This is a genomic window from Mesorhizobium sp. 128a, from assembly GCF_053848025.1.
The window spans coordinates 461,481-518,197 of sequence record NZ_JBSPKY010000002.1 but is presented as its reverse complement, the minus strand read 5'-3'; the positions used below and the strand labels follow the sequence as shown (position 1 = coordinate 518,197).

The following is a 56,717-nucleotide window of genomic DNA, read 5'->3' as shown; positions in this document are numbered from 1 at the left end:
CCTCGCCGTTCACAGTCGTCGGCGTCGGCGACATGTCGGGCGACGTGTTCGGCAACGGCATGCTGTTGTCGCCGCAGACCAGGCTGATCGCCGCCTTCGACCATCGCGACATCTTCATCGATCCCGATCCGGATATAGCGGCGTCGATGACCGAGCGGGTGCGCATGTTCGCGCTGCCGCGCTCGTCCTGGCAGGACTACGACAAGACCAAACTGTCGGAAGGCGGCGTCATCGTCTCGCGCAGCCAGAAGTCGATCACGCTGCCGCCGGCGGCAGCCGCCGCGATCGGGCTCACCAAGACCACCGCGACCCCAGTCGAGATCATGACCGCCATCCTCAAGGCGAATGTCGACCTTCTGTGGTTCGGCGGCATCGGCACCTATTTGAGGGCCTCGGGCGAAACCAACGCCGATGTCGGCGACCGCGCCAATGACGCCATCCGCATCACGGCGCTCGATGTCCGGGCGAAAGTGATCGGCGAGGGCGCGAATCTCGGCGTCACGCAGCGCGCCCGCATCGAGTTCGGCATGAATGGCGGCCGCTGCAATTCCGACGCCATCGACAATTCGGGTGGCGTCAACTGCTCCGACGTCGAGGTCAACATCAAGATCGCGCTGGCGTCCGCCATGCGCAAGGGATCGCTGACCCGGCCGGCGCGCAACAAGCTGCTCGCCGAGATGACCGACGAGGTCAGCGGGCTGGTGCTGTCCAACAATTACGAGCAGACGCTGGCGCTTTCCATCGCCCGCAAGCGTGGCCTCGCCGACATCGCGCATCAGAGCCGCTTCATGACGGCGCTGGAGGCGCGCGGCCTGCTCGACCGCGCGGTCGAAACGCTGCCGTCGCCGGCCGCCCTTGCCGAACGCGAGGCGCGCGGCGAGCCGCTGACCCGGGCCGAGCTCGGCGTGCTGCTCGCGTATGCCAAGATCGTGCTGTTTTCCGACATCGTCGCCAGCAACGTGCCGGACGATGCGCATTTCGACCGCGACCTGATGGGCTATTTCCCCGACCGGATGGCGAAGAAATACGCAGCCGAAATCCACGGTCACCGTCTGCGCCGCGAAATCATCGCCCGCGTCGTCGCCAACGATCTCGTCAATCGCGGCGGACCGTCCTTCGTCAACCGGCTGCAGGAAGCCACGGGGCGCAGCGCCGCCGACGTGGTCCGCACCTTCGCCGTGGTGCGCGATGGCTTTGCCCTGCCGGCGCTGTACCGCGAGATCGACGCGCTGGACAGCCAGGTCGATGGTCAGGCGCAGCTCGACCTCTATCAGTCCGTCAGCAGGCTTATCTTTGTGACCAGTGGCTGGTACCTGAAGAACGATGCCGGCACCGCAGCGCTCGGCCAGCGCATCGCCGAACTGCAGGAGGCGCGCAAGGCGCTGGAGCCGAAGCTTGTCTCGCTGCTGCCGGCGTTCTCGCGCGAGCGCGTCGAGGAGCGGCGGCACGGCCTGTTCAAGGCCGGCGCTCCGGAAAGGCTCGCCGCGCAACTGGCACTGGCCGATCTGGCGGAACTGATCCCGGATATCGCGCTGACGGCGCGCACGGCCAATGCCGACATCGTTGCGGCGGCCAGGGCGTTCTTTGCCGTCAGCGACGCCTTCCGCATTCCACGCGTCGAGGATGCGGCGCGGTCGATCACGCCGTCTGACTATTACGACCAACTGGCGCTGTCGCGCGCCACCGACACGATCGGCGCGGCGCGACGCGGCATCGCGGTGGCTGCACTCACCGGCCATGCCGGGACGGCGGATCCTGTGGCGGCCTGGCTGGAAGCCGGCGGCGAGCGCGTGGCACGCATCCGCGAGCGGCTGCAAGCGCTGACCGAAGGTGGCGACATCACCGTCTCGCGGCTGTCGGTCGCGTCGGGGCTGATGAGCGATCTGACCGGGATGTGAGCTTCAAAAGCTTGGATTCCTCGCCCCCGCGAAAAGCGGGGGAGAGGTGGCCGCGAAGCGGCCGGAGAGGGGGCCCTCGTAGGACTGAGCCTCGACCGGTCAATCCAAACGTGTGGCGCTTTCCCCCTCTCCGTCTCGGCTTCGCCGAGCCACCTCTCCCCCACTCAGTGGGGGCGAGGAACTCGAGAGCAATGAGGGGGTGGCCCAGCGCTTGATATTTGCATGGGCATTCGAAACATGCAGACATGGCGCCCGATGCGGGCGGAGCAGGGATCTTCAGCATGGCGGCGGTAGAAACAGTGCAGCGGGCATCAGGACGCGGCATCTGGGGATGGATGTTCTTCGACTGGGCGGCGCAGCCCTTCTTCACCGTCGTCACCACTTTCATCTTCGGTCCCTATTTCGCTTCACGCATGGTCAGTGACCCGGTCATGGGCCAGGCAGTCTGGGCGTGGGGCATTGCCGCCGCCGGGCTGGTCATTGCCGTTTTGTCGCCCATTCTCGGCTCGATCGCGGACCAGACCGGTCCGCGCAAACCCTGGATCGCTTTTTTCGCAACGATCAAGATCACCAGTCTTTGCCTGTTGTGGCTGGCTGCGCCCGGCTCGAATGCGTTCCTGATCGTGGCGTTGTTCTCGTTGGCCTCGGTGGCGGCGGAGTTCTCGACCGTCTTCAACGATTCGATGATGCCGCGCCTGGTGCCGAAGAGCGAGATCGGCCGCATCTCGAACATCGCCTGGGGTCTCGGCTATCTCGGCGGCATGGTCGCATTGATCTTTGTCATTGCCTTCATGGCCGGCTCGCCGGAAACCGGCAAGACGATCATAGGCCTCAATCCCATTTTTGGGCTCGATCCGAGGCTCGGCGAAGATGCTCGCGCCACGGGACCGCTCTCGGCAGGCTGGTATTTCCTGTTCATCCTGCCGATGTTCTTCTTCACGCCGGACGCCATCAAGGGGATTCCGATCGGGCCGGCGGTACGTGAGGGCCTATCGGAACTGAAGTCGACTCTGGCCGAAGCACGCAAGCGCGGCGGCATCTTCCGCTTCCTTGTCGCCCGCATGATTTATCAGGACGGCGTCAACGCGCTGCTGACGCAGGGGGGCGTGTTTGCAGCAGCGATGTTCGGCTGGTCAATCACTGAGATCGGCATTTTCGGCATCATCCTCAACGTGGTCGCCATCGTTGGCTGCTGGATTGCCGCGCGCGTGGATACGGCCTTCGGCTCGAAAGTGGTTGTCGTGATCTCGCTCGTGATGTTGACGGTGGCCACCGCCGGCATCGTCTCTACCGGGCCAGGTTTTACCCTGCTCGGTCTCATACAGCTCTCGACCACCGATTCAGGAGGGCTATTCGGCACCGCGGCGGAGAAGGCTTACATCCTGTACGGCCTGCTGATCGGTCTCGCCTTCGGGCCGGTGCAGGCGTCGTCACGCTCCTATATGGCGCGCAGCGTGACCGCAGCGGAGTCCGGCCGCTATTTCGGCATCTATGCCTTGTCGGGAAGGGCAACGAGCTTCCTGGCGCCCTTCCTGTTGGCAACGATCAGCTGGGCCACCGACTCAGCGCGGCTCGGTATGGCGGTGATCATCCTGTTCCTCGGCATCGGCATCGCGATATTGATCAAGACGCCATATCCGGCGGATCAGCCGGTGGGGTGAGCTTACCCTCCCCATCATGGGGAGGGTAAAAAAGGCGCTAATGCCGGAAATGCCTCACGCCGGTAAACACCATGGCGATGCCATGCTCATCCGCGGCGGCGATGACGTCTTCGTCGCGCATCGAGCCGCCGGGCTGGATGACGGCGGTGGCGCCGGCTTCGATCGCCGATAGGAGCCCGTCGGCAAAGGGGAAGAAGGCGTCCGAAGCGACGACCGAGCCTTTGGTCAGCGGCTCGGCCAGGCCTGCAGCCTCGGCGGCGTCGAGCGCCTTGCGGGCGGCGATGCGCGAGGAATCAACGCGGCTCATCTGGCCGGCGCCGATGCCGACGGTGGCCCCGTCCCTGGCGTAGACGATGGCGTTCGATTTGACGTGCTTGGTGATGCGGAAGGCGAATTTGAGGTCGGCCATTTCGGTTGCCGTCGGCGCGCGCCTGGTCACCACCTTGAGTTCGAGATCGTCGACGACCGCATTGTCGCGGCCCTGGACGAGCATGCCGCCGGCAACGGATTTCACCGTGATGCCGGCAGAACGCGGATCGGACAGGCCGCCGGTAACCAGCAGGCGCAAATTCTTCTTGGCGGCAACGATGCGGACGGCGTCTTCCGAGGCATTCGGCGCGATGATCACTTCGGTGAAGGTCTTGACGATCTCCTCCGCCGCCTCGGCGTCGAGAATGCGGTTCATTGCGACGATGCCGCCAAAGGCCGAGACCGGATCGCAGGCCAGCGCCCTGGCATAAGCCTCTGTCAGCGAGACGCCCTCGGCGACACCGCACGGGTTGGCGTGCTTGATGATGGCGACGGCCGCGCAGCGGTTGGGGTCGAACTCGCCGACGAGCTCGAAGGCCGCGTCGGTGTCGTTGATGTTGTTGTAGGACAGTTGCTTGCCCTGCAACTGCCGCGCCGTGGCGACGCCCGGCCGGTTGTCACCATTGACGTAGAAGCCGGCGCTTTGGTGCGGGTTTTCGCCATAACGCATGACGCTTTCCAGCTTGCCGCCAAAGGCACGCCATGTCGGATGCTCGATCTCCAGCGTCTCGGCGAACCAGCCGGAGATTGCGGCATCATAAGTCGCGGTGCGGGCAAAAGCCTTGGCCGCCAGCTTCTTGCGAAAGTCCAGCGACAGCGAGCCGATGTTCATCTCCAGCGCATTGAGGACCGAGGCGTAGTCGCCGGGATCGGTGACGATGGCGACATAGGCGTGGTTCTTGGCCGAAGCGCGGATCATCGCAGGGCCGCCAATGTCGATGTTCTCGACAACAGCGGCATAGTCGGCGCCGGACCGGCGGACTTCCTCGAACGGGTAGAGATTGGAAACGAGAAGATCGATCGGCTCGATACGGTGATCATGCATCGCCTTGGCGTGCTCGGGATCATCGCGCACGCCGAGCAGCGCGCCGTGCACCGACGGATGCAGCGTCTTGACGCGGCCGTCCATGATCTCGGGAAAGCCGGTCAGTTCGGAGACATCGCGCACGGCAAGGCCGGCTTCGGCAATCGCCTTTGCCGTGCCGCCGGTCGATACCAGCTCGACGCCGGCCGCGGCCAGGCTCCTGGCGAAGTCGATCAGGCCGGTCTTGTCGAAAACGGAAAGCAGTGCGCGGCGAACCGGAACGAGGTCGGGTGCCGGAATGTTCTTGGCGGCGACGGCCATGGGCTGGCGGCCTTTCAGGGCTGATTGGAGAGCGTTGCCGGGCCGTAGCACATGAGGTCAGGAAATCAAGCGGAAGCTCGATCAAGCCGGCACCGGCAACGACGCTCAGTTGTTCTCGGGGTAGCCGGCGATGCCGGTGCGCGTCAGCTGCCAATGGACCTCGGCAATTTCCGAGGCCTTGAAGGCGAGCACGATCTGGCGGCTGCGGCGCGGGCCGCCAAGGCCGGCGAAATAGATCGATTCCTCGACCTCCGGCACCACCTCCGAGCAGGTGAAGACCCAGGTGTCGGCCTGGTCGGCGGTCAGCACCAGGCGGTCATGCTCGTCCTGCAGTAGATTGATGTCGGGATGGATGTGGAAGCGCACGACGACGAAATCGCGGCCGTTGTTGCGGATCGCCGCACCGCCGGGACGCAGGATGCGGTCCCTGCCGGCGAGCACATTGCCCTCGCTCGACAATTTCATCTCGCGCTCATGCAGAAAGCCGAAGCGCTGGATATAGCCGTCATGACGGGCGATGAAGCCTTGCGTGCCTTTCTGGTCGATGCGCTTGCACGGCACATGCTGCGGGCCGCCCAGCAGTGGCGTGCCGAGCAGGTCGTTGACGCGCAGCGAATGGGAAAACCGCGCCGACGAGGTGTCGTTGATGGTGGCGGTCGAGTGTGCCGCGGTGGCGCGGGCCAGCGGTCGGAATTCGGCGGCGCCGTAGGTGTCGATGCCAGCGTTGACGACATAATGCTGGCGGCCCGAGGATAGCTCGAAGGCCAGGCACCCGGCATGCGCGGCGTTGGATACGTCGACGGGTGGCGACGCGCCGGTATCGGCAATGACCGTCACGCCGCCCATCGACAGTCGCTCATAGCCGGAATGCGGCGCATGCAGCAGCGGCGCGCCGGCGGTGTCGTCATGACGCAATATGGTGGCGATGCGGTCGTGGATGGTCGCGCCCATGCCATTGAAGCGGGCGAGGCTGCCGTCCTGATGGCGGAAGAAACGCAGCGCCGGCAGCATGCGGTCGATGGCGCCCATAAGTGCTGCCGGCGGCGTTTCGGCCTGGTTGGCATAGGTCTGGCGCAATGGCAGGAGATCGGCGAGCAGTTCGAGAACCGACATCGGATTGCGCGAAATATGGCCGCCGTCGGGGAGGATCTGCCGATCGAGTTCTTCCGCCAGATTGCGGGTGGCGCCGCGCAATGCCGAGGCTGGCGCTGGCAGCGATAGCGCGGCGAAGGCAAGCGCGATGCGGGCGCGCAGCCTGTCCTTGCCATCCGGCATTTCGCGCGCCATCGAACGGAGATAGCGGATCTGCACGGCAAGCGATTTCAGGAAGGCGCGGTAAAAGGGAAATTCGGCCCCTTGTAGGACAACCGAGGAATGTTGCAACCAGGCGATGACCCGCTTGGCCGTTGTACCCGGCTCCCAGGCGATGCCGGAAATCTGGTTGCCATGGATGGCGATCCAGTCGGAAACCAGCGCGCGGGCATTGGCGGCGGCAAGCTCGGTGCCGGCGGCGCGCATGTGGCGCAGCCAGCGGAAGCCGTGCAGCGTCTTCACCCAGCCGCGATTGGCGACTTCGATCTGGAATGGCGATTTGCCGCCGGTCTCGACCAGGTGGCCCGACAGCGGATAACGGCCATAATAGATTTCGAGCGCGATCTGAGGGTCGGCGAGGCGCAGGTCCGGTGGCGCAATCAGGACGCGCTCCGGCGTGCGTCCGGAATAGCGCCAGCGATAGACCGGCCCTGCGCGCAGGCGCCGGCGCGTCTTGCGCCAAAGCTCCTTAGCGACAAGCGTCCACAGACGTGTCGTGCTGCCGGCCGCCAGTGCCAAAACCCCTCCTCGTCACCTGTGATAGAGCATGATGTTGTCCCAAAACCGCGTCACACTTTTCGGCATCGTGCTCCTGTACCCCAGCACAAGCTTATATGATTCAAGAACTTATGCGAAGTCGAATTCCGCCGACGTGAAGGGCTTCACGTTGCCGTCGGCCGATCCATCCCGAAAAAAGTCAAGCGATTTCCGAGGCTAAGCCCGACAATCCAGCGCTCACTTGCGGTTGTGGCGCGATCGGAACCCGCTCGGCGAACAGTTTTCGCGATCGCGAAACGGGCGCGAGAAATAGAAGGCCTCGTGGATGCCGACGGCGGCGGCGATGGATTGTCCACCGATATTCGCTACCAGAATGTCGATGATGAAATCGATGCCAGGAGGGGGAAGCATTGGTCTCTCGACGACATGCTTTAAGGAATCGCAAGCGCTCGGGTATCGGCTGGACCTCTACGACTTCGTCACCCCAGGGAGAAGCAGGAGCGAAGCCTGTCGCGGAGACCGTGGGATCATGCCGCGACATCGATCGGAGGATGCAGCGGAGCGGAATTCTGCACCGTGCCCAAGCCTTGGTGTCACGGCACGGATTCCGGGGTCTGCGCCGCGTCGCTTCGCTCCTTGCTCCGCCCCAGAATGACGAAGTCACGAAGGCTTCAGCCAATCACCAAGGTCAGCGGTCCAAAACCTCTGTGCCAAAAATCCTAAGCCACACGCCGCATGCGAGCGGCGAAGAAGCCGTCCAGGCCGGAAATTCCCGGCGAGCCGAGATCGAGATCGGCGGGCGTTGTGCGCAGCGTGCCTTGCGGGGTCAGGAACGCGTCGAGCCCGGCGATTTCGCCTGGCCGCAATGGATCGTCGGCGATGTTCTTGTTGCCGGCCAGAAAGGCGCGGTACAGATCCTCGCCTTCGATCGGGTCTAGCGAACAGTTGGAAAAAACAATCCGACCGCCCGGTTTGACCAACATGACGGCACGGGCGAGCAGCCCTGCCTGCAGCTCGGCGAGCTTTTCGACGTCGGCCACCGTCTTCGTCCATGGCACATCGGGGTGCCGCCGCACCGTGCCGATCGAGGAGCAAGGGGCGTCGAGCAGCACGGCGTCGAACAACTCCTGCGGCTGGTACTTCAGCAGATCGGCCTGGACGATTTCCGCCGACAGGCCGAGGCGTTTGAGGTTCTGCGTCAGCCGCGCCAGCCGGTTCTTCGAGGTGTCCACGGCAGTGACCTTTGCATCGGCAAGGATCAACTGGGCGGTCTTGCCGCCCGGGGCGGCGCAGAGATCGGCGACGCGCAGTCCTTGGACATCGCCGAACAGCCGCGCCGGAAAACTGGCGGCGGCGTCCTGGACCCACCAGGCGCCTTCGGCAAAGCCGGGCAGGTCGGTGACGGCGGCGCTGAGCTTTTCCACGCGGATTGTGCCGGTCGGCAGCACGATGCCGCCGAGCTTTTCGGCCCACAGTTCGGGGCCGGCCTTGACCGTGAAATCGACCGGCGCCTCGACGCGGTGCGCGGCCAGGATCCGTCCGGTCATCTCGGCCCCATAGGCAGCTTTCAGCCGGTCGGTGAACCACTTTGGCGCTTCATCGGTGGCGGCAAGTGCTGCCGGCAGTTCCAAGTCCTTGGCGCGCGCCAGTGTGCGCAGCACGCCGTTGACGAGACCGGAAAAGCGCTGCGCGCGCGGATCGGACTTGGCGTGGGTCACGGCCAAATCGACGGCGGCGCTGTCGGGGATGTCGAGGAACAGGATCTGCGCCGCCGCCACATGCAGGATGTGCGACAGAGCCGAGGCGTTGGGCGGCAGCGACTTTTCCAGGCGACGCGCAAGCAGCCCGGCAATGGTCATGCGGTAGCGCAGCGCGGTCACCAGTATGGCGCGCACCAGGCCACGGTCGCGCAGGTCGAGCGCCTTGTATTGCGGATGGCCGTTCTCGTGGTCGGTCAGTCCGTCGAGTGGTGTCCTCGCATCGATGACGGCGGCCAGCAGCCGCGCCGCCGCCTTGCGCGCGGCGAGGCCGGCGACGGGCTCACCTGCATTGTCTTCACGATTGCCTGAATGCGCGGGCCGGCCCCTGGCTCCGCTCACGACCACGGACCTTTGGGTCCGGTCGGGTTGCGGCCCCACGGATTGGATTTTGGCTTGGCCGGTTCGGCCGGTGGCTCGGGCTGGGTCGCCTTGCCCCACGGGCCTTGCTGGCCATCAGTCTGCAATTCTTCGGACGGCTCGGGCGCTGGCGCCTGACGCGGCGCCGGCTGGCTGGTGCGGCCTGCCATCTCGCGCGCCATCTCCTGCAGCGCGGCGATGCGGTTGTCGGTGTTCGGGTGGGTCGAAAACAGGCTGTCCATGCGCTCGCCATGAAGGGGATTGATGATGAAGAGATGCGCGGTCGCGGGATTGCGCTCGGCATCCGGGTTGCGGATGCGTTCGGCGCCGCGGGCGATCTTGTCAAGGGCGGACGCCAGCCAAAGCGGATTTCCAACGATTTCGGCGCCGCGCCGGTCGGCCTCGTATTCGCGCGTGCGGCTGACCGCCATCTGCACGATCATTGCGGCGAACGGCGCCACCAGCATCGCCACCAGCACGCCGACAAAGCCGAACGGGTTGTTGTTGTCGCGGCTGCCGCCGAAGAAGAAGGCGAAATTGCCGAGCATCGAGATCGCGCCGGCGAGCGTGGCGACGATGGTCATGGTCAGCGTGTCGCGGTGCTGGATGTGAGCCAACTCGTGCGCCATGACGGCCGCCACCTCCTCGTGCGAGAGGCGCTCCAGCAGGCCGGTCGAGGCCGCGACCGCGGCATTCTCGGGATTGCGGCCGGTAGCGAAGGCGTTGGGTTGCGGGTTGTCGATCAGATAGGTTTTCGGCATCGGCAGGCCGGCCTGTTTGGCCAGCGCCTCGACGATGGCGTAAAATTCGGGCGCATTCCTGGCGTCGACCTCGACGGCGTGGTTCATCGACAGCACCATCTTGTCGGCATTCCAGTAGCTGAACAGATTGGTGCCGGCGGCGAATAGGAAAGCGATCATCATGCCGCCGGTGCCGCCGATCAGAAAGCCGACGCCCATGAACAGCGCCGTCATCGCGGCCAGAAGCATGGCGGTGCGTAGCGTGCTCATTGTCTGCTCCGTTTGCGGCCGTGGCAGAAAAGGGTCGATCCGGGTGTCATCATCGCTATATGATGGGAAACGCTCGTTCCCGTTTCAATCCGCGGAATTATCGCATGACCGACGAACCCAGTAAAACGCCCGCCGGCACGGATGACGACGCGCCGCCAGAGTTGACACCCGCCGCCCGCCGCGCGCTGGCCGAGGCCAAGGCGCGCCGTGAAGAGTATCGCCAAAAGGAAGACACGCTGCCGAAGGAAGTCGGCGGCCGCGGCGGCAAAGAACCCGGCCGCTACGGCGACTGGGAAGTCAAAGGCCTGACCAGCGACTTTTAGATACGTCCTAGGCCGCGCTGCGCTGTGCCTCCAGCGTCATCCAACCGCTGCCATCAATGGCGATGGAAACAGCGTCATAGCCGGCAATCGCCGTGTGCGGCGTCGCCATCGGATGCTGGTGGGTGGCGCTGATCACCATCACCGACGCGCCCGCCGTCTCGGCAGCGGCGATGCCTGCCGGGGCATCTTCGAAGACCAGGCAGTCGCCGATATCGACGCCGAGCCGTTTTGCCGCCAGCAGGAAACAATCGGGCGCCGGCTTGCCGTGCGAGACGTCCTCGCCTGCAACCATCAGCGCCGGAACCGGGATGCCGGCCGCCTGCATGCGCAGCAGCGCCAGCGGGCGCGGCGCCGAAGTGACGATCGCCCAGCGCTCGGGTGGCAACGCGGTGAGAAACGGCACGGCGCCGGCAATGGGCAGCACGCCTTCGACATCGTCGGACTCGGCCTGAAGAAGCACAAATGCCTCGTGTACCGGGTCGATGCCGGGAAGCGCCAGTTTGGTGATGGTCTCGACGGCGCGTACGCCATGGATCGTCGGCAGGAAGGCGTCAACGTCGAGGCCATGCTTACGCGCCCACGCCGCCCAGACGCGTTCGGCCGAAGCAATCGAATTGAGCACCGTGCCGTCCATATCGAACAGGAAGGCGGCGAATTTTCTGCCTGCAAACATCTGATTTTCCAAAGGGTTTTTCGGGAGCGTTTCGGGAGGGTCAAAACATGTCGTTCGACCGTAACGCCATGGCGCCTGCCTGGGAAGGCGCGGGCGGGTCTTTTCGACAATTCCAGGGAACCATGATCCTGCTTTTAGCGTTTGAACCAAACTGTCTTCCACGACGAAATGACGGGGGGAGTCGCCATGCTGATCCGGCTCGGCTACGAAATCGCCATTGAGTGCACCAATGCCACGCCGGTCATCTCGTTGCTCGAGATCCATGCGGACCGGCAGGCCGACATCAAGCGGCAAACGCGCGTGCTCACGTCGCCTTCGGTGCCGAGCAAGGTCTATCACGACCTGTTCGGCAATGCCTGTCGCCGCTTTGTCGCGCCCGCCGGCAATTTCCGCATCCTCTACGACGCCGCCGTCGAGGACAGCGGCGAGCCCGATGAAGTCAACACGCTGGCCAGGGAAGTGCCGGTGGCGGAACTGCCGGACGATGTGCTCGGCTATCTCCTCGGCAGCCGCTATTGCGAGACCGATCATCTCGGCGGGTTGGCCTGGCAGCTTTTCGGCCATCTGCCGTCCGGCTGGGCGCGGGTGCAGGCGATCGTCGACTATGTTCACAACCGGCTGTCCTTCGGCTACGGCTATGCTCGCCCGACGCGAACGGCCGCCCAGGCGCATGAGGAGCGCGTCGGTGTGTGCCGCGACTTCGCCCATCTGGCGATCACGCTCTGCCGTTGCATGAACATCCCGGCCCGCTACGTGAACGGCTATCTCGGCGACATCGGCGTGCCGGTCGACCCGGCGCCGATGGATTTCTCGGCCTGGATGGAAGTGTTCCTCGAGGGCAAGTGGTATACGTTCGACCCCCGCCACAACATACCGAGGATCGGCCGCGTCGTCATCGCCCGCGGCCGCGACGCGACGGATGTGCCGCTGCTGCACAGTTTCGGTCCGCACCGGCTGAGCCTGTTCAAGGTCTGGACCTATGAGCAGAAGGGCAAGCTGTTCAATCCGCCCTATCACGGCGTCGACAAGACCGTCAGCGCGGGCATGCTCGCGTAGAGCGGTTCGCTGCCGGGATTCTGATCCGCTTCGACACACTGCATCTGCCGGATATCTGTGCCGGATCGGGACCGGGATTCCGCGTGCGGTGGATCATGGTAAGCGCTTCGTAAATGAAGTTTCTTCGGCGATTTTCTGTTTACCGGCTGTTTACCTTGCAGCCTGAGCGAACCAAGCAAAAACAACAGCTTGAGCGGCGATCGACAGCTCCAAAGGAGGCAGTTGCTCGATCCGGCCGGAAACCTGCATTGGCTCCCACATGGCGACGAGGCCGAGGGGAGCTGATAGATGCGGAATTACGAAGGTCTTGTTCACACGGCTGGCGTTTTCGCCAGGGATCGCAGTGGGAGTTTCGCGGTGCTGTTCGGCGTTGCCGCTTCGGTCCTGGCGCTCGGCGTCGGCTTTGCCGTCAACATCTCCCAGATCTACAACGCCAAATCGAGCCTGCAGGGCGTGGTCGATGCCGCTGTCACCTCGACTGCCCGCGACCTGACCACCGGCGTGATCAAGGAAGCCGATGCCAACAAGTCCGTGCAGGCGTTTCTCGACGCCAACAGCATGGCCGGTATACTGCAGGCCAATCAGATCGTTCTCGACAAGCTGACCGTCGACAGGACCGCCAACACTGTCAAGGCCGACGCCCACGTCGATATCGGGCTTTACTTTCCGCTGTTCAGCGTCGGCGACATGCAGCGCGTCGGCGCTTCGACCACGGCGCTCTATTCCGACAAGACCATCGAGGTCTCGATGATGCTCGACGTCACCGGCTCGATGGCTGGTCAGAAGATCAAGGATTTGAGGGCGGCGGCAAGCAATGCCGTCGATGCGTTCCTTGCCGGCCAGGACATTTCGAAGCCGCGGGTGCGCGTCGCCATCGTGCCCTACGCCAACTCGGTCAATGCCGGTGCGCTTGCCGCCAGCAGCGTGTTTGTCGAAACCAAGTCCAGCCAGCGCAAACAGGCGCCCGCCAATAACGACCCGCAAGCCGTCTCGTCATCGACGCGTCCGGACAATTGCGCCACCGAGCGCAAGGGCGCCAACCAGTATACGGATGCCGGCCCCGATGTCGGCATGGTCAATCGCGATTATCTCTTGTCGGGTTTCGCGCAAAACACCAACACGGCGGCCTGTCCCGCCGCAGCGCTGATGCCGCTGACGGCCGACGCCAACGCGCTCAAGAACGTCATCAAGAATTTTTCCGCTTCGGGCGGCACCGCCGGCCATATCGGCGTGCAGTGGGCCTGGTACATGCTGTCGGAAAACTGGGGCGGCGTGATGAAGGCGTCGCAGCGGCCGGCCAAAATGGACCCGAAGAAGGTCGCCAAATTTGCGATCCTGATGACCGACGGCGAATTCAACCTGTCCTATTTCGACGCCAGCAGCGTCGACCAGGTCTACAACGACGCCGGCAAGGAACCGACCCGTACGGCAGCCAAGACCTTGTGCGGCGCGATGCGCAACAAGGGCATCGAGATCTTCACCATCGGCTTCAATCTCACCGAGAAGAACGCCAGGGCGACCTTGCAGGATTGCGCCGGCCCGGACACCGGTAACATCAAGCATTTCTACCAGGTTGCCAGCGGCACCGAACTCAACGATGCCTTCCAGACCATTGCCCGCAACATCGAGAACCTTGCGCTGACCAACTAGCCGACTTTCAGGCTCCAAAGGAAAAGGCCGCCGCTTCTTGACGAAGCCGGCGGCCTTCCGTGTTTCCGTCCATGGCGCGGCCGATGGCGGTGACCGAAGTCACCCACCGCGCTTCTCGCGCCTTAACGGGAAGACTGCTTCCCGAAAGTGCAATCCGCTGAGGCCACGTTCTGGAAAACGAAATCACTCGACATCGGATCACCTCCTTTCGATTTGTTGAACACAATAGAGATGATGGGGTGCGTCGCAGCAAAAGACAAGATGCTGGTTTGAAATAGCTGGCGAGCGGTTACCGTTTCGCGGAAACGGTAACCGCTCTATCTTTTGTTTACGCAATTCCCAAGGGAAAGCGCTGCGCGCTTTTCCCGGGAAAACCGTCGTACACTTTGCCAGGAATTGCTTGGCGGCCGCCGTCTGCGCGCTGGGTTGCGAACGGCCGCCGGGGCGGGCAAACTTCGGCTGGGGACCAGCATTCGGAGGAATGGCATGGAAGCAGCGGAGAAGGCGGCGCGCATCGTGCGAACGGTTATCGAAACGCTGAAGCCGGGTTTTGCGGTCCGGCTGTGGACCGGCGAGCGAATCGGCCCCGCCAGTGGGCCAGTGCTCACCATCAACGACCAGGATATTGTCTGGCAGGTGGTGAAGCGGCCGTCCTTGTCAACGCTGATCGAGATGTGGATTTCCAAGACCATAGACATCGAAGACGGGACGATTTTCGATTTCTACGCCTTGCCGTCGCAAGGCAAGCTCAGGACCAAGATCAAGTCCCTGCCGAAGCTGGCGATCCTGCGCGACCTGCCGGCGGTGCTCTTGTCACGCAAGCAGATGAGTGCGCGCACCGATCTGTCGGGGCGCAATCCCTATGTCAGCGGGTCGAGCCAGGAAGCGATCCAGCATCACTACGACATTTCGAATGCCTTCTACCGGCTCTTCCTTGATGAGCGCATGGTCTACAGCTGCGGCTATTTCACAGATTTCGCCAATGGCATCGACCAGGCGCAGGCCGACAAACTCGATCACATCTGCCGCAAGCTGCGGCTGAAGCCTGGCGAAAAGCTGCTCGATATCGGCTGCGGCTGGGGCGCCATGCTGATCCATGCGGCAAAGAATTACGGCGTCGTCGGCCATGGTGTGTCGCTGTCGCAGGCCCAGACCGATCTCGCCCGCGAGCGCATCCGCGCCGAGGGGCTGGAAGACCGCATCACCATCGAGATCAAATCCTATGCGGAGCTCACCGGTTCCTTCGACAAGATATCGTCGATCGGCATGTTCGAGCATCTCGGGCTCGCCAACCACGCCACCTATTTCAAGACCATCCATCGCCTGCTCAAGCCTGGCGGCATCTATCTGCACCACGCCATCACAAGGCGCAGCAAGGGAGATTTGAAGAAGACCCTGCGCAAGGGACCGGAGTTCAAGGCGCTGCTCAAGTACATTTTCCCTGGCGGCGAACTCGATACGATCGGCATGACGCTCGGCAATTTCGAAGCGCATGGCTTCCTGGTCTACGACGTCGAGAATTTGCGCGAGCATTATGCGCGCACCTGCCGGCTATGGGCGGAAAGGCTGCAGGCCCGCTTCGACGAGGCGGTCGCCGAAGTCGGCGAGGCAAAGGCGCGGCTGTGGCTGCTTTATCTCACCGGTTGTTCGATCACCTTCGAGCGCGCTTCGGCGCAGATTTTCCAGACCGTCGTCACCAAACGCGCGCGCGGCCCAAGCGGCCTGCCGCCGACGCGGGCGGATTTGTATCAGTAGGTTAGAGAAACCGCATCGGCGCGCCGATCTCGACGCTGGCCGGCCTGTCCACCGTGCAGTAGACGCCGAGATTGTGGGCGTTGTGACGCACAAGATTGCGCAGGATGCCGGGGTCGTGGTCGAAGCCGTCCTGGGCAATGATGGTGAAGCCGCAGCGGCGACAGGGCTCGGAGATGGTCAAGAGCAGATCGCCGATGGCGAGCTTGCGGCCGATCCATTCGGTCTCCGGAAACGAACCTTCGACCGCCGCCATGTCGACGACGATGTTGGGTCGGAAGCGGCGCGGATCAGGAACGCCCTCGGGGTGCAGCGCCTTCAGCCGCGCCAGCGATGCGGTGGTCAAGAGATGGATCGGCGCCTTGCGGTAGCGCTCGGCCGTCAGCGGGCCGGCGTAGCCGGGGGCGTTGTCCTGGTTGAATGGCCGGATAGAGGCGGGGAAACCTAGATAGGCTGAGATCGCGCGGTCGCATTCCGCACCCGGTGCGGCCAGCCAGTCGCCATCGGGAACAGCGATCTCCAGCTGCCGGTTGTTGCCCAGCCTTGTGCGGATGCGCGGCACCTTGTGCCACTTGGCGTCGCGATCGGGCCGCGCAATCTCGTTGTCGGAGGTATCGACGAGGCCGAACAGGCGGTCGCCCTCGATGGTCTCAAGGCCAACCGAAATGGCGTTCCGGCGCTCGCCGGCAAGCGAACTAGCGGGGTAACGCCAGAGCTCCGTGACTGCGCCCAGTGCAGCCATCAAATCCCGTCAGCCCTTCTTGTTCTGGCGGTTGGCGACCAGATCGTCGACCACCGCCGGATCGGCCAGTGTCGAAGTATCGCCGAGCGCGGAAAAATCGTCCTCGGCGATCTTGCGCAGGATGCGGCGCATGATCTTGCCGGAGCGCGTTTTCGGCAGGCCGGGGGCGAACTGCAGCTTGTCGGGCGAGGCGATGGCGCCAATCTCCTTGCGGACATGGGCGACAAGCTCCTTGCGCAACTCCTCGCTTGGCTCGACGCCTTTCATCAAGGTGACATAGCTGTAGATGCCCTGGCCCTTGATGTCGTGGGGATAGCCGACGACGGCCGCCTCGGAAACCTTGTCATGGCTCACCAGTGCCGATTCGACTTCGGCCGTGCCCATACGGTGGCCAGAAACGTTGATGACGTCGTCGACGCGGCCGGTGATCCAGTAGTAGCCGTCGGCGTCGCGGCGGCAGCCGTCACCGGTGAAGTACTTGCCCTTGTAGGTGGAAAAATAGGTCTGCACGAAACGGTCGTGGTCGCCATAGACGGTGCGCATCTGGCCGGGCCAGGAATCGGTGATGCAGAGATTGCCATCGGCCGCCCCTTCCAGCACCTTGCCTTCGCCGTCGACCAGCTGCGGCTTGACGCCGAAGAAGGGCCGCGTCGCCGAACCGGCCTTGAGGTCGGTGGCGCCCGGCAGCGGCGTGATCAGGATGCCGCCGGTCTCGGTCTGCCACCAGGTGTCGACGATCGGCACCTTGCCGTTGCCGACGACGTTGAAATACCATTCCCAGGCTTCCGGGTTGATAGGCTCGCCGACCGACCCCAGCACGCGCAGCGATTTGCGCGATGTCTTCTTCACCGGGTCGTCGCCTGCACCCATCAGCGCCCGCAGCGCGGTGGGCGCGGTGTAGAAGATGTTGACCTTGTGCTTGTCGACGACTTCCCAGAAGCGCGACTGCGTGGGGTAGTTCGGCACGCCTTCGAACATCAGCGTCGTCGCGCCGTTGGCGAGCGGGCCGTAGACGATGTAGCTGTGGCCGGTGACCCAGCCGACATCAGCGGTGCACCAGTAGATATCGCCGTCATGGTAGTCGAAGACATATTGGTGCGTCATCGAGGCATAGACGAGATAGCCGGCGGTGGTGTGCAGCACGCCCTTCGGCTTGCCGGTCGAGCCGGAGGTATAGAGGATGAACAGCGGATCCTCGGCCTTCATCTTCTCCGGCTTGCAGTCGCCCTTCACCGTGGCGATCTCGTCATGGTACCAGACGTCGCGGCCCTGTACCCAACCGGTCTTGCCGCCAGTGCGGCGCACGACCACCACTTTTTCGACCTTGGTGCCGGCCTTGGCCGCGATCTCGATCGCCTTGTCGGTGTTTTCCTTCAGCGGGATCGGCTTGCCGCCGCGCAGGCCCTCGTCAGCGGTGATGACGAAAGTCGACTTGCAGTCGTCGATGCGGCCGCCCAATGCGTCCGGCGAAAAGCCGCCGAAGACGATCGAATGGATGGCACCTAGCCTAGTGCAGGCCAGCATCGCATAGGCGGCTTCCGGGATCATCGGCATGTAGATGGTAACGCGGTCGCCCTTCTTGACGCCGTGTTTCTTCATCACATTGGCCAGCCGGCAGACGTGCTCGTAAAGCTCGTTGTAGGTGACCTTCTTGTCGTCGTAGGGATTGTCGCCTTCCCAGATGATCGCGGTCTGGTTGCCGCGTTTCTTCAGATGGCGGTCGATGCAATTGTATGAGACGTTGGTCTCGCCGTCCTCGAACCATTTGATCAACACCTTGCCGTCGAAGGAGGTGTTCTTGACCTTGGTGAAGGGCTTGAACCAGTCGATGCGCTTGCCGTGCTTGCCCCAGAACTTGTCCGGATTCTTCATGCTGTCGGCATACCATTTCAGGTAGGTGTCGTTGTCGATCAGCGCGTTCTTCTTCCACGCCGGCTGGACGCGGTGGACATGGACCTCGGACATGTAAAGCTTTCCTCCCGAACCGTTCCGACGGCTTGACGACCGGCGGCATCGCGGCGAAGCGGCCGCGAATTCGCGGGCATTATTAACAGTTCCGCCGTGACAGCAATATTAGACGTTGGATTCGCGCGGCGGGATGCCGCAGTTCGACTTTTTCGCTTGTGTCAGCACTCGCGGGCGGTCGCTGCTAACTGCATGTTTTCGCGCGGAAAACCCGTTTGCGATCAGGAAAAATCAATAGACAGTTAAGGAACGGCGCGCACAATTCGGAGTTGGGAGGAATGGAGAATCAACCAGGGGAACGCCTAAGGGGGCTGCCATGCGCGACCATTCCGAAATGGACCTGATGCTCAAGGGGTATGGCCTGACCACGGCCAAGATTCTGTATCACTTTCCCGACCACCCGCATCTCCTGCAGAGCTTCATCTGGCAGGATTACGATCTGGCGCCGGAGTTTCCGGTGCTGATCAAATTCATCGAGTTCTGGAAGGCGAAGCTGGACGGGCCGCTGCATTCGATCAGCTACACCCACCAGAAGCTGATCGCGCCGAACGAGTGGCGCAAGGTGGATGGCGAGTTCGTGCTGCACTGAGGGGCGGTACAGCTGGAGATTGGCAGCTTCGCCGTGCCAGCTTAAACCGCCGGCGGGTTGAGCCGGGCAAAGCCTTCCTGGCGGCGATAGGGGAAGTAGGGGTAGGGCGCCGTAACTTCACTTGCGGTGTCGAGCTTCTTCACCTGCTCCGGCGTCAGCGCCCAGCCGATGGCGCCAAGGTTCTGGCGCAGCTGTTCCTCGTTGCGGGCGCCGATGATGACGGAGGAAACGGTCGGGCGCTGCAGCAGCCAGTTGATGGCGATCTGCGGCACGGTCTTGCCGGTCTCTTGCGCCACTGCGTCGAGCGCATCCATGACCCGGTAGAGATGTTCGTCCGCGACCGGCGGGCCGAAATCAGCGGTGTCGTGCAGGCGGCTCTTTTCCGGCAGAGGCTGGCCGCGGCGGATCTTGCCGGTCAGGCGGCCCCAGCCGAGCGGGCTCCACACCAGCGCACCGACGCCCTGGTCGAGGCCGAGCGGCATCAGTTCCCACTCGTAGTCGCGGCCGACCAGCGAGTAGTAGACCTGATGCGCGGCATAGCGCGGGTAGCCACGCCTGTCGGCCTCAGCCAGCGACTTCATCACTTGCCAGCCGGAGAAATTGGAGACGCCGACATAGCGCAGCTTGCCGGCGCGCACGAGATCGTCCAGCGTCGACAGCACTTCCTCGACCGGCGTGCCGGCGTCGAAGGCGTGCAGCTGCAACAGGTCGATGTAATCGGTGCCGAGGCGCTTCAATGCAGCGTCCACCGACTTGATCAGCCGCGAGCGCGACGAACCCCAGTCGGCCGGCCCATCGCCCATCGGCAGCGACGTTTTGGTCGAGATCAGAACGGCATCGCGGCGGCCCTTGATGGCTTCGCCCAGCACGTCTTCCGAAGCGCCGTTCGAATAGACATCCGCCGTGTCGAACAGATTGACGCCGGCCTCAAGGCAGATGTCGATCAGCCGCCGCGCCTCCTTGGCGTCGCTGTTGCCCCAGGCGCCGAACAGAGGGCCGGAGCCGCCGAAAGTGCCGGCGCCAAAGGAGAGTGCGGGCACTTTCAGGCCCGATGCGCCAAGAGGTCTGTAATCCATGGTGTTGTCCTTCAATGGTGAAATCAGGCGGCAACGCAGCCGCTCAGTTTTTGATCAACGGTTCTACAGCCTCGGCCATGGCCCGGTTGCCCTTGCCGCCGGGATGCAAATGGTCGCCGGAATCGAATTCAGGCAGCAGGCGCGTCGGATGCGAGGGATCGCGCAGCAGCAGGTCGAAGTCGACGACGGCATCGAAGGCGCTGCTGGTCTTGATCCAGTCGTTGAGCTCTTGGCGCAACGCGTCCTTCTCCGGCGTGTAGTAGCTGACGAGCGGCGTGCCGCTCAACGCGCCCTCGAAGGGCGTCAACGTACCTCCGATGATCCTCATATTGTGTGCGTGGGCCTGGGCGGCGAGCTGCAGATAGCCGCTGGTCAGCGCCGCCAGGGAAGGCAAGGATTTCTTGGGCGCGAACGGCGTGCCGGGCCAACTGATATCGTTGATGCCGATGAGCACAACCACTGCCTTGGCGCCGGGCTGCGCCAGCACGTCACGGCCGAAGCGCGCCGATGCCTTCACTCCCATTGCGTCGTCGAGCAGCCTGGCTCCGGATATGCCTGCATTGAGCACTGCCACCTGGCTGGAGGCGAGGCGCTCGGCCAGCAAGTCAGGCCAGCGGTTGTCAGCATCACGCGTGGCGCCGTTGCCGTCGGTGATCGAATCGCCAATGGCGATGATTGTGCCGTCATTGGCTGGCGCGTCGACCAGGATTTCGCTGAGCAGGATCCGCGCGTCGGTGGTTTGCGCCGTCGGCATTGTTTCCGAGGCTGTCTGGTCGCCGTCGCCGATATAGGCTGTCTGCTTGCCGTCCCAATGGAACGTCTTGAGCGGCGTTGCCTGCGGCAGGTAGACCGACACCGAAAGTCGGCTCAAGGCATCGAGGCGCAGGTCCACCGGGTCGCTGATCAGAGATGTACCCGGCGCGATTGTGGCCTGGGCCTGTCCGCCGAAGGTCAGCGCGCGATCGGTGCCGGCGACGATTTTCGACCCCTCGCCGGCGACTGCCACACGAGCCTCGCCGATCGGGACCGGCGTGGCGGCATACTCGTTCGACAAGACGACACGGAATTTCTCGCCACCAAGGCTGATCCGGACCGTCTGGCGAACGGTCTGGTTCTTAAGCTGCGGCGGTATCTTCACCGGCAACGCAAAATCGGCGCCCCATGTCGACTGCGGACTGGCCAGCCAGGTGCCAACCCAAGCCTGCTTTTCGCCGGCTATCGCCGGATCGAACATCAACGACGCCGCCAAGGCGAGCGGAACGAGCTTCAAATGCCTGACCGCCGCATAGGCAACAATGGCATAGCGAACCGGATCTCTGCTGTTGGTCACAACGGTCTCTCCTGTTGGGTTCGTGTCCTGGCTTTTGTCGGAGGCAGCGACGTTTCGCAGTCGCGGTCACTCCGCGGCGGCGGAGCAGACGGCGACCGGCGCCAATTGCCCGCCGTTTCTGTCGAGACGCAGCGCCAGGGCGGCGACGCCGAGGGCGGCGACCGGCAGCAAGGCGGCGATCCAGGTCAGCGAGCCGAGGCCGAGGCCATGGGCGATCACCGCGCCGCCGAGCCAGGCACCGGCGGCATTGCCGAGGTTGAAGGCGGCGATGTTGAAGGACGAGGCGAGGCTCTGGCCGGCACCTTGCGCCTTCTCCAGCACCCACATCTGCAGCGGCGCCACGGTGGCAAAGGCGGCCGCGCCGAGCAGGCCGACATAGATCACTGCCAGGACCTGGCTGTGGAGGGCGAAGGTCATGGTGGCGAGCACCAGCGCCAGCACAACGAGGCTGCCCAGCACGGCCGGCACCAGCCAGCGGTCGGCAACCTTGCCGCCGAGCAGATTGCCGGCGATGAGACCGCCACCGAAAACGAGCAGGATCGGCGATACGGCGGCCTCGTTGAAGCCGCTGATCTCGGTCAGCAGCGGGGCGATGTAGGTGAAGACGGCGAAGACGCCGGCATAGCCGAGCACGGTGGTGGCGAGGCCGAGCAGCACCGGCGTGCGGCGCAGAACAGCTAGATCGGCGCGCAAATTGGTCTTTTCGGGCGCCTCCTGGCTGCGCGGCACCAGAAGGAGGATGACGGCAAAGGCCGCGAGGCCGACCAGGGTCACGGCCCAGAAGGTGGCACGCCAGCCGAAGGCCTGGCCGAGCCAGGTGCCGAAGGGCACGCCGAGAATGTTGGCGACGGTCAGCCCGGTGAACATCAGCGCAATCGCCGAGGCCTTCTTGTTGGGCGCGACCAGACCGGTGGCGACCACCGAGCCGACGCCGAAGAAGGTGCCGTGGGCAAAGGCGGTGATGATGCGGGCGCCCATCAGCGTCCAGTAGTCCGGGGCCAGCGCGCAGGCGAGATTGCCGAGCGTGAAGATGGCCATCAGCGCCAGGAGCACGGTCTTGCGCGGCCAGTTGCCGGTGGCGATGGTCAAAAACGGCGCGCCGATGACGACGCCGAGCGCATAGCCGGAAATGAGCTGGCCGGCGGCGGAGATCGAGACGCCGAGATCTTTGCTAACATCGATCAGCAGGCCCATGATGACGAATTCGGTGACACCGATGCCGAAGGCACCGGCGGCGAGTGCGTAAAGAGCGAGAGGCATGGCGGTTCCACTTCGAAGGCGATAGGCGCCCTGTCCAAACCCGCGCCCCGACCCGAGAGATCGTGTTGCCATGCCTTGTGAACCAGACTTGCCTTAGGCATATTTCTTGTGAAATAGATTCACAGATGGCCAGGCCCGACATCAACCGCTCCGGCGAGATCGAAGTGTTTGTCCGCGTCGTCGAGGCGGGCAGCTTCTCGGCCGCGGCGCGGGCGCTGCGCATGACGCCGTCGGCGGTGAGCAAGCTGATCGCGCGGCTCGAGGCAAGGCTCGGCGCGCGGCTGGTCACCCGCTCGACGCGCAAGTTGCTGCTGACGCCGGAAGGAACGGCTTTCTACGACAACGGGGTGCGCATCCTGGCCGACATGGCGGCAGCAGAGCGCGAGGCCGCAGTTGGCGCCGCGCCGCGCGGACTGCTGCGGGTCAACAGCTATGTGCCCTTTGGGGTGCACGGGCTGATCCCGCTGCTGCCGCGCTTTCTCGAACGCTACCCCGAGATTTCAGTCGATCTGGTGCTGACCGACAGCGTCATCGACCTGATGCAGGAGCGTGCCGACGTCGCCATCCGCGCCGGGCCGCTCGGCGAATCACGGCTGGTGGCGCGCAAGCTCGGGCAAAGCCGGATGGCGGTCGTTGCCGCGCCGTCCTACCTCACCGTTCATGGGACGCCGCAGACACCGGCCGATCTCGACAAGCACAATCGCATGGCTTTCGGCTTTGTCCGGCATGTCGATGGCTGGCAGTTTGTCGACGCAGCCGGCAACGACATCATGGTTCCCATCACGGGAAACACGGCGGTCGGCGATGGCGAGTCGATGCGGCTGATGGCGGTTGGCGGCGCCGGCATCGCCAGGCTGGCGCGCTGGCATGTGGCCGATGACATTGCGGCAGGCCGGCTGGTGGCGCTGCTGGAGGATTTCAATCCAGGCGACGAAGAACCTACCCACGCCGTCTATGTCGGCCAGGGCAGGCACCTTCCGGCCCGGGTGCGGGCCTTTCTCGACTTTCTGGTTGAGAGCGTTCGGATGGCTTGAACGATTTTGGGGAGCCCATCTGGCTCCCCAAGCATTCAACTGACGGACTACTACTTCTTCGGCGTGAACGGCGCCGGGCGGCGGCCGGCGCCCTGGCGCTCCAGCATCCAGCCGGGATATTCGGCCGGCAGGGCGCTGACTTCATCCAGCCTGGCGAGATCGTCGGCGTCGAGCTTTACATCGGCGGCTGCAAGGTTCTGCTCCAGCTGCTCCATGCGGCTGGCGCCGATGATGACGCTCATGACGAAGGGTTTTGCCAGCACATAGCCGAGCGCCACCGTGGCGACGCTGACATCGTGCTTCCTGGCAATGTCGCGCATCACGGCGACAGCCGCCCAGGCGCGGTCCTCATTGACCGGCGGGAAGTTGAAGGCGGCGCGGCGGCCTTCGCCATTGCCGGGCGCGCCGGGGCCGTATTTGCCGGACAGCAGGCCGCCGGCCATCGGCGACCACACCATCAGCCCGAGCTTTTCCTCGTTGATCAGCGGTACGATCTCGCGTTCGAGGTCGCGGCCGGCGATCGAATAATAGGATTGGATGGTCTCGAAGCCGGAAAAGCCCTTGCGCTCGGCAATGCCCAGCGCCTTGGCGATGCGCCAGGCCTGCCAGTTGGAAACGCCGATATAACGCACCTTGCCGCTGGCGACGAGATCGTCGAGCGCCCGCAGCGTCTCGTCGATCGGCGTCACCGTGTCGGTGCCGTGCAACTGGTAGAGGTCGATGTGGTCGAGCTGCAGCCGCTCCAGGCTGCCGTCGACCGCATCCATGATATGGCCGCGCGAGGAACCGCGCTCATTCGGCCCCTGGCCCATGATGCCATGCACCTTGGTGGCGATGACGACGTCCGAGCGCTTGACGCCGAGATCCCTCAGCGACTGGCCGAGCAGGCGTTCGGACTGGCCGAACGAATAGACGTCGGCGGTGTCGAAGAAATTGACGCCGGCGGCGATCGAGCGGGCAACAATGTCATTGACGCCCTTCTGGTCGAGGCTGGCGATCAGGCCCCATTGGGCATTCTCGCCGGCGGCGCCGAAGGTCATGGTGCCGAGGCACAGTTCGGAGACGAACATCCCCGTATTTCCGAGTTGATTGTAGCGCATGGTAGCAAGCTCCAGCAAAGTGGTGATGACGCCAAACAAATAGGAACGGCACGTTTCGTTTCCAGTCGTGGTGCAACGAACTGGCGGCTCTGGTCCAAGTGTTGGGTGGCTTATCTGCTGCCGAAAATCGCCGAGCCGACTCGGACGCTTGTGGCGCCGAAGGCGATGGCTGTCTCGTAGTCGCCGGACATGCCCATCGAGAGCTTCGTGATTCCCGCTTCCCGCGCCAGCTTTTCCAGCAGGGCGAAATGCGGGCCGGGGTTCTCGTCGGCCGGCGGAATGCACATCAAGCCTTCGATGGCGAGCCCGTGAACATCGCGGCAGCGGGCGACGAAGGCAACGGCGTCGCGCGGCTCGATGCCGGCCTTTTGCGGCTCCGAGCCGGTGTTGACCTGGACATACAGCTTTGGCGCGCGGCCTTGCCTGGCAATCTCTTTGGCGAGTTCGGCGGCGATCTTCTCGCGGTCGACCGTCTCGATGACGTCGGCCAGCGCAACCGCTTCCTTCGCCTTGTTCGACTGCAGCGGGCCGATGAGGTGCAGCTCGATGTCGGGGAATTCGGCTTTCAACGCCGGCCACTTGCCTTGCGCTTCCTGGACGCGGTTCTCCCCGAAAACGCGCTGGCCGGCTTCGATGACCGGGCGGATGGTGTCGGCTTCGAAGGTCTTCGACACCGCAACCAGCGTCACCGAGCCGGCGTCGCGGCCGGCCTCGCGCTCGGCAGCGGCGATCCCCGTTATGACGGCGAAAAACTGTTCGACGGCGCTGGCCATGCCTATATCCTGCCTGTCTTTCTAGCGCTGGCCAGCTCACCGCAGTTGACGGGTCCGGCAATCCATGGTGAACACCGCGACGACATTTACCTCGGCCACCGGGCCTTGTCCGGCGGTCTGCGCCTGCTTTTAAGTGAAAATCATCCGATGGCAACCGAACGATACAATCCGCGCGCGTCCGAGCCCAAATGGCAGAAAGCCTGGGCCGAGAAGAAGCTGTTCGAAGCGCACAACAACGACCCGAAGCCGAGATACTACGTGCTGGAGATGTTCCCCTATCCGTCGGGGAAGATCCATATCGGCCACACCCGCAACTACACGATGGGCGACGTGGTGGCACGCTACAAGCGGGCGAAGGGCTTCAACGTGTTGCATCCGATGGGCTGGGATGCCTTCGGCATGCCGGCCGAAAATGCGGCCATGCAGAACAAGGTCCATCCCAAGGAATGGACCTACGCCAACATCGCCGCCATGCGCGAGCAGCTCAAGATGATGGGCCTGTCGCTGGACTGGGCGCGCGAATTCGCCACCTGCGACGTCGACTATTACCACCGCCAGCAGATGCTGTTCCTCGATTTTGTCGAGAAGGGCCTGGTGACGCGCAAATCCTCCAAGGTCAACTGGGACCCGGAGGACATGACGGTGCTCGCCAACGAGCAGGTCATCGACGGCCGCGGCTGGCGCTCGGGCGCGCTGGTTGAACAGCGCGAACTGACGCAGTGGTTCTTCAAGATCACCGACTATGCGCAGGATCTGCTGGACTCGTTGAATGGCCTCGGCGAATGGCCGGAAAAGGTCAAGCTGATGCAGCAGAACTGGATCGGCCGCTCGGAAGGGCTGCTGATCCGTTGGCCGCTGGCAGCGCCGGTTGGCGATGCGCACGAGCTGGAAGTCTACACGACCCGGCCCGATACCATTTTCGGCGCCTCCTTCATGGCGGTCGCCGCCGACCATCCGCTGGCCAAAAAGGCCGCCGAAAATAACGTCGAGCTGGCCAAGTTCATCGACGAGGTGCGCCATATGGGCACGTCGGTGGCCGCACTCGAGACGGCCGAGAAGAAGGGCTTCGACACCGGCATCCGCGTCGTCCATCCGTTCGATGAGACCTGGACGCTGCCGGTCTATGTCGCCAATTTCGTGCTGATGGAATACGGCACCGGCGCCATTTTCGGCTGCCCGTCGGGCGACCAGCGCGACCTCGACTTCGCCAACAAATACGGCCTGGCGGTCGTTCCGGTGGTGATGCCAGAAGATGCCGACGCAAAGACCTTCCAGATCACGGAAGAGGCCTATGTCGATGACGGCGTGATGATCAATTCACGTTTCCTCGACGGCATGAAGCCGGACCAGGCCTTCGACGAAGTCGCAAAGCTGCTGGAGCAGAAGGAGATCGGCGGCCGGGCGATGGCCGAGCGCAAGGTGAACTTCCGCCTGCGCGACTGGGGCATTTCGCGGCAACGTTACTGGGGTTGCCCGATCCCGATGATCCATTGCGAGGATTGCGGCGTGGTGCCGGTGCCGAAGGCCGACCTGCCGGTCAAGCTGCCCGACGACATCGAGTTCGACCGTCCCGGCAATCCGCTTGACCGTCACCCGACCTGGCGGCATGTCAAATGCCCGCAATGCGGCAAGGATGCGCGGCGCGAGACCGACACGATGGACACGTTCGTCGATTCGTCCTGGTATTTCGCCCGCTTCACCGCGCCCTGGGCCAATGAGCCGACCGAGCCCAAGGCTGCCGATGACTGGCTGGCGGTCGACCAGTATATTGGCGGCATCGAGCATGCGATCCTGCACCTGCTCTATTCGCGTTTCTTCACCCGCGCCATGCGCGAGACGGGGCATCTCGACCTGGCCGAGCCGTTCAAGGGCCTGTTCACGCAAGGCATGGTGGTGCACGAGACCTACCGTGTCGGCGGCGCGTCGACCAACGGACGCTGGCTGTCGCCGGCTGAGGTCAGGATCGAGGATGCCGGAGGCAAGCGCCGCGCCATCGAGATCGCCACCGGCGAAGAGGCGACGATCGGCTCGCTCGAAAAGATGTCGAAGTCGAAGAAGAACACGGTGAGCCCGGAAGACATTACCGACGGCTACGGCGCCGACACCGCGCGCTTGTTCATGCTGTCGGATTCGCCGCCAGAGCGCGACGTCGAATGGACCAACGACGGTGCTGCCGGCGCGCATCGCTTCATGCAACGCGTCTGGCGCCTGGTGTCGATTGCGGCCGAGACCCTCGACGGCGTCAAGCCGCAGGCCGCGAAGGAGGGCGAGGCGGGGGCTGTTTCCAAGGCCGCGCACAAGATCCTGAAGGCCATCGGCGAGGACATCGAGAGGCTCGGCTTCAACCGTGCGATCGCCCGCATCCGCGAACTGGCCAATGCCTTGACCACGCCGCTCAACGACGTCGCCGAGGGCAAGGCCGATGCGGCGCTCAAGGGCGCCTGCCGCGAGGCCGTCGAGATCCTGGTGCATGTGGTGGCGCCGGTCATGCCACATCTGGCGGAGGAGTGCTGGCATACGCTGGGCGGCGTCGATCTGGTCGCCGAACGGCCGTGGCCGGTCTACGATCCGGCACTGGTGGTCGACAACGAGATTGTGCTGCCGGTCCAGGTCAACGGCAAGAAGCGTGGGGATTTGACAATTGCCCGCGACGCGGACCAAGGTGCGGTCGAAAAAGCGGTGCTGGCCCTCGACTTCGTGCAAAAAGCGCTGGAAGGTAAGGCGCCCCGCAAGGTGATCATCGTGCCGCAGAGGATCGTCAATGTCGTTGCCTGATCTTGAAAAGACGACGCATTTGCTACGCCGTGCCGCGCTGTACGGCATGGTCGCCTCGATGGCGCTGGTTTCGGCCTGCACGGTCAGGCCGCTCTATTCCAGCGCGCCGCTGACGGCAGGTTCGACCGTCAGCGCTTCGACCGAACTGGCATCGATCGCGGTCAAGCCGGTCAAGACCCGCTACGCCCAGCAGGTCCGCAACAATCTGATCTTTGCTTTTGGACAGGGCGCCGGCGAGCCGCCAGCGCCGGTCTACATGCTCGATATCGGCGTCACCGAACTGGTCGAATCAGCGGCGCAAGTGCAAATTCAGAGAGACGAGGACGAGCCCACCGCAGGCACGGTGACGCTGACCGCAAACTATGTGCTGACCGATGCCCAGACCGGTGCGGTCATCGCCACCGGCAAACGCTCGATCCCGTCATCCTTCGACAAACCGACACAGGAGTTCGCCTCCTATCGGGCGCAGCTTGACGCCGAAAACCGTGCCGCGCGCGAACTGGCTGAAATCTTGAGCCTGTCGGTCGCCCAGGACTTGGTCAAGCACGGCAAGAAGGCCTGAGAGGCCGTTTGGAAATTCTACTCCGGCGGCCATCTGATGGCGTTTTCTGCGCTTCCGGTGCTCACGGACCCGAACGTCCGCTGCGCTCCGGTTCTCGAAACCACCACCATATGACTCGCCAGAGCGAATTTCGAAACGGTCTCTGAGCGCTCCAACATATTTCTGATTGCAATAAAAAAGGCCGGTCTCCCGGCCTTTTTTATTGGTGTCGAAGTCTGATCTCAGCCGATCTTCTGGCCGGTCTTGGCCCAGTCGGCGAGGAACTGTTCGAGGCCCTTGTCGGTCAGCGGGTGCTTGACCAGCGCCTTCAGCGTCGCCGGCGGGGCGGTGATGACATGGGCGCCGATCAGCGCCGCCTGCTTGACGTGGTTCACCGTGCGCACCGACGCGGTCAGGATCTCGGTCGGGTAATCGTAATTGTCGTAGATCTGCTTGATCTCGGCGATCAACTCCATGCCGTCCGAGCCGGTGTCGTCGACACGGCCGACGAAGGGCGAGATGAACGAGGCGCCGGCCTTGGCGGCCAGCAGCGCCTGGTTGGCCGAGAAGCACAGCGTGACATTGACCATGCGGTTCATCTCGGTGCGGATCGTCCTGCAGGCGCGCAGGCCGTCCAGCGTCAGCGGCACCTTGATGCAGACATTGTCGGCGATCTTGGCCAAGATCTTGGCCTCGGCCATCATGTCCTTGTATTCGGTGGCGACGACTTCGGCCGAAACCGGGCCCTTGACGATGTCGCAGATCTGCCTGGTGACATCGGCGATCTTGCCGCCGGATTTCAGGATCAGCGAGGGATTGGTGGTGACGCCGTCGAGCAGCCCCAGGTCGTTCAGTTCCTTGATGTCCTTGATGTCAGCGGTGTCGACAAAAAATTTCATGGGGGTCTCCTGAAAGAATTCCATGTGCAGGTCATGCACATTCGGGGTTGCCCTTTGATCTAGACCAAAGTCGGGGCAAGGTCACGCCCGATGATCGAAGATTCGCCCTTTGTCGCGGCCGCGCCGGTGCTGGTGCCGATGCCTGCCGAGCGCCCCTACACCTATGCCGTGCCGGTCGGCATGCGCGTTGTGCCGGGCTCGATCGTGCGCGTGCCGCTCGGTCCACGCCAGGTTGCCGGCATCGTCTGGGATGGCGTGGTCGAAAAGGTCGACGCCAAGAAATTGCGGCCGATCGAGCAGGTTTTCGACTGTCCGCCGATCGATCGCGGCATGCGCCGCTTCGTCGACTGGATCGCGCAATACACGCTGTCGCCGCCCGGCATGGTGGCGCGCATGCTGCTCAGGGCGCCGGAGGCGTTCGATCCCGAACCGTGGATCGAGGGCCTGCAGCGGACGCTCGTCATGCCCGACCGGATGACGGATGCCAGAACGCGCGTGCTGGAGACGGCGGAAGGCGGGCTTGCCTGGACGCGGTCGGGGTTGGCGCACGCCGCCGGCGTATCATCGACGGTGATCGAGGGGCTCAAGGCGCAAGGCGTGTTCGAGACGGTGATGATCCCGCCGCGAGCGGTGGTCGCAGCGCCCGATCCATCCTTCGCCCTGCCGGAGCTGATGCCCGACCAGGCCGAGGCGGCCGCCATGCTGCGCACCAATGTTGGGGCCGGCGCCTTCAGCGTCACGCTGCTCGACGGCGTTACCGGCTCGGGCAAGACCGAAGTTTATTTCGAAGCGGTGGCGGCGGCACTCGATCAGGGCAAACAGGTGCTGATCCTGCTGCCGGAAATCGCGCTGACGCATGCCTTCCTCGAACGCTTCCAGCAGCGCTTCGGCGCCAAGCCGGCCGAATGGCATTCCGACCTGCCGCCAAGGATGCGTGAAAAGGTCTGGCGACAGGTTGCGGAAGGCGGCGTGCGCGTCGTCGCCGGCGCGCGCTCGGCGCTGTTCCTGCCGTTCAAGGAGCTCGGCTTGATCGTCGTCGACGAGGAACACGACCCTGCCTACAAGCAGGAGGACCGCGTCTTCTACAATGCGCGCGACATGGCGGTGGTGCGCGGCCATATCAGCAGCTTTCCGGTGGTGCTGGCATCGGCGACGCCTTCGGTCGAAAGCCGGGTCAACGCGCAACAGGGCCGTTATGCGAGAGCAGTGCTGTCAGCGCGCTTTGCCGAGGCCGCTCTTCCCGACCTGAAGACAATCGACATGCGGCGCGCGCCGCCGGTGCGCGGCGGCTTCCTGTCGCCGCTGCTGATTGAGCAGATGCAACGCACGCTGGAGAGACAAGAGCAGTCGCTGCTGTTCCTCAACCGGCGCGGCTACGCGCCGCTGACGCTGTGCCGGGTCTGCGGCCATCGCTTCGGCTGCCCGGTCTGTTCGGCCTGGCTGGTCGAGCACCGCTTTCGCGGTCAGCTCGTCTGTCATCATTGCGGGCACAATGAGAAACGGCCGGAGGCTTGTCCGGAATGCGGCACGCTCGACCATCTCGTCGCCTGCGGCCCGGGCGTCGAGCGCATCGCCGAGGAGGTCGTGGCGCATTTCCCCGACGCGCGCACCATCGTCTTGTCGTCCGACCTGATGGGCGGCGTGCGGCGGTTGCGGCTGGAGCTGGAAGCCATCGCCAATGGCGAGGCCGACATCGTCATCGGCACGCAACTGGTGGCCAAGGGGCACAACTTCCCTAACATGACGCTGGTCGGCGTCGTCGATGCGGATCTCGGTCTCGCCAATGGCGATCCGCGCGCCGCCGAGCGCACTTTTCAACTGCTCAGCCAGGTGACCGGACGCGCCGGCCGCACCGGCAAGAAGAGCCTCGGCCTGCTGCAGACTTTCCAGCCGGACCATCCGGTGATGCGGGCGATCGTGTCGGGCGACGCCGAGGCGTTTTACGAGCGCGAGATCACTGAGCGCGAACGGGCCGCACTCCCACCCTTCGGCCGGCTCGCCGGCGTCATCGTCAGCGCAGTGACCCGGGCGGAGGCCGAGGGCCATGCACGCGGCCTGCGCCGCGCCGCACCCCCGGCCAGCGACCTGTTCGTGCTTGGGCCCGCAGAGGCGCCGTTGTCGCTGCTTGGCGGCCGCCACCGCTTCCGCCTGCTGATCCAGGGCGAACGGCGCGCCGACATGCAGGGTTTCATCCGCACCATGCTGGCCGAAGGGCCAAAACAGCGCGGCTCGGTCCGCGTGCAGGTCGATATCGATCCGCAGAGTTTTTTGTAAGGAGCCGCGAACGCTATGAAAACCATTGGCCTGCTCGGTGGCATGAGCTGGGAATCGACGGCGATTTATTATCGCCTGCTCAACGAGATCGTACGCGAGCGGTTGGGCGGGCTGCATTCGGCCAAGGTGCTGCTCCATTCGTTCGATTTCGCCGAGATTGCGGAGCGGCAGCATCATGGCGACTGGGACGGTGCGGGCGTGCTTCTGGCGGATGCCGCGCGCAAGCTGGAGGCGGGCGGCGCAGAGGGGCTGATGATCTGCACCAACACCATGCACAAGCTCGCCGACCAGGTGCAGGCGGCGGTATCCATCCCGCTCATCCACATCGCCGATGCCACGGCGGTTGCGGTGAAGGGCGCCGGCGTGAAGCGGCCGGCGCTGCTGGCGACGCGCTTCACCATGGAGCAGGATTTTTACAAGGGCCGGCTGACGGAGAAATATGCGCTGCAGCCGGTGGTGCCGGATCAGGCCGGGCGCTACATGGTGCATCGGGTGATCTATGACGAGCTCTGCCAGGGCACCGTCAGCGCGCCATCGAAGGCGGCCTATATCGATGAAGTCGCCCGCCTGCAGCGCAATGAAAAGATCGACGGCGTCATCATGGGCTGCACCGAGATCACCATGCTGATCGGTCAAAGCGATTTTGACATGCCGGTGTTCGACACCACGCGCATTCATGCCGAGGCGGCGGTTGAATTCGCGCTTGTCTGATGCGCCTTTCTAAAGTGCCGGTGCCATCTGGCGCGTGGTTTCCCATTCGCTAGAATGGCCGCGATTTCAAACAGCCATTTATCGAGGGGACAAGATGGAATTTGCGTTTCCGTGGCCAACCAGTCAGGGCGAGTGGCTGGCGTGGTCGAGCGCCGTGGTCACCTTGGCGCTGGGCTTGCTGTTTTTCCTCGCTCCGGGGCTCGCCTTCCGGATTCTGAGGCTGCAGGTGCGGCCTGAAAAGGCAGCGGCGATCGCCGAAGGGCGCGGCCGCATGTCGGGCTTCTATCTCGGCGTCAGCCTATGCTGCATCCTGCTTGCGCAGCCATGGCTCTACATGGCGCTCGGCTTCTCCTGGCTGTTCACCGCTTTCGGCCGTTTGCTGTCGATGATGTCGGATGGCGCCAACACGCCTTTCAACTGGGCGTCGATCATTGTCGAGCTGGTGCTGGCCGCACTTCCGCTCGCCTTCGTCTTCGGCTTTCTGCCCTGAATCGGCGGCCAATCCGAAGGCTTTGGTTGAACTCTGCCGCCGGATGCGACAATAGTGCCCGAAAAGCATGCGGAACGACGCATTGCGGTCTTAAAATGCCTGTGCTAGACGGCAATCGACTTTCGGCCGGGGATAGCGGAAGCCGCGTCTTCGTGCTTGGAAAAACTTAGTAAGGTCAAAGATTTAGCCAGAGTTTTTGCTCGCGCCAACAATCTGCGGCCTGTCAGACAAGAGAAAAGACGGTCCGTGGCTCAATCGTCATCGCCAATCTCAGGTGTCGCAGAACGCTACGCGGGTTCGCTGTTCGAACTCGCCCTGCAATCCAATTCAGTTGCCAAGGTCGAGGCCGACCTCAACAGCTTCGCAACGATGCTGGATGGCAGCGCCGACCTGACGCGCCTCATCAACAGTCCGGTGTTCTCCAGCGAGGACCAGGCCAAGGCCATCGCGGCAATCGCCGACAAGGCCGGCATCACCGGCCTGACCGGCAATTTCCTGCGAGTCGTCGCCCGTAACCGTCGCCTCTTCGCCGTTCCCGGCATGATCAAGGCATTCCGCCAGATCGCCGCCGAACATCGCGGCGAGACCGCTGCCGAGGTCACCTCGGCGCATGAACTGACGGCTGCCCAGCAGACCGAACTGAAGGCCGCGCTGAAAAGCGTCGCCGGCAAGGACGTTGCCATCTCCGTCACCGTCGATCCGTCGCTGCTCGGCGGTCTGGTGGTCAAGATGGGCTCACGCCAGATCGATACGTCGCTCAAAACCAAACTCAATTCGCTCAAGCTTGCACTGAAAGAGGTCGGCTGATGGACATCCGCGCCGCGGAAATTTCCGCAATTCTGAAAGACCAGATCAAGAATTTCGGCAAGGAGGCCGAGGTCTCCGAAGTTGGACAGGTGCTGTCCGTCGGTGACGGTATCGCCCGCGTCTACGGCCTCGACAATGTCCAGGCCGGCGAGATGGTCGAATTCCCCGGCGGCATCCGCGGCATGGCGCTCAACCTCGAAGCCGACAATGTCGGCGTCGTCATCTTCGGCGCCGACCGCGACATCAAGGAAGGCGACACCGTCAAGCGGACCGGCGCCATCGTCGACGCACCTGTCGGCATGGGCCTGCTCGGCCGCGTCGTCGACGCGCTCGGCAACCCGATCGACGGCAAGGGCCCGATCAAGGCGACCGAACGCAAGCGCGTCGACGTCAAGGCGCCCGGCATCATCCCGCGCAAGTCGGTGAACGAGCCGATGTCGACCGGTCTCAAGGCCATCGACGCACTGATCCCGGTCGGCCGCGGCCAGCGCGAGCTGGTCATTGGTGACCGTCAGACCGGCAAGACCGCCATCATTCTCGACACGATGCTGAACCAGAAGGCGGTCCACGATAACGGCCCCGAGAAGGAAAAGCTCTACTGCGTCTACGTCGCCATCGGACAGAAGCGCTCGACCGTCGCGCAGTTCGTGAAGGTACTCGAGGAGCGCGGCGCGCTCGACTATTCGATCATCGTCGCCGCCACCGCTTCCGATCCGGCGCCGATGCAGTTCCTGGCGCCCTTCACCGCCTGCACCATGGGCGAATATTTCCGCGACAACGGCATGCATGCGCTGATCAGCTATGACGATCTGTCGAAGCAGGCCGTCGCCTATCGCCAGATGTCGCTGCTGCTGCGCCGTCCGCCGGGCCGCGAAGCCTATCCGGGCGACGTGTTCTACCTGCATTCGCGCCTGCTCGAGCGCGCCGCCAAGCTCAATGACGACAATGGCGGCGGTTCGCTGACCGCTCTGCCGATCATCGAGACGCAGGCCAACGACGTGTCGGCCTACATCCCGACCAACGTGATCTCGATCACCGACGGCCAGATCTTCCTCGAAACCAACCTGTTCTTCCAGGGCGTCCGCCCGGCCGTCAACGTCGGCCTGTCGGTGTCGCGCGTCGGTTCGTCGGCGCAGATCAAGGCGATGAAGCAGGTTGCCGGCTCGATCAAGGGCGAGCTCGCGCAGTACCGCGAAATGGCGGCCTTTGCGCAGTTCGGCTCCGACCTCGACGCCGCCACGCAGCGCCTGCTCAATCGCGGCTCGCGCCTGACCGAACTCCTGAAGCAGCCGCAGTTCTCGCCGCTCAAGGTCGAGGAACAGGTCGCGGTGATCTTCGCCGGCGTCAACGGCTACCTCGACAAGCTCGCAGTCAACCAGGTCGGCAAGTTCGAGCATGGCCTGCTCAGCCACATGCGCTCGGCCGGCAAGGACGTGCTCGACGGCATCCGCAAGGAAAAGGCGCTGTCGGACGATCTGCGGGCCAAGCTGAAGGCCGAGATCGACACCTTCGCCAAGACCTTCGCTTGAGAAAGCCGGACGCACGGGATCAGGTTTGAAGCATGCCTTCGTTAAAAGACCTTCGTAACCGTATCGCCTCGGTCAAGGCGACGCAGAAGATCACCAAGGCGATGCAGATGGTCGCCGCGGCGAAGCTGCGCCGCGCGCAGGAAGCTGCGGAAGCCGCGCGCCCCTATTCGGAGCGCATGGGTTCGGTGCTGGCCAACATCACCCAGGCGATCGGCAGCGGCGGCGATGCCCCGGCGCTGATGACCGGCACCGGCAAGGACGATGTGCATCTGCTCGTCGTCTGCACGGCCGAGCGAGGCCTGTGCGGCGGCTTCAATTCGCAGATCGCCCGTCTCGCCCGCGACCATATCCGTCGGCTGCTGGCCGACGGCAAGCAGGTCAAGATCATCTGCGTCGGCAAGAAGGGTTTCGACATCCTGCGCCGCGACTATGCCTCGATGATCCTCGAACGCGTCGATCTGCGCGAGGTCAAGACGCTCGGTTTCGTCAATGCCGATGCCATTGCCCGCAAGGTCATCCACCTCTTCAACGAGGGCGGTTTCGACATCTGCACGCTGTTCTATTCGCAGTTCAAGTCGGTGATCAGCCAGATCCCGACCGCGCAGCAGATCATCCCGGCCGGCATCGCTTCCGCCCCGGCCGAGGCGACCGCAGGCGGCAACGCCGTCTACGAATACGAGCCGGAGCCGGGCGAAATCCTGACCGACCTCATTCCACGCAACATCTCGGTTCAGGTCTTCCGCGCGCTGCTCGAAAACGCAGCCGGCGAGATGGGCGCCAAGATGAGCGCCATGGACAATGCGACGCGCAATGCCGGCGACATGATCAACAAGCTGTCGATCACCTACAACCGCCAGCGGCAGGCGCAGATCACCAAGGAACTGATCGAAATCATTTCGGGCGCCGAGGCGCTCTAGGCGCGGCCGCCAGGAGGTCATCGACCTTCCGGTGGAGCGTGAGAAACAAAGGACGAAAAGGGTAAAGACGATGGCGAAAGCAGCGACCCCGAAGGCGGCAGCTCCCAAAGCGGCGGCAAAGGCTCCGGCAGCAGCGGCGAAGGCCGCTCCGGCCAAGAAGGCGGCCACGCCCGCCACGGCAGCGGCCCCGGCCAAGGCTGCGGCATCGAAGACGACAGCCGCCGTCGTCAAGAAGACCGGCGTTGTCGGCAAGGTCCGCCAGGTCATCGGCGCCGTCGTCGACGTCCAGTTCGGCGATCACTTGCCGGCCATTTTGAACGCCATCGAGACCACCAATGTCGGCAACCGCCTGGTGCTCGAGGTTGCCCAGCACCTCGGTGAAAACACCGTGCGCTGCATCGCCATGGACTCGACCGAAGGTCTGGTGCGCGGTCAGGACGTCTATGACACCGGCGCGCCGATCACCGTGCCGGTCGGCCCGGGCATGCTCGGTCGCATCATCAACGTCATCGGCGAGCCGGTCGACGAGGAAGGCCCGGTCGACGGCATCGAAATGCGCGCCATCCACCAGCCGGCTCCGTCCTATGTCGAACAGTCGACGGAAGCCCAGATCCTGATCACCGGCATCAAGGTTCTCGACCTTCTGGCGCCTTACGCCCGCGGCGGCAAGATCGGCCTGTTCGGCGGCGCCGGCGTCGGCAAGACCGTGCTGATCCAGGAGCTGATCAACAACGTCGCCAAGGCGCACGGCGGTTTCTCGGTGTTCGCCGGCGTCGGCGAGCGCACCCGCGAAGGCAACGATCTCTATCACGAATTCATTGAGTCCGGCGTCAACAAGAAGGGCGGCGGCGAAGGCTCCAAGGCGGCACTGGTCTATGGCCAGATGAACGAACCGCCGGGCGCGCGTGCTCGCGTCGGCCTGACCGGCCTGACGGTCGCCGAATATTTCCGCGACCAGGGCCAGGATGTGCTGTTCTTCGTCGACAACATCTTCCGCTTCACGCAGGCGGGTTCGGAAGTGTCGGCGCTGCTCGGCCGCATTCCTTCGGCCGTGGGCTACCAGCCGACGCTCGCCACCGACATGGGCGCTCTGCAAGAGCGCATCACGACGACGACCAAGGGCTCGATCACCTCGGTGCAGGCGATCTACGTGCCCGCCGACGATTTGACCGACCCGGCGCCGGCGACCTCGTTCGCCCACCTTGATGCGACGACCGTGCTCAATCGCGCGATCTCGGAAAAGGGCATCTACCCGGCCGTCGATCCGCTCGACTCGACCTCGCGCATGCTCGACCCGATGGTTGTCGGTGAAGAGCACTACCAGGTCGCCCGCCAGGTGCAGTCGATCCTGCAGCGCTACAAGTCGCTGCAGGACATCATCGCCATCCTGGGCATGGACGAGCTTTCAGAAGAGGACAAGCAGACGGTGGCCCGCGCCCGCAAGATCGAGCGCTTCCTGTCGCAGCCCTTCTTCGTCGCCGAAGTGTTCACGGGTTCGCCAGGCAAGCTGGTCGACCTCGCCGACACCATCAAGGGCTTCAAGGGCCTTTGCAACGGCGACTACGATCACCTGCCGGAAGCCGCCTTCTACATGGTGGGCGGCATCGAGGAAGCGGTCGAGAAGGCACAACGTCTCGCGGCTGAAGCGGCATAAGAAGCGAAGAGCGAATAGGGAGTAGCGAATAGGGGATTGTTGGGTTGAGCGGGTCTTCTTTTCCTACTCACTGCTCACTATTCCCTACTCGCTAAATTGATCATGGCTGAAGCTTTCCAATTCGAACTGGTCTCGCCGGAGCGCCTGCTCGTTTCCGAGCAGGTCGAAGCCGTCGTCATTCCGGGCGCAGAGGGCGAGATGACCGTGATGGCGCATCACGCGCCGGTCATGACGACGATCAAGCCGGGCGTCGTCACGGTGAAGACCGCAGGCGGCAAGGAAGAGCGCTATGTGGTGTTCGGCGGCTTTGCCGACATCGTCCCTGCGGGCTGCACGTTGCTGGCCGAATCGGCTGTCGCCGTCGGCGACATCGACCGCGCCGACCTCGCCCGCCGTATCCAGGACGCCAAGGAAGACGCTGCCGACGCCAAGGACGATCAGTCCCGCAGCAAGGCCGAGCAGTTCCTCGCCCAGCTCACCACGCTAGAAGGCGCTCTGCTGGCAGCTTAAGTCTCAGCGAAAGCAAAAGACGAGATAGGCCGGGGTCAAACCGGCCTTTTTTGTGCCCACAGAAATGCGGGAGAACGTTATCGGTCGGACGGAGTGCCGACTTGCCGGCTCGGCAACGCGGGCTCCTTCCGATCAGAATCCTAGACCGCCGTTAGGCCTGTCTGGTCGGTCCCGGTATCCCGAGCGCGGCCAGCGAAAGTGCCACCCCACCTTGCCTTATATTGGCGCAATGGGCGGCGACCAGGTCGATCAGCGTCTGGCGCTCGGGCTTGCCGCTGGCGAAGCCGGCGAGGTCGAACACCGCCGCGACTTTTTCCAGCGTCGGCCGCTCGCCGAGCGCGGCCAGCGCCGCGTCGAGCGGATCGGTAAAGTGGGCTTCCGGCAGGTCCTTGCCGCGTGCCTCGCACGCTGCGATCCAGGCGGCGATCACCAGCGTCAGATGCTCCGGGACCATACCGGCATGGATGCGTTCGATGGCGGAAGCGACAATGCGTTGCGGCAGTTTCTGGCTGCCGTCATTGGCGATCTGCGCCGTGCGGTGGGCAAGCGCTGTGTTGGAAAAGCGTTCGGCGAGTTCCGCTGTATAGGCCGACGTGTCGAGCCCGGCATCCCCAGGCAAGGTCGGGATCGCCTCGGCCCAGAGCCGGTCGACAAATTGACGGATCGCCGGGTCGGCGAAGGCGCGGTCGACGGTCGCGTGGCCGGAAAGCAGGCCAAGATAGGCGATGCCGGAATGGGCGCCGTTGAGCAGCCTGAGCTTCATGTCCTCGAACGGCCCGACATCCTCGACCATGGTGACGCCGAATTTCTCCCACGCCGGTCGGCCGGCTGGGAACCTGTCTTCGATCACCCATTGCCGGAACGGCTCGGTCATCACCGGCCAGGAATCCGTGATGCCGAGCTCGCCGGCGATGCGCGCCCGGTCGGCATCGGTGGTTGCCGGCACGATGCGGTCCACCATGCTTGACGGAAACGCCACCTCGTCGGCGATATGCCCGGCGAGAGGGGCTTCGCCTGGTGCAGTGGTGGTCTGGGCATCCCGCAATCTCGCAAACGCGGTCAGCAGCCTATGCAGCGTGGCGCCGTTGGCCGGCAAATTATCACAGCACAGAACGGTGAAGGGCGGCGTGCCGGCGGCGCGGCGCTGTACCAGCGACTCGGCCAGGAAGCCATGCGCGGTCTTCGGCAATCCTGGGTTGCCCAGATCGTGGACGATGTCGGGATGGGTCGCATCGAGGCTGCCATCGGCAGCCCGGAGGTAAGCCTTTTCGGTGATGGTCAGCGTGATGATGCGGGTGCGCGGATCGGTCAGCGCGGCCAGCACCGCGCCGGGGTTTTCCGGCGCCACCAGCATCGACTGGATGGAGCCGATGACCTGGAGTTTTTCGCCACCGCTGTCTCTGACCGCCAGCGTATAAAGCCCGTCCTGCGGCGCCAGCGCATCGCGCGTGTCGGGGCTGCGCAGCGAGACGCCGATGATACCCCAGCCGGTCTCGCCGGCCGCCAGGCAGTCATCGACATAGGCTGCCTGGTGGGCGCGGTGGAAGGCGCCGACGCCGAGATGGACGATGCCTGGGGCGACACTGGCGCGATCATAGGCGGGGACCGCTGCCGAGGCCGGCAAGGATTGCACCGTGGTATTGGAAAGGCGGCTGCTGGTCATGGCGCGGCTTGTTCGTTGGATGGCGTGCGGGGCGGGTCGGCTAGCGGCGTATCATCCGTTCTCCCGTCGCACAATGATCCGATATCAGCCAAAAGTCATCATACAACAATCCGATTTTTGTATGTTGACATTACTTCTTTCCAATCCTACCGATAGCGCCCTTGGGAGGATGGGACGTGGCAGGATTGACCGATCCGGATCTGCTTTTTGCCGCCGAAGGGCGAGCGCTTTCGGTCGCGCGCGATCTCTATGCCGGGGTCAAGGATCTGCCCATCGTCAGCCCGCACGGTCACACCGATCCGCGCTGGTATGCTCTCAACGAGCCGTTCCCCGATCCGGCACAATTGTTGGTCGTGCCCGACCACTACATTTTCCGCATGCTGTTCAGCCAGGGCGTGCCACTGGAGGATCTCGGCGTATCGACCCTCGACGGCTCGCCGGTCGAAGCCGACCCGAGGGCGATCTGGCGGCGCTTCGCCGAACACTATTATCTCTTCCGCGGCACGCCGACACGGCTGTGGCTTGACCATGTGCTCGAGCACCTGTTCGGCATCGAAGAGCCGCTCAACGCCAAAACCGCCGACCGCCACTACGACACCATCGCCGACCTGTTGAAACGTGACGACTATCGTCCGCGCGCGCTGTTCGAGCGCTTCAACATCGAAGTGATCGCGACGACGGAAGGCGCGCTCGATGGTCTCCAATGGCACAAGGCAATCCGCGACAGCGACTGGCGAGGACGGGTCGTCACTGCCTACCGGCCGGACGCCGTCGTCGATCCCGACTTCGAAGGATTTTCGGCCAATCTCGACCGTCTCGGCGAGATCAGCGGCTGCGACACCGGCACATGGGCCGGCTATCTCGACGCCCACCGTCAGCGCCGCGCCTTCTTCAAGACTTTCGGCGCGACTTCGTCCGACCATGGCCATCCGACGGCGGAGACCGCCAATCTTTCCGACGCGGCGGCGGAAGAGCTGTTCAACCGCATCCGCCGCGGCTCCGACGATGAGCGCGAGCGCAAACTGTTTCGCGCCCAGATGCTGACCGAGATGGCCAAGATGAGCCGCGACGACGGGTTGGTGATGCAGATCCATCCCGGTTCCTGGCGCAACCATTCGCCTGGTGCTTTCCAGAAATTCGGCCGCGACAAGGGCTTCGATATTCCGACCCGCACCGACTATGCGGCGGCGCTCAAACCCTTGCTCGACTGCGTCGGGCTGGAGCGCGACCTCACCATCATCCTGTTCACGCTCGACGAGACCAGTTATGCGCGCGAACTGGCGCCGCTCGCCGGCGTCTATCCGGCGCTGAAGATCGGCCCGGCCTGGTGGTTCCACGACAGCCCGGAAGGCATGCGCCGCTTCCGCGAGATGACGACCGAAACAGCCGGCTTCTACAACACCGTCGGCTTCAACGACGACACCCGTGCCTTCCCGTCGATCCCGGCTCGCCACGACGTGGCGCGCCGGGTCGACTGCGCCTTTCTCGCCCGCCTCGTCGCCGAGCATCGGCTCACTGAGGACGAAGCGCATGAGCTGGCGCGGGAGCTTGCCTACACGCTTGCCAAGAAGGCGTATCGGCTCTGAGCCGGGCGCCTTGATTTTTACAAAGGGAGGAAGACAGTCATGTTCTATTTTTCAAAACTGACGGCAGCCACATTCGCCTTCGGCTCGCTGATGATCGGCGTCGCCAATGCCCAGACCGTGCTGCGCTCGGCCGACACCCATCCCGACGGCTATCCGACCGTCGAGGCGGTCAAATATATGGGCGATCTGATCAAGGAGCGCACCGCCGGCCGCTATTCGGTCGAGGTCTATCATTCGGCGCAGCTCGGCGAGGAGAAGGATACGATCGAACAGACGCAGACCGGCGTCATCGATCTCAACCGCGTCTCGATGGGCCCGTTCAACGGCATCGTGCCGGAGACTGCGGTGCCGTCGCTGCCCTACATGTTCCGCTCGGTCGAGCATATGCGCCATGTGATGGACGGGCCGATCGGCGACGAGATCCTGAAGGCGTTTGAGGCGCATGACCTTGTCGGTCTCGCCTTCTACGATTCCGGCGCGCGATCCTTCTACAACACCAAGAAGGACATCACCTCGATCGCCGATCTCAAGGGCATGAAGTTCCGCGTCATCCAGTCCGACGTGTTTGTCGACATGGTCAATGCACTCGGCGCCAATGCCACGCCGATGGCCTATGGCGAAGTCTATTCGGCACTCGAGACCGGCGTCATCGACGGCGCCGAGAACAACTGGCCGAGCTTCGAATCGGCCAAGCACTATGAGGTCGCCAAGCACTATACCGTCGACCAGCACCAGATCGTGCCGGAAGTGCTGGTGATGGCCAAGCCGAGCTGGGACAAGCTGTCGCCGGAAGACCAGGCGATCGTCAAGCAGGCGGCCAAGGACAGCGTCGTCAAGATGCGCGAATTGTGGGACGCGCAGGAGAAGAAGTCACGCGACATCGTCGAGAAGGCCGGCGTGAAGGTCAGCGAGATCGACAAGCAGCCGCTGATCGATGCGATGAAGCCGGTCTACGACAAGTATCTGTCGACGCCGGAACTCAAGGATCTCGCCGCGCGCATCCAGGCGACCAAGTGAGCTGATTGCGGGGCGAGCATGCTCGCCCGTACATTTTCTTAACAGAGAGCGGGAGGATCGGGATGGCGACTGGAACGGCAAGGAGCGGAGCGCCGCCGCGCTTCAGCGTGGTGTTCTCGAAGATTTGCGACGGCGCGCTCTATCTCGCCGGCGTCGGGCTGGTCGCCATGACCGCGCTTGTCGCTTACCAGGTGTTCTTCCGCTTCGTGCTCAACTCGTCGCCGAGCTGGACTGAAGTCACCGCCATCATGCTGATGAACTGGTTCATCTTCCTCGGCGCCGCCGTCGGCGTGCGCGAGAACTACCATATGGGCTTCGACGTGCTGCTCTACATCCTGCCGAAAGGCAGCAAGGGGGCGCTGCGCACAATGTCCGACCTGATCACGCTTGCCTTCGGTTTCGGCATGGTCTGGTACGGCTGCAAGCTGGTCGGCCTGACCTGGCACACCATCATTCCGGCGCTCGAACTGCCCGGCGGTTTCGACTATCTGCCGCTGGTCGCCGGTGGTCTTCTGATCTGCCTGTTTTCGGCCGAGCGTATCGTCCTGCGCTGGTCGGGCGTTGACATCGACAAGGACATCAATCTCGAAGAGGTGCCGGAAATGCCGGCGGTGCAGGAGGCCTAGATGGAGCTCTGGATCCTGTTCGGCGTCTTCACGCTGCTGATGTTCGCCGGCACGCCGATCGCGTTTTGCCTCGGTGCGGCATCCTTCGCCACCGTGCTCTATCTCGGCCTGCCTCCGCTGGTGGTGTTCCAGCAGATGAAATCCGGCATGTCGGCGTTCTCGCTGATGGCAATCCCGTTCTTCATCTTTGCCGGCGACCTGATGGTGCGCGGCGGCATTGCGCAGCGCATCGTCTCCTTTGCCGGTTCGCTGGTCGGCCATGTCCGTGGCGGGCTCGGCCAGGTCAACATCATCGCCGGCACGCTGTTCGGTGGTATTTCCGGTTCGGCGGTAGCGGAAGCCGCTGCCGTCGGCGGGCTGATGATCCCGCAGATGAAAGCGCGCGGCTACGGCGCCGACTATGCGGTCAACGTCACCTCGATGGCGGCGCTGATCGCGCTGCTTCTGCCGCCGTCGCAGAACATGATCATCTATTCCATCGCCGGTGGTGGCAAGATTTCCATCGCCGACCTGTTCACGGCCGGCATCCTGCCGGGCCTGCTTTTTGCGGCGTCGCTGATGGTCACGGCGTATTTCGTCGCGCGCAGCCGCGGCTATCCTGTCGAGGCCTTTCCGGGGTTCTCGCGCGTCGGCCAGCTTGCGGTGATCGCCGTCCCCGGACTTCTGCTCATCGGCATCATCTTCGGCGGCGTCCGCTCGGGCATTTTCACGGCGACCGAAAGCTCCTGCATCGCCATCATCTACGCGCTTCTGGTCACTACCTTCGTCTACCGGTCGATGGCTTGGGGCGATTTCGTCCATGCCACCAAGGGCGCGGTGCGCACGACCTCGATGGTGCTGCTGATCATCGGCACGGCGGCCTCGTTCAGCTGGTTGATGGCCTATCTCAAAGTGCCGGTGCTGCTGATTGCCGGCATGAACGCCATCTCCACAGACCCGCTGGTGGTGCTGCTTCTGCTCAACGTCCTGATGCTCATTCTCGGCACCTTCATGGATATGGGGCCGATGATCATCATCTGCACGCCGATCTTCCTGCCGCTGGTTACGCATTATGGAGTCGACCCCGTACATTTCGGCGTCATCACCATCCTCAATCTCGGCATCGGGCTCAACACGCCGCCGGTCGGCACGGTGCAGTTCGTCGCCTGCGCGGTGGGCAAGATCACGGTGTGGGAAGCGATGCGCTCGATCTGGCCGTTCTACGGCGCGGGTATCGTGGTCCTCGGACTGGTGACGTATATTCCCGCCATCTCGCTCTGGTTGCCGAGCGTGTTCAAATAGGGGTGCGACATGGCATCGGATAGCGCTATTGATCTCAGGGTCGAGAGAAAACCCAAGCTTTCGGAGACCGTCGTCGCGGCCATCCGCAAGCAGCTGCATGCGGGCGAGATTCTCCCCGGCCACAAATTGCCGACCGAGGGCCAGTTGACCGAGACCTTCGGCGTCAGCCGCACCGTCATCCGCGAGGCGCTGGCCAAGCTTGCCGCCGACGGCCTGGTCGAGGCGCGCCAGGGCGCCGGCGTCTTCGTCACCGAACACATCTCGACGATGTTCGGGGCGCTCGCCGCCGACATGGGAGCCAAGGATTCGGTCGCGCTCAACGTGCTCGAAGTGCGCCTGGCCGTCGAGATCGAATCGGCCGGGCTCGCCGCCATCCGCCGCAACGCCGCGCAGGAGGCGGCGATCCAGGAGGCCTTCTTCGAGTTCGAACGGCTGTTGCTCAACAGCGAGCCGACCGGGCCGGCCGATCTCGCCTTTCATCGCGCGATCGCCAGCGCCACCAACAACCCGTTCTATGTCGAGATGCTGGATGTGCTGGGCCGCCGCGCCATTCCCTGCGACGTGACCTCGCCCTGGTCGACCGAACTGGTGCAGTCCGACAGCTATCAGCGCGGCCTGCAGCGCGAGCATCTGGTGATCCTGAACGCGATCACGTCAGGCGACGCCGAAGCCGCGCGCGAGGCGATGCGCGCCCATCTTACCGCCAGCCAGCAGCGCTACCGCGAGCGACTGCACGCCCGCCAGGTCTTTTATGCCGACTCGGTCAAGGCGGCTGACACCGAATAGACAAAGCAGCTGGAGCAGTAATGAACGAAATTCATCCGCATACCGATTTCACCTCGCGTTTCGCCATCGACCCGGTCGCCGCGGCTGCCATGGGGACCGACGAACTGCGTCATCACTTCCACATTGACGACCTGTTCCAGCCGGGGCGCGTCAGCCTGACCTATACGCACTATGACCGCATGATCGTCGGCGGCGCCGTGCCGGCGGCTGCACCGCTGCCGCTGGAAGCGATCAAGCCGACGGGTACCAGGGATTTCCTCGACCGCCGCGAGCTTATCATCGTCAATATCGGCGGCGCCGGCTCGGTGACGGCAAACGGCGAGAGCCACCCATTGCAGGCGCGCGACATGCTCTATCTCGGCATGGGCAGCGCCGACGTGTCGTTCGCGTCGGCCGACGCTGGCGCGCCGGCCAAATTCTACCTGCTCAGCGCGCCGGCGCACCAGACCTATCCGAACCGGTTGATCCGCGTCGGCGATGCCAAGCGCCTCGACCTCGGCAGCAAGGAGACCTGCAACGAGCGCTCGATCTTCCAGTTCATCCACGCCGATGGCGCAAAAACCTGCCAGCTGGTCGTCGGCATGACGCAGCTGGCGCCGGGCTCGGTGTGGAACACCATCCCTTGCCATGTGCATGACCGGCGCATGGAGGCCTATCTCTATTTTGACCTGCCGGAGACGGCGCGCGTCTTCCATTTCATGGGCGAACCGGACGAAACCCGGCATCTCGTCATGGCCAATGAAGAAGCGGTGCTGTCGCCGGGCTGGTCGATCCATTCGGGCGCAGGCACGTCCAACTACGCTTTCATCTGGGCGATGGCCGGCGACAATGTCGACTACACCGATGTCGACCCGGTGCCGTTGGATCAGTTGCGGTGAGCGGGCCTTCAGCCTTCAGCCTCGCCGGCAAACGCATCCTGGTCACCGGCGCCAACACCGGCATCGGTCAGGGCATCGCACTCTCCATCGCGCGCGCGGGCGGCACTGTCACCGGCGTCGGCCGCTCGGCGATGGATGACACGCAAAGGAAGGTCATCGGGGCCGGCGGGCAGTTCGAAGCCGTGCGGTGCGATCTCGCCGACCATGCCGCCGCGAAGACCATGCTCGACCAGGTCTGGGAAGAGACCGGACCGATCGACGGCCTGGTCAACAATGCCGGCATCATCCGCCGCGCCGATGCCGTCGATTTCTCCGAGGCCGACTGGGACGACGTCATCGACGTCAATCTGAAGACGCTGTTCTTTTTGAGCCAGGCTTTTGCCAAACGCGTGCTGGCCGACACCGGACGGCGCGGCAAGATAGTCAACATCGCCTCCGTGCTGAGTTTCCAGGGCGGCATCCGTGTCGCCTCCTACACAGCGTCGAAACATGGCGCTCTCGGCGTCACAAGGCTGCTCGCCTGCGAATGGGCTGCAAAGGGCATCAACGTCAATGCGATTGCGCCCGGCTATATCGAAACCAACAACACCGAGGCGCTGCGCGCCGATCCCGACCGCAGTGCCGCGATCCTGGCGCGCATCCCGGCCGGTCGCTGGGGCGGGCCGGAAGACATAGGCGACGCCGCCGTCTTCCTGCTGGCGCCGGCGTCCGACTACATGCATGGCGCGGTGGTTCCGGTCGACGGCGGCTGGCTGGCGCGATGAGGAGAGGACAATGACCGAGCAGAAGATTTTCGCCCATCCCGGCGAGAGCGCCTGGACGCCGACGCCGGACGGCAACAGGCGGCGCGTTGTCTTGCACACCGATGAACTGATGATGGTCGAGTTCGGTTTCGACAAGGGCGGCGTCGGCGCGCTGCACTCGCACCCGCATGTCCAGGCCAGCTATGTCGCCGAAGGCCGCTTCGAGGTGACCATCGACGGCCGGACCGACATCATCGAGACCGGCGGCAGCTTCATCGTGCCGTCCAATCTGGTGCACGGCGTCAAGGCGCTGGAGGCCGGACGCCTGGTCGACAGTTTTACGCCGTACCGCGCCGATTTCCTGGCCTGAGCCTTTTGCGGTCTGTTCCATAAACGGAAACCCGCGCCTCCTGGGAGGCGCGGGCTGTTGCCTGTGCGCTCGCGGCGCAGCGGTACTCGAAACATCGCCGCAGGGTTTGGACGGTGACGTAACTTGGTGAAGATAGGTTTAACGCATCGTCCCGATGGCGGGCGGAGGCAACGTTGCCAAGGCGGAATGCGCTGCCTGGTATCCGCTCGCGCGGGGCAGGGCGCAAAATTGCCCGTCCGTATTCCCGGGATGAGAATTTCCATCGCAGCGATTGCCGTGGCATAGCGCGACGCTTATCGTCATGCCCGCGCCCTGTGGGGCGGTGATTCACAGAAATTGCATGATGCAGATATCGACAACGAGCGTGCACGATCCCAAACGGCGCGTCCTGAAGGACGTGTTCGGCTTCGACGATTTTCGCCCGGGACAGGCCTCCGTGATGGAGGCGCTGCTCGCCGGCCGTCATGTGCTGGCCGTCATGCCGACGGGGGCGGGCAAGTCGCTCTGCTACCAGGTTCCTGCTCTGGTCAAGGGTGGGCTCACCATAGTCGTGTCGCCACTGGTGGCGCTGATGCAGGACCAGGTCGCGGCGCTGCGCCTTGCCGGCGTCGCCGCCGATACGATCAACTCCTCGATCGAGCGCGATGCCAATGTCGCGGCGTGGCGCCGTGTTGCGTCGGGCCAGACGCGCCTGCTCTATCTGGCGCCGGAGCGGCTGATGACCGAGCGCATGCTGGATGCGTTGGCCAGGCTCGATGTCAGCCTGATCGCCATCGACGAGGCACATTGCATTTCGCAATGGGGGCCGGCGTTCCGGCGCGAATATGAAGACCTGTCGCAGCTGCGCGGCATCTTTCCCGATGTGCCAATCATTGCGGTGACGGCTACGGCGGACGAGACGACACGGGCAGACATCGAGACACGACTGTTTGGCGGGCGTGTAGACACGCAGGTGCTCGGCTTCGACCGGCCGAACATCAAGCTTGCCATCGAGCCCAAGCAGGACAGCAAACGGCAGTTGCTCAATTTCATCGAGCGCCATCAGGGGTGCAGCGGCATCGTCTACTGCCTGTCGCGCAAGAAGACCGAAGAAATGGCCGCCTTCCTCGAAAAGAACGGCGTCGCCGCGCTTGCCTATCACGCCGGGATGAGCAAGGAGGCGCGTGACGCCAACCAGAACGCGTTCATGACGCTGTCGGGCGTCGTCATGGTGGCGACCATCGCCTTCGGCATGGGCATCGACAAGCCTGACGTTGCCTATGTCTTCCACACCGATTTGCCGGGCAGCCTGGAGGCCTACTACCAGGAGATCGGCCGCGCCGGCCGCGATGGCCGGGCGGCAGAGGCGCATATGCTGTATGGTCTTGGCGATATCCGCATGCGCCGCATGTTCATCGATGACGAGGACGCCGCCGTCGAGCACAAGCGCCGCTCGCATGGTAGGCTCGACACGCTGATCGGCTATTGCGAGACGGCCGAGTGCCGGCGCCAGGTGCTGCTCGGCTATTTCGGCGAAGAGGCGGCCCCTTGCGGCAATTGCGACAATTGCCTGGAGCAGGCGCCGCGCGCCGACGGCACCGCCGAGGCGCGCCTCATCCTGGGGGCGGTCGCGCAGAGCGGCGAGCGTTTTGGCGCTGGCCATGTCATCGACATCCTGATCGGCCACGAGACCGAAAAGGTGACGGCGAGGGGCCATCACAGGCTGGCCGGCTTCGGCAGTGGCGCCGCGCACAAAAAGGATTTTTGGCTGTCGCTCATCCGCCAGCTGGTCGCGAACGGTTTTCTGATGCCGGATCCAGGCGGCCATGGCGGCCTGGCCATCGCTGAGAAAGGCCATGCGCTCGGTCGTGGCGAGGTCGCGTTCCAGTATCGCGTCGAGACGCGCACGCGGGCCGCACGCCGCGCGGCTCGTGCCGGCCAGATACCCCAGGGCGAAAATGTGGATGCCTCGCTGCTGGCCGCGCTCAAGACGCTGCGGCTGCGCCTGGCCAAGGAGCGCCAGGTGCCGGCCTATGTGGTGTTTTCCGACCGCACGCTGATCGACATGGCCGAGCGCCGCCCGCAAGACCTCGACGATTTCGCCGAAGTGAACGGCGTCGGTGCGGCCAAGCTGAAGGAGTTCGGCCGGGTCTTCCTCGCCGCGATTTCTGCGCACCAGTCGGAAGCGCAAGGTTAGACGCTTTCGCCGAAGTCAAGCTTTTGTCGTATCCCGAATATGTGCTGATCGGTTGTATCTCAGTATGTCCGGGTGCCGCCTAGCTACATCCGCTTTCAGTTTGAACGGATGGGGACACATCGGAGATACACCCGGGCCATCCTTTCCGGTTGGTATCAATCAGTAGGAGAAACCAATGACCGACGAAATCAACCACGACCGCCGCCGCTTCTTCGGTACGGCCGCCCTGAACCTCGCTGCCGCCGGCTTGGTCGGCTCGGCCGGCGCGCTGGCCAGCACGGCAAAGGCGGCGACCCTGCCCACGGTCAAGCCAGGGACGAACACGTCCTTCGCGGCGCTGAAGCAGGTCAAGGCCGGCGTTCTCGACATCGGCTATGCCGAGGCCGGTCCGGCCGATGGGCCGCCGGTCATTCTGCTGCATGGCTGGCCTTACGATATCTACGCCTTTGTCGATGTCGCACCGCTCCTGGCATCCGCGGGCTACCGGGTGATCGTGCCCTATCTTCGCGGCTACGGCACGACGCGCTTCCTGTCCGCCGAGACGATGCGCAATGGCCAGCAATCGGTGGTCGCCCAGGACGTCATCGCGCTGATGGATGCACTCGGTATCCCCAAGGCGATCCTTGCCGGTTTCGACTGGGGCGCGCGCTGCGCCTGCATCGTCTCGGCGCTGTGGCCGGAACGCGCAAAGGCGCTGGTCTCGGTGAGCGGCTATCTCGTCGGCAACATCAAGACCGGCAAGGTGCCGCTGCCGCCAAGCGCTGAGCATGACTGGTGGTACCAGTTCTATTTCGCCACCGAGCGTGGCGCGGCCGGTTACGACAAATACCGGCATGATTTCGCAAAGCTGATCTGGCAGACGGCGTCGCCGAAATGGAACTTTGACGACGCCACTTTCGATCGCAGCGCCGCGGCCTTCGACAATCCGGACCATGTGGCCATCGTCATTCACAACTACCGCTGGCGCGGCGGATTGGCGGCGGGCGATCCGCAGTATGACGATCTGGAAAACCGGCTTGCCGCTGGTCCGATCATCGGTGTGCCGACCATCACGCTCGAGGGCGACGCCAATGGCGCGCCGCATCTCGACCCGACGGTCTATCGCAACAAGTTTTCAGGCAAATATGCGCACCGGACGATCGAGGGTGGCATCGGCCACAATCTGCCGCAGGAAGCGCCGCAGGCTTTCGCCCAGGCGGTCATCGACGTCGACGGATATTGATCCTGGAAAATGAAGCGGGCGGCCATTGGCCGCCCGTTTGTACAAAGGACGCAAAGCCGAAGCCGTCAACGACCGGATCGCCAGCTTCCTGCAAAGCTGTGTGAAGGGTTTCATAGAGGCGGCCTTAGATAGGGCTAATATGCCTGAATTCAGCGAAGCAAGAGAGTCAGGTTCTCTATTCCGCACCAGTGTTCGCTGAGCATCGGGGAAGTTCTTACAGCTTGGATCAAAACGAACGGGGCGCGCCGCATTTTCGGCGCCCGCTTGGCTATGGGAGCAGGGGCATGCCGACGCGTGAAGGGATCGACGTTTCGCACTATCAGAACGAGGCCGGTGGCGGCGGCGCCGGCGCCATAAAATGGACGCGGGTCCGCAACGCAGGGGCCAAGTTCGCGTTCATAAAAATATCCGACAAGACCGGTAAGGATGCATTCGCGGTCCGCAATGTCGCCGATGCCAAGGCGGCAGCATTGCTGGTGGGGGGCTATCACTTCCTGCGCAACACCGCGCCCGGCGCCGACCAGGCGCATGCCTTTCTCGGCACGGTGTCGTTCGGCAGTGGCGATCTCATTCCCTCGCTCGACATCGAACTCACTCCCTCGACGCCGGCGGCGCGGGCCGCCTATGTCCAGAAGGCGAAGGACTGGGTCGCCGCGGTGCGGTCCGCCCATGGTGGCCGCTGGCCGTTCATCTACACCCGCGCCAACATCTGGCAGGCGCTGGGCAACCCGAGCGGCTTTGGCAACTGTCCGCTCTGGCTTGCCCGCTACAGCTCGAGCCCGCCGCCGATACCGTCGGGCTTCACCAACTATGCGATCTGGCAATTCAGCGACTCGGGCAGCGTCGACGGGATCACCGGCAAGGTGGACGAGAACCACCTGGCGATGTCCTTCCCCGAGTTTCGCTCGCGTTACAGCCTGTAAGGGACGGCGATCCGGCGGGATCACTGGGGACGCAACTGTCGGGAGCCCTGGCTATGTTTCGTATCTTTGGTTTTGCGCTTGCTTTCGCTGCAACCGCCGGACCGGCTTTTGCCGAAGACGCCGCCGTTCCCAATGTCGGTCAATTGGGCACCGAGCTTGCCGCGCTCGCCGTGATCGTGCTGGTGGTGGAAAGCGCGCTCGCCACCATCTTCCAGTGGCGGCTGTACCGGATGCTGTTCAACAATCGCGCCGTGAAGACCCTGGTGATGGTCGCGGTGGGACTGACCGTCGTGCTCGGCTTCCACTACGACATCTTCGCCCGGCTGGTCGCACTGGTCACGTCCGGCAGCACGCCGGCCACCTGGAGCGGAAAGGTCTCGACCGGCCTGTCGGCGCTCATCATCGCCGGCGGCAGTGCGGGCGTGAACACCTTGCTGCAGCGGCTCGGCATACGCAGCCCCGTGCAGACCGAACCCGAGCGGCCTGTGCTGAACAAGGATCAGGCCTGGATCTCCATCCGGGTAACGCGGAACACGGCGATCGGGCCGGTGCAGATCGCCGTGCGCGAGCTGGCCGATGACGCCAAGGCGCCGGCGACGCCCGCGTTGGCCGGCACCCTCGTTGAACGGACTTTCTGGGAAACGGTGCGGGAGGCGTTCATGGCCGACGCGATGCGGTTCCCGAGCTATGGCGGTCGCACGGTCACATCGGGGAAAACCTATGAGATCCTCGCCGTGGGGACGCGGCTGGTGCCGGTCAACGGTGTCAGCCAGAAAGAGGATTTCTCCGTCCCCGTCTACACAGGCAGCTTTGCCTCACAGGCCATCGTCGACTTCAGCGTCACCGTTTAACGCCACGCATTTTGGGGAGACAGCCATGACCACCGCCATGCAGGATGCGATGATCTGGATGAACAAGAATTTCGGTGCGGATATCGACGTCGCGGTCGCCGGCACGCCGATCACCAAGAATTTGCTGATCTCGATCGGTATCCAGGAAACCTTCTACATCTGGGCAAAGATGTACAAGACGGCGAAGCCAGAAGAGGTGCTTGCCGTCTGCGTCGGCGATACGATCGATTTTCCCAAGCGTGCGTCCGCCTGGCCGAAAAACCGGGCCGACCTTGAAAGCCATGCCAGGGGCAAGGAAATGTTCAAGGTAGCCCGCGCCGCTCTGGTGCGCATTGCCGCGATCAATTCGGGCTACAAGACCGTCGTCAAGAACCCCGACAAATTCTGCCATGGCTTCGGCATGTTCCAGTACGACATCCAGTTCTTCGATGGGGACAAGGACTATTTCATCAACGAGAAGTGGGCGACCTGGAAAGGTACGCTCAGCCGCGGCATGTCGGAACTGACGGCACAGACCAAGGCGCTCTATGGCGCCGGCAAGAAAAGCCTGACGCATGATGAAAGCGTCTATGTCGCCATCGCCTATAATCAAGGCGCGAAGAAAACCAAGAACAACATGGACACCAGGAAATTCAAGCAGGGCTACAAGGATAATCTGGGTGTCTTCTATGGCGAGCACATCGACGCCAACCTGAAGGCCACGAAGGGGCTTTGGCCGTAATCCTCGCGTCAAGCGGCTTCGCGTTCGCCCTGCGTCGGCGAGGCCATCTCCAGGCGCCGGCCGTATTGCCGCGGCGAACAGCCCATGACGCGCTTGAACGCCGTGCTGAAGGCGCTTTCGGATTCATAGCCGAGCGACAGCGCAATGACCGACACCGGATCGCCCGAATGCATCAGCCTGTCGCCGGCAAGCATCATGCGCCAGCGCGTCAGATAATCCAGCGGTGACGCACCGACCGTCTGCTTGAATTTCAGCGCAAACGTCGAGCGCGACATGCCGGCGCGCTCCGCCAGTTTCTGCAGCGTCCAGGCATGCGCCGGGTCCTCGTGCATGGCGCCGATCGCCGCGCCGATCTGCCTGTCGGTCAGCGCGAACAGCCAGCCGACGCTGTGCCGCGCTTCCATATGCAGGCGCAAGGCCTCGATCAGGATCATGTGGGCGAGATGCTCGACGATGAGAAAGCCGCCAGGTCGCCGCTGGCGCAATTCCTGCATCATCCGCTCCACCGGCCAGCGCAGTGCCGAATGGTCGCTCTCGGCGCGGATGTGAACGATGGGCGGCAGCATCCGCAACAGTATGCCGGCATGGTCGCCGGACAGCGCGAACCGGCTGCTGACCAGCAGGAAATCGCCGCCGCCATTGTGGGTGGTGATGCCTCCGGTGCGCGCCGGTGAGAAGATCGTGCTTGCATCGACCGTCGGCAGGCCGAGATCGCTGGCAAGCCGGAAAGGCCGGCCGCGCGGCAGCAGGAAACAGTCCCCGACGTCCAGCCGCACCGCGTTGGCGACGCCCTCGACCGACAGCCAGCATCGGCCTGACACCACGGCACCGCATTTGATGGCGGCCTGCTGGTCGGGGAACTGGATCGCCCAGTCGCCACCGGCTTCCAGCCCGGCCGAGAGGTAATTGCGCGGCTTCAGCAGCGACAGCACGTCTGACAGCGGATCCAAGAGCGTTCCCGGACGATTGCGAAGGTATCTCGGATTTTACAGCATAGATCGTATGATCTCAACCAATTATCTCCTTCAGCAACGGGTTGCCTGCGTGCCCTTCGATAGAAGCCAAGGAGAACCATCATGCGTGTGTTCGTTACCGGCGCCACCGGTTTTGTCGGTTCGGCGATTGTCCGTGAGCTGCTTGATGCGGGTCACAAAGTGCTCGGTCTCGCGCGCTCGGAAGCGGGTGCGAAGTCGATCGTCGCCGCGGGAGCCGAGACGCATCGCGGCGATATCGAGGACCTGGACAGCCTGCGCAGTGCCGCTGCGCAAGCGGACGGCGTCATCCATACCGGCTTCAATCACGATTTTTCGAAATTCGCCGCCAGTTGCGCGGCGGACCAGCGCGCCATCGAGACGCTCGGCGCGGCCCTGGAAGGGTCCGAGCGGCCGCTGCTTGTCACCTCCGGGCTCGCCGGATTTGCGCAGGGAAGGCCAGCGACCGAAGACGACAAGCCCGCGCCTCCATCGGCCTCCATGCCGCGCGCTTCGGAAGCGACGGCCATGGCGCTCGCCGCGCGCGGGGTGCGCGCATCGACGGTGCGGCTGGCGCCGACCGTCCATGGCGACGGCGACCATGGCTTCGTGCCGATGCTGATTGCCATTGCGCGTGAAAAGGGCGTCTCGGCCTATATCGGCGACGGCGTGAATCGTTGGGCGGCGGTGCACCGGGTCGACGCCGCCACGCTGTACAGGCTGGCACTGGAGAAGGGAGCCGGCGGCGCGAGCTATCATGCGGTTGCCGAACAGGGCGTGGCGACCAGGGAGATCGCCGAGACAATCGGTCGCCGCCTCAACCTGCCGGTCGTTTCCAAGAGCCACGAGGAGGCGGCCGGGCATTTCGGTTTCCTCGGCCATTTCATCGGCAGGGATCTGTCTGCGTCAAGCGCGCAGACCCGCAACGCGCTTGGATGGTCGCCGACTGGGCCGGGGCTTATCACCGATCTCGACCGTGCTCGCTATTTCGAGACCTGAACGAGGTCAGGGCCAGCTGCGTTGCATTGCATTGAGGGACAGCCAGGCGATCAGCGGCAGCGCCAGCAGCGCGGCCAGACGTAGCCCCGCCGAACGGGCCGCGTCCTCGTCCTGCCGCAGGAGCCGCCGCGCCAGCTGTATGGCGCCGAGCAGAATGAGCACGGCGTAGAGGCCGCCCGCAGCCCAGACGAGTTGCTCTCCCGTCACCGGAACGCCTGTCCGGTTCAGTGCCTCGCCGATGGCGGCTCCCGGTATCGCGACGAAGAAGGTCCCCGCGATAGCGATCAGGAAGCCGATCATCCCGCCGGGGAAGGGTGTTGCCGACAACGCGACAACCACTGCCAGCAGGATGAGCAGAATGAAGAATGCGCGCTGCGACAACTGTCGGGAAACTCCACCCACTGACGACTGAGTAACAGCAAAGGCTTAGAAATCCGTTCGCGCCACTCCGTCTGGTGCGCGGCTCGTCGAGGCGGCATTGATTATGTCCCACATATCGTCAACCGAACGTAGGAGGAGCGGCCGATCTATGAAGGTCTCTATGTACCATCGCCCCAGGCGCCGGAAGAGACATAGCGGCGCCGACCGCGAGATGTCAGCCAAGGACTATTCCAATCACGAGGTGACCGCGCCGCAAACATAGGTGCGAGCAACCATCGCGCTTGGCTAACACTTCTATCCATTTGATTTGGCCGAACTATTTGCAACAGGCGTCGAAGCGAGAAGTTCCACGCAAAAATGCGGGCAAGACCGTTGCGTGTTTTCGATCGGACTTAGGTCCTACGGTATCCAGACTGAAGCCCAGTCCAGGGAACGTTTGAACTCGCTCGAGGTTGGCCTTTCGAGCACAGGGCATGGCGTCCTGCGCCAATCTCATGAAGGAGGAAACTATGAGAATGTATCTCACCGGCGCTGCCGCGACTCTTTTGTTGTTGGCAGGCATCGGCGCAGCCGCGGCGGAAGACATCATCATCCAGCCTGAACAGGAAACGGTGATCCGCACCTATGTGAAGAAGCAGCCGCTTGCTTCAGTGAAGATTCCCGGCGTGGAACTCAACATCGGTACAGCGCTGCCCGATACGGTCGAGCTTCACGAAATTCCCGACGTCAAGTATCGGTACACCGTGGTCGACAACCGCACGGTCATCGTCGATCCCGGCACTCACAAAATCATCAAGGTCTACGACTGACCACCTGCGGTTTCCTGGTCCGAGCCCGTTGCCTTCGTGGCGACGGGCTCTCACGTCAAATGGATAGACATCATGTTGAAAGCCGAGACTGGAAGATCCGACACCTTAGGGACCCGCATCGCCGACCTCAAGGCA

General features: G+C 63.8%; 51 protein-coding genes (2 of these 51 cut by a window edge). 34 read left to right on the top strand and 17 right to left on the bottom strand.

Annotated elements, in window-relative coordinates; all coding sequences use genetic code 11:
* Both ACWTU9_RS06230 and ACWTU9_RS06225 read left to right on the top strand, forming a co-directional pair.
* Window positions 1-1,898, top strand: the final stretch of a protein-coding gene (locus tag ACWTU9_RS06230) for an NAD-glutamate dehydrogenase (RefSeq protein WP_455857530.1). The gene continues 2,893 nt to the left of window position 1, outside the view; 1,898 of the gene's 4,791 nt are visible here — the last part of the coding sequence; its start codon lies beyond the left edge, outside the window; it ends in the stop codon at window positions 1,896-1,898.
* A 245-nt stretch (window positions 1,899-2,143) separates the two neighbouring features.
* Window positions 2,144-3,559: an MFS transporter gene (locus tag ACWTU9_RS06225; protein WP_455857529.1), complete on the top strand. Its 1,416-nt coding sequence runs from the start codon at window positions 2,144-2,146 to the stop codon at window positions 3,557-3,559.
* A gap of 37 nt (window positions 3,560-3,596) precedes the next feature.
* On the opposite strand, the gene purH is transcribed toward ACWTU9_RS06225, so the two are convergent.
* The 5 genes from purH to htpX all read right to left on the bottom strand — a co-directional run bounded on the left by purH (window position 3,597) and on the right by htpX (window position 10,149).
* Window positions 3,597-5,213, bottom strand: a complete 1,617-nt coding sequence (gene purH / locus ACWTU9_RS06220; RefSeq protein WP_455857528.1) for a bifunctional phosphoribosylaminoimidazolecarboxamide formyltransferase/IMP cyclohydrolase — start codon at window positions 5,211-5,213, stop codon at window positions 3,597-3,599.
* A gap of 105 nt (window positions 5,214-5,318) precedes the next feature.
* A complete protein-coding gene (locus tag ACWTU9_RS06215; RefSeq protein ID WP_455857527.1) occupies window positions 5,319-7,043 on the bottom strand; it encodes a heparinase II/III family protein in 1,725 nt (574 codons plus the stop codon).
* Window positions 7,044-7,259: 216 nt separating this feature from the next.
* On the bottom strand, window positions 7,260-7,433 hold the full coding sequence (locus ACWTU9_RS06210; protein ID WP_455857546.1) for a hypothetical protein: 174 nt from the start codon (window positions 7,431-7,433) through the stop codon (window positions 7,260-7,262).
* 308 nt (window positions 7,434-7,741) lie between these two features.
* Entirely contained in the window at window positions 7,742-9,127 is a 1,386-nt protein-coding gene (locus ACWTU9_RS06205) for an RsmB/NOP family class I SAM-dependent RNA methyltransferase (RefSeq protein WP_455857526.1), read from the bottom strand.
* Entirely contained in the window at window positions 9,118-10,149 is a 1,032-nt protein-coding gene (htpX, locus tag ACWTU9_RS06200; RefSeq protein WP_455857525.1) for a zinc metalloprotease HtpX, read from the bottom strand. Before htpX ends, ACWTU9_RS06205 begins: the two co-directional genes overlap by 10 nt.
* A 104-nt stretch (window positions 10,150-10,253) precedes the next feature.
* On the opposite strand from htpX, the gene ACWTU9_RS06195 reads away from it, so the two are divergent.
* A complete protein-coding gene (locus tag ACWTU9_RS06195; RefSeq protein ID WP_455857524.1) occupies window positions 10,254-10,472 on the top strand; it encodes a DUF1674 domain-containing protein in 219 nt (72 codons plus the stop codon).
* A 7-nt stretch (window positions 10,473-10,479) separates the two neighbouring features.
* Here ACWTU9_RS06195 and ACWTU9_RS06190 read toward each other — a convergent pair whose 3' ends face one another.
* Complete coding sequence (locus ACWTU9_RS06190) at window positions 10,480-11,145, bottom strand: HAD-IA family hydrolase (RefSeq protein WP_455857523.1); 666 nt, start codon at window positions 11,143-11,145, stop codon at window positions 10,480-10,482.
* 186 nt (window positions 11,146-11,331) lie between these two features.
* On the opposite strand from ACWTU9_RS06190, the gene ACWTU9_RS06185 reads away from it, so the two are divergent.
* The 3 genes from ACWTU9_RS06185 (at window position 11,332) to ACWTU9_RS06175 (ending at window position 15,606) form a co-directional block, all read left to right on the top strand.
* Entirely contained in the window at window positions 11,332-12,201 is an 870-nt protein-coding gene (locus tag ACWTU9_RS06185) for a transglutaminase-like domain-containing protein (RefSeq protein WP_455857522.1), read from the top strand.
* A gap of 288 nt (window positions 12,202-12,489) precedes the next feature.
* On the top strand, window positions 12,490-13,851 hold the full coding sequence (locus tag ACWTU9_RS06180; protein ID WP_455857521.1) for a pilus assembly protein TadG-related protein: 1,362 nt from the start codon (window positions 12,490-12,492) through the stop codon (window positions 13,849-13,851).
* Between the two features lie 486 nt (window positions 13,852-14,337).
* Window positions 14,338-15,606, top strand: a complete 1,269-nt coding sequence (locus ACWTU9_RS06175; protein ID WP_455857520.1) for a class I SAM-dependent methyltransferase — start codon at window positions 14,338-14,340, stop codon at window positions 15,604-15,606.
* 1 nt (window position 15,607) lies between these two features.
* Here ACWTU9_RS06175 and ACWTU9_RS06170 read toward each other — a convergent pair whose 3' ends face one another.
* The gene (locus ACWTU9_RS06170) at window positions 15,608-16,345 is read right to left on the bottom strand and encodes an MOSC domain-containing protein (protein ID WP_455857519.1); all 738 of its coding nucleotides are present in this window, start codon (window positions 16,343-16,345) and stop codon (window positions 15,608-15,610) included.
* Window positions 16,346-16,354: 9 nt separating this feature from the next.
* Entirely contained in the window at window positions 16,355-18,310 is a 1,956-nt protein-coding gene (gene acs / locus ACWTU9_RS06165; protein WP_455857518.1) for an acetate--CoA ligase, read from the bottom strand.
* 316 nt (window positions 18,311-18,626) lie between these two features.
* Between acs and ACWTU9_RS06160 the strand changes: the two genes are divergently transcribed.
* On the top strand, window positions 18,627-18,899 hold the full coding sequence (locus tag ACWTU9_RS06160) for an usg protein (protein ID WP_455857517.1): 273 nt from the start codon (window positions 18,627-18,629) through the stop codon (window positions 18,897-18,899).
* 41 nt (window positions 18,900-18,940) lie between these two features.
* Here the strand turns inward: ACWTU9_RS06160 and ACWTU9_RS06155 are convergent, their stop codons facing one another.
* The 3 genes from ACWTU9_RS06155 to ACWTU9_RS06145 all read right to left on the bottom strand — a co-directional run bounded on the left by ACWTU9_RS06155 (window position 18,941) and on the right by ACWTU9_RS06145 (window position 22,565).
* A complete protein-coding gene (locus ACWTU9_RS06155; RefSeq protein ID WP_455857516.1) occupies window positions 18,941-19,975 on the bottom strand; it encodes an aldo/keto reductase in 1,035 nt (344 codons plus the stop codon).
* A gap of 43 nt (window positions 19,976-20,018) precedes the next feature.
* Window positions 20,019-21,305 carry an SGNH/GDSL hydrolase family protein gene (locus ACWTU9_RS06150; RefSeq protein WP_455857515.1) on the bottom strand — a complete coding sequence of 429 codons (1,287 nt, stop codon included), beginning with the start codon at window positions 21,303-21,305 and terminating at the stop codon, window positions 20,019-20,021.
* Between the two features lie 66 nt (window positions 21,306-21,371).
* Window positions 21,372-22,565 carry an MFS transporter gene (locus ACWTU9_RS06145; RefSeq protein ID WP_455857514.1) on the bottom strand — a complete coding sequence of 398 codons (1,194 nt, stop codon included), beginning with the start codon at window positions 22,563-22,565 and terminating at the stop codon, window positions 21,372-21,374.
* Between the two features lie 125 nt (window positions 22,566-22,690).
* Between ACWTU9_RS06145 and ACWTU9_RS06140 the strand changes: the two genes are divergently transcribed.
* Window positions 22,691-23,599, top strand: coding sequence for a LysR family transcriptional regulator (locus tag ACWTU9_RS06140; protein ID WP_455857513.1), 909 nt, complete (start codon window positions 22,691-22,693; stop codon window positions 23,597-23,599).
* A gap of 50 nt (window positions 23,600-23,649) precedes the next feature.
* Here the strand turns inward: ACWTU9_RS06140 and ACWTU9_RS06135 are convergent, their stop codons facing one another.
* Window positions 23,650-24,699 (bottom strand): aldo/keto reductase, encoded by a 1,050-nt coding sequence (locus ACWTU9_RS06135; RefSeq protein WP_455857512.1) that lies wholly within the window; start codon window positions 24,697-24,699, stop codon window positions 23,650-23,652.
* 110 nt (window positions 24,700-24,809) lie between these two features.
* A complete protein-coding gene (locus tag ACWTU9_RS06130; RefSeq protein ID WP_455857511.1) occupies window positions 24,810-25,472 on the bottom strand; it encodes a YggS family pyridoxal phosphate-dependent enzyme in 663 nt (220 codons plus the stop codon).
* A gap of 147 nt (window positions 25,473-25,619) precedes the next feature.
* Here ACWTU9_RS06130 and leuS point away from each other — a divergent pair, with 147 nt between their 5' ends.
* Both leuS and lptE read left to right on the top strand, forming a co-directional pair.
* Complete coding sequence (leuS, locus tag ACWTU9_RS06125) at window positions 25,620-28,247, top strand: leucine--tRNA ligase (protein WP_455857510.1); 2,628 nt, start codon at window positions 25,620-25,622, stop codon at window positions 28,245-28,247.
* A complete protein-coding gene (gene lptE, locus ACWTU9_RS06120; RefSeq protein ID WP_455857509.1) occupies window positions 28,234-28,809 on the top strand; it encodes an LPS assembly lipoprotein LptE in 576 nt (191 codons plus the stop codon). Before leuS ends, lptE begins: the two co-directional genes overlap by 14 nt.
* Before the next feature lie 221 nt (window positions 28,810-29,030).
* On the opposite strand, the gene fsa is transcribed toward lptE, so the two are convergent.
* The gene (fsa, locus tag ACWTU9_RS06115; RefSeq protein ID WP_455857508.1) at window positions 29,031-29,687 is read right to left on the bottom strand and encodes a fructose-6-phosphate aldolase; all 657 of its coding nucleotides are present in this window, start codon (window positions 29,685-29,687) and stop codon (window positions 29,031-29,033) included.
* Window positions 29,688-29,777: 90 nt separating this feature from the next.
* Between fsa and ACWTU9_RS06110 the strand changes: the two genes are divergently transcribed.
* The 8 genes from ACWTU9_RS06110 to ACWTU9_RS06075 all read left to right on the top strand — a co-directional run bounded on the left by ACWTU9_RS06110 (window position 29,778) and on the right by ACWTU9_RS06075 (window position 38,579).
* A complete protein-coding gene (locus ACWTU9_RS06110; protein WP_455857507.1) occupies window positions 29,778-31,961 on the top strand; it encodes a primosomal protein N' in 2,184 nt (727 codons plus the stop codon).
* 15 nt (window positions 31,962-31,976) lie between these two features.
* On the top strand, window positions 31,977-32,672 hold the full coding sequence (locus tag ACWTU9_RS06105) for an aspartate/glutamate racemase family protein (protein ID WP_455857506.1): 696 nt from the start codon (window positions 31,977-31,979) through the stop codon (window positions 32,670-32,672).
* A 94-nt stretch (window positions 32,673-32,766) separates the two neighbouring features.
* The gene (locus ACWTU9_RS06100) at window positions 32,767-33,162 is read left to right on the top strand and encodes an AGROH133_08824 family phage infection protein (protein WP_454572865.1); all 396 of its coding nucleotides are present in this window, start codon (window positions 32,767-32,769) and stop codon (window positions 33,160-33,162) included.
* A 246-nt stretch (window positions 33,163-33,408) separates the two neighbouring features.
* Window positions 33,409-33,969, top strand: a complete 561-nt coding sequence (locus ACWTU9_RS06095) for a F0F1 ATP synthase subunit delta (RefSeq protein WP_455857505.1) — start codon at window positions 33,409-33,411, stop codon at window positions 33,967-33,969.
* A complete protein-coding gene (gene atpA, locus ACWTU9_RS06090; protein WP_454572867.1) occupies window positions 33,969-35,498 on the top strand; it encodes a F0F1 ATP synthase subunit alpha in 1,530 nt (509 codons plus the stop codon). Before ACWTU9_RS06095 ends, atpA begins: the two co-directional genes overlap by 1 nt.
* Window positions 35,499-35,530: 32 nt before the next feature.
* Complete coding sequence (locus tag ACWTU9_RS06085) at window positions 35,531-36,415, top strand: F0F1 ATP synthase subunit gamma (RefSeq protein WP_455857504.1); 885 nt, start codon at window positions 35,531-35,533, stop codon at window positions 36,413-36,415.
* 70 nt (window positions 36,416-36,485) lie between these two features.
* Entirely contained in the window at window positions 36,486-38,069 is a 1,584-nt protein-coding gene (gene atpD, locus ACWTU9_RS06080) for a F0F1 ATP synthase subunit beta (protein WP_455857503.1), read from the top strand.
* Between the two features lie 102 nt (window positions 38,070-38,171).
* Window positions 38,172-38,579 carry a F0F1 ATP synthase subunit epsilon gene (locus ACWTU9_RS06075; RefSeq protein ID WP_455857502.1) on the top strand — a complete coding sequence of 136 codons (408 nt, stop codon included), beginning with the start codon at window positions 38,172-38,174 and terminating at the stop codon, window positions 38,577-38,579.
* Window positions 38,580-38,730: 151 nt separating this feature from the next.
* On the opposite strand, the gene ACWTU9_RS06070 is transcribed toward ACWTU9_RS06075, so the two are convergent.
* Window positions 38,731-40,242: a mannitol dehydrogenase family protein gene (locus ACWTU9_RS06070; RefSeq protein WP_455857501.1), complete on the bottom strand. Its 1,512-nt coding sequence runs from the start codon at window positions 40,240-40,242 to the stop codon at window positions 38,731-38,733.
* A 176-nt stretch (window positions 40,243-40,418) separates the two neighbouring features.
* Here ACWTU9_RS06070 and uxaC point away from each other — a divergent pair, with 176 nt between their 5' ends.
* The 13 genes from uxaC to ACWTU9_RS06005 all read left to right on the top strand — a co-directional run bounded on the left by uxaC (window position 40,419) and on the right by ACWTU9_RS06005 (window position 53,422).
* Entirely contained in the window at window positions 40,419-41,828 is a 1,410-nt protein-coding gene (uxaC, locus tag ACWTU9_RS06065; RefSeq protein ID WP_455857500.1) for a glucuronate isomerase, read from the top strand.
* Between the two features lie 39 nt (window positions 41,829-41,867).
* A complete protein-coding gene (locus tag ACWTU9_RS06060; protein ID WP_455857499.1) occupies window positions 41,868-42,845 on the top strand; it encodes a TRAP transporter substrate-binding protein in 978 nt (325 codons plus the stop codon).
* A gap of 62 nt (window positions 42,846-42,907) precedes the next feature.
* The gene (locus tag ACWTU9_RS06055; RefSeq protein ID WP_455857498.1) at window positions 42,908-43,471 is read left to right on the top strand and encodes a TRAP transporter small permease; all 564 of its coding nucleotides are present in this window, start codon (window positions 42,908-42,910) and stop codon (window positions 43,469-43,471) included.
* Window positions 43,472-44,752: a TRAP transporter large permease gene (locus ACWTU9_RS06050; RefSeq protein WP_455857497.1), complete on the top strand. Its 1,281-nt coding sequence runs from the start codon at window positions 43,472-43,474 to the stop codon at window positions 44,750-44,752.
* A 9-nt stretch (window positions 44,753-44,761) separates the two neighbouring features.
* Window positions 44,762-45,538, top strand: coding sequence for a FadR/GntR family transcriptional regulator (locus tag ACWTU9_RS06045; protein ID WP_455857496.1), 777 nt, complete (start codon window positions 44,762-44,764; stop codon window positions 45,536-45,538).
* 20 nt (window positions 45,539-45,558) lie between these two features.
* On the top strand, window positions 45,559-46,416 hold the full coding sequence (kduI, locus tag ACWTU9_RS06040; RefSeq protein ID WP_455857495.1) for a 5-dehydro-4-deoxy-D-glucuronate isomerase: 858 nt from the start codon (window positions 45,559-45,561) through the stop codon (window positions 46,414-46,416).
* The gene (gene kduD / locus ACWTU9_RS06035; RefSeq protein ID WP_455857494.1) at window positions 46,413-47,180 is read left to right on the top strand and encodes a 2-dehydro-3-deoxy-D-gluconate 5-dehydrogenase KduD; all 768 of its coding nucleotides are present in this window, start codon (window positions 46,413-46,415) and stop codon (window positions 47,178-47,180) included. The genes kduI and kduD overlap by 4 nt, the downstream gene beginning before the upstream one ends.
* A 10-nt stretch (window positions 47,181-47,190) precedes the next feature.
* Window positions 47,191-47,529, top strand: a complete 339-nt coding sequence (locus tag ACWTU9_RS06030) for a cupin domain-containing protein (protein WP_455857493.1) — start codon at window positions 47,191-47,193, stop codon at window positions 47,527-47,529.
* Between the two features lie 340 nt (window positions 47,530-47,869).
* Window positions 47,870-49,705 (top strand): DNA helicase RecQ, encoded by a 1,836-nt coding sequence (recQ, locus tag ACWTU9_RS06025; RefSeq protein ID WP_455857492.1) that lies wholly within the window; start codon window positions 47,870-47,872, stop codon window positions 49,703-49,705.
* A gap of 175 nt (window positions 49,706-49,880) precedes the next feature.
* Window positions 49,881-50,927, top strand: coding sequence for an alpha/beta fold hydrolase (locus ACWTU9_RS06020; RefSeq protein ID WP_455857491.1), 1,047 nt, complete (start codon window positions 49,881-49,883; stop codon window positions 50,925-50,927).
* A gap of 284 nt (window positions 50,928-51,211) precedes the next feature.
* Window positions 51,212-51,850: a glycoside hydrolase family 25 protein gene (locus ACWTU9_RS06015; protein WP_455857490.1), complete on the top strand. Its 639-nt coding sequence runs from the start codon at window positions 51,212-51,214 to the stop codon at window positions 51,848-51,850.
* Between the two features lie 53 nt (window positions 51,851-51,903).
* Window positions 51,904-52,701, top strand: coding sequence for a hypothetical protein (locus tag ACWTU9_RS06010; RefSeq protein WP_455857489.1), 798 nt, complete (start codon window positions 51,904-51,906; stop codon window positions 52,699-52,701).
* Window positions 52,702-52,726: 25 nt separating this feature from the next.
* Window positions 52,727-53,422 (top strand): hypothetical protein, encoded by a 696-nt coding sequence (locus ACWTU9_RS06005; RefSeq protein WP_455857488.1) that lies wholly within the window; start codon window positions 52,727-52,729, stop codon window positions 53,420-53,422.
* Window positions 53,423-53,430: 8 nt separating this feature from the next.
* Here the strand turns inward: ACWTU9_RS06005 and ACWTU9_RS06000 are convergent, their stop codons facing one another.
* A complete protein-coding gene (locus tag ACWTU9_RS06000) occupies window positions 53,431-54,372 on the bottom strand; it encodes an AraC family transcriptional regulator (protein WP_455857487.1) in 942 nt (313 codons plus the stop codon).
* 126 nt (window positions 54,373-54,498) lie between these two features.
* Here ACWTU9_RS06000 and ACWTU9_RS05995 point away from each other — a divergent pair, with 126 nt between their 5' ends.
* Complete coding sequence (locus tag ACWTU9_RS05995; protein WP_455857486.1) at window positions 54,499-55,392, top strand: SDR family oxidoreductase; 894 nt, start codon at window positions 54,499-54,501, stop codon at window positions 55,390-55,392.
* Window positions 55,393-55,398: 6 nt separating this feature from the next.
* On the opposite strand, the gene ACWTU9_RS05990 is transcribed toward ACWTU9_RS05995, so the two are convergent.
* Window positions 55,399-55,773 (bottom strand): hypothetical protein, encoded by a 375-nt coding sequence (locus ACWTU9_RS05990; RefSeq protein ID WP_455857485.1) that lies wholly within the window; start codon window positions 55,771-55,773, stop codon window positions 55,399-55,401.
* Window positions 55,774-56,282: 509 nt separating this feature from the next.
* Here ACWTU9_RS05990 and ACWTU9_RS05985 point away from each other — a divergent pair.
* Window positions 56,283-56,582 carry a DUF1236 domain-containing protein gene (locus ACWTU9_RS05985; protein WP_454572890.1) on the top strand — a complete coding sequence of 100 codons (300 nt, stop codon included), beginning with the start codon at window positions 56,283-56,285 and terminating at the stop codon, window positions 56,580-56,582.
* A 72-nt stretch (window positions 56,583-56,654) separates the two neighbouring features.
* Window positions 56,655-56,717 carry the start of a hypothetical protein gene (locus tag ACWTU9_RS05980; RefSeq protein ID WP_455857484.1) on the top strand. It continues 135 nt past the right edge of the window, so the window shows 63 of its 198 coding nt (coding positions 1-63); its start codon is at window positions 56,655-56,657; its stop codon lies off the right edge, out of view.

What these genes read in the sequence shown, in the direction of transcription:
- purH (WP_455857528.1), bottom strand. Translation starts at nt 5,213, where the DNA reads ATGGCCGTCGCCGCCAAGAACATTCCGGCACCCGACCTCGTTCCGGTT.
- recQ (WP_455857492.1), top strand. Translation starts at nt 47,870, where the DNA reads ATGATGCAGATATCGACAACGAGCGTGCACGATCCCAAACGGCGCGTC.
- ACWTU9_RS06100 (WP_454572865.1), top strand. Translation starts at nt 32,767, where the DNA reads ATGGAATTTGCGTTTCCGTGGCCAACCAGTCAGGGCGAGTGGCTGGCG.
- ACWTU9_RS06070 (WP_455857501.1), bottom strand. Translation starts at nt 40,242, where the DNA reads ATGACCAGCAGCCGCCTTTCCAATACCACGGTGCAATCCTTGCCGGCC.
- ACWTU9_RS05985 (WP_454572890.1), top strand. Translation starts at nt 56,283, where the DNA reads ATGAGAATGTATCTCACCGGCGCTGCCGCGACTCTTTTGTTGTTGGCA.
- lptE (WP_455857509.1), top strand. Translation starts at nt 28,234, where the DNA reads ATGTCGTTGCCTGATCTTGAAAAGACGACGCATTTGCTACGCCGTGCC.
- ACWTU9_RS06175 (WP_455857520.1), top strand. Translation starts at nt 14,338, where the DNA reads ATGGAAGCAGCGGAGAAGGCGGCGCGCATCGTGCGAACGGTTATCGAA.
- ACWTU9_RS06135 (WP_455857512.1), bottom strand. Translation starts at nt 24,699, where the DNA reads ATGCGCTACAATCAACTCGGAAATACGGGGATGTTCGTCTCCGAACTG.
- fsa (WP_455857508.1), bottom strand. Translation starts at nt 29,687, where the DNA reads ATGAAATTTTTTGTCGACACCGCTGACATCAAGGACATCAAGGAACTG.
- ACWTU9_RS06190 (WP_455857523.1), bottom strand. Translation starts at nt 11,145, where the DNA reads ATGTTTGCAGGCAGAAAATTCGCCGCCTTCCTGTTCGATATGGACGGC.
- ACWTU9_RS06075 (WP_455857502.1), top strand. Translation starts at nt 38,172, where the DNA reads ATGGCTGAAGCTTTCCAATTCGAACTGGTCTCGCCGGAGCGCCTGCTC.
- ACWTU9_RS06020 (WP_455857491.1), top strand. Translation starts at nt 49,881, where the DNA reads ATGACCGACGAAATCAACCACGACCGCCGCCGCTTCTTCGGTACGGCC.
- ACWTU9_RS06145 (WP_455857514.1), bottom strand. Translation starts at nt 22,565, where the DNA reads ATGCCTCTCGCTCTTTACGCACTCGCCGCCGGTGCCTTCGGCATCGGT.
- ACWTU9_RS06140 (WP_455857513.1), top strand. Translation starts at nt 22,691, where the DNA reads ATGGCCAGGCCCGACATCAACCGCTCCGGCGAGATCGAAGTGTTTGTC.
- ACWTU9_RS06185 (WP_455857522.1), top strand. Translation starts at nt 11,332, where the DNA reads ATGCTGATCCGGCTCGGCTACGAAATCGCCATTGAGTGCACCAATGCC.
- ACWTU9_RS06030 (WP_455857493.1), top strand. Translation starts at nt 47,191, where the DNA reads ATGACCGAGCAGAAGATTTTCGCCCATCCCGGCGAGAGCGCCTGGACG.
- leuS (WP_455857510.1), top strand. Translation starts at nt 25,620, where the DNA reads ATGGCAACCGAACGATACAATCCGCGCGCGTCCGAGCCCAAATGGCAG.
- ACWTU9_RS06015 (WP_455857490.1), top strand. Translation starts at nt 51,212, where the DNA reads ATGCCGACGCGTGAAGGGATCGACGTTTCGCACTATCAGAACGAGGCC.
- ACWTU9_RS06010 (WP_455857489.1), top strand. Translation starts at nt 51,904, where the DNA reads ATGTTTCGTATCTTTGGTTTTGCGCTTGCTTTCGCTGCAACCGCCGGA.
- ACWTU9_RS06060 (WP_455857499.1), top strand. Translation starts at nt 41,868, where the DNA reads ATGTTCTATTTTTCAAAACTGACGGCAGCCACATTCGCCTTCGGCTCG.
- htpX (WP_455857525.1), bottom strand. Translation starts at nt 10,149, where the DNA reads ATGAGCACGCTACGCACCGCCATGCTTCTGGCCGCGATGACGGCGCTG.
- ACWTU9_RS06050 (WP_455857497.1), top strand. Translation starts at nt 43,472, where the DNA reads ATGGAGCTCTGGATCCTGTTCGGCGTCTTCACGCTGCTGATGTTCGCC.
- ACWTU9_RS06085 (WP_455857504.1), top strand. Translation starts at nt 35,531, where the DNA reads ATGCCTTCGTTAAAAGACCTTCGTAACCGTATCGCCTCGGTCAAGGCG.
- ACWTU9_RS06005 (WP_455857488.1), top strand. Translation starts at nt 52,727, where the DNA reads ATGACCACCGCCATGCAGGATGCGATGATCTGGATGAACAAGAATTTC.
- acs (WP_455857518.1), bottom strand. Translation starts at nt 18,310, where the DNA reads ATGTCCGAGGTCCATGTCCACCGCGTCCAGCCGGCGTGGAAGAAGAAC.
- ACWTU9_RS06170 (WP_455857519.1), bottom strand. Translation starts at nt 16,345, where the DNA reads ATGGCTGCACTGGGCGCAGTCACGGAGCTCTGGCGTTACCCCGCTAGT.
- atpA (WP_454572867.1), top strand. Translation starts at nt 33,969, where the DNA reads ATGGACATCCGCGCCGCGGAAATTTCCGCAATTCTGAAAGACCAGATC.
- ACWTU9_RS06225 (WP_455857529.1), top strand. Translation starts at nt 2,144, where the DNA reads ATGGCGCCCGATGCGGGCGGAGCAGGGATCTTCAGCATGGCGGCGGTA.
- ACWTU9_RS06045 (WP_455857496.1), top strand. Translation starts at nt 44,762, where the DNA reads ATGGCATCGGATAGCGCTATTGATCTCAGGGTCGAGAGAAAACCCAAG.
- ACWTU9_RS06180 (WP_455857521.1), top strand. Translation starts at nt 12,490, where the DNA reads ATGCGGAATTACGAAGGTCTTGTTCACACGGCTGGCGTTTTCGCCAGG.
- ACWTU9_RS06110 (WP_455857507.1), top strand. Translation starts at nt 29,778, where the DNA reads ATGATCGAAGATTCGCCCTTTGTCGCGGCCGCGCCGGTGCTGGTGCCG.
- ACWTU9_RS06105 (WP_455857506.1), top strand. Translation starts at nt 31,977, where the DNA reads ATGAAAACCATTGGCCTGCTCGGTGGCATGAGCTGGGAATCGACGGCG.
- ACWTU9_RS05995 (WP_455857486.1), top strand. Translation starts at nt 54,499, where the DNA reads ATGCGTGTGTTCGTTACCGGCGCCACCGGTTTTGTCGGTTCGGCGATT.
- kduI (WP_455857495.1), top strand. Translation starts at nt 45,559, where the DNA reads ATGAACGAAATTCATCCGCATACCGATTTCACCTCGCGTTTCGCCATC.
- ACWTU9_RS06195 (WP_455857524.1), top strand. Translation starts at nt 10,254, where the DNA reads ATGACCGACGAACCCAGTAAAACGCCCGCCGGCACGGATGACGACGCG.
- ACWTU9_RS06155 (WP_455857516.1), bottom strand. Translation starts at nt 19,975, where the DNA reads ATGGATTACAGACCTCTTGGCGCATCGGGCCTGAAAGTGCCCGCACTC.
- ACWTU9_RS06210 (WP_455857546.1), bottom strand. Translation starts at nt 7,433, where the DNA reads ATGCTTCCCCCTCCTGGCATCGATTTCATCATCGACATTCTGGTAGCG.
- ACWTU9_RS06055 (WP_455857498.1), top strand. Translation starts at nt 42,908, where the DNA reads ATGGCGACTGGAACGGCAAGGAGCGGAGCGCCGCCGCGCTTCAGCGTG.
- atpD (WP_455857503.1), top strand. Translation starts at nt 36,486, where the DNA reads ATGGCGAAAGCAGCGACCCCGAAGGCGGCAGCTCCCAAAGCGGCGGCA.
- ACWTU9_RS06130 (WP_455857511.1), bottom strand. Translation starts at nt 25,472, where the DNA reads ATGGCCAGCGCCGTCGAACAGTTTTTCGCCGTCATAACGGGGATCGCC.
- ACWTU9_RS06160 (WP_455857517.1), top strand. Translation starts at nt 18,627, where the DNA reads ATGCGCGACCATTCCGAAATGGACCTGATGCTCAAGGGGTATGGCCTG.